At 73.2% G+C, this 56,522-nt stretch carries 54 protein-coding genes and 1 riboswitch (2 of these 55 cut by a window edge); of the genes, 28 read left to right on the plus strand and 26 right to left on the minus strand.

Annotated elements, in window-relative coordinates:
- The 8 genes from ACFYPR_RS30500 to ACFYPR_RS30535 all read left to right on the plus strand — a co-directional run.
- Positions 1-1,061, plus strand: the 3' portion of a protein-coding gene (locus tag ACFYPR_RS30500) for an acyl-CoA dehydrogenase family protein (protein WP_387263984.1). The gene continues 100 nt to the left of window position 1, outside the view; the window shows 1,061 of its 1,161 coding nt (coding positions 101-1,161); its start codon lies off the left edge, out of view; it ends in the stop codon at positions 1,059-1,061.
- Positions 1,051-2,265 carry an acetyl-CoA C-acetyltransferase gene (locus ACFYPR_RS30505; RefSeq protein WP_387263986.1) on the plus strand — a complete coding sequence of 405 codons (1,215 nt, stop codon included), beginning with the start codon at positions 1,051-1,053 and terminating at the stop codon, positions 2,263-2,265. Before ACFYPR_RS30500 ends, ACFYPR_RS30505 begins: the two co-directional genes overlap by 11 nt.
- 18 nt (positions 2,266-2,283) lie before the next feature.
- Positions 2,284-4,425: a 3-hydroxyacyl-CoA dehydrogenase NAD-binding domain-containing protein gene (locus ACFYPR_RS30510; protein ID WP_387263989.1), complete on the plus strand. Its 2,142-nt coding sequence runs from the start codon at positions 2,284-2,286 to the stop codon at positions 4,423-4,425.
- The gene (locus ACFYPR_RS30515) at positions 4,422-5,543 is read left to right on the plus strand and encodes a CaiB/BaiF CoA transferase family protein (protein ID WP_387263992.1); all 1,122 of its coding nucleotides are present in this window, start codon (positions 4,422-4,424) and stop codon (positions 5,541-5,543) included. Before ACFYPR_RS30510 ends, ACFYPR_RS30515 begins: the two co-directional genes overlap by 4 nt.
- A gap of 88 nt (positions 5,544-5,631) precedes the next feature.
- On the plus strand, positions 5,632-6,078 hold the full coding sequence (locus ACFYPR_RS30520) for a YbaB/EbfC family nucleoid-associated protein (RefSeq protein ID WP_387263995.1): 447 nt from the start codon (positions 5,632-5,634) through the stop codon (positions 6,076-6,078).
- Between the two features lie 3 nt (positions 6,079-6,081).
- A complete protein-coding gene (locus tag ACFYPR_RS30525) occupies positions 6,082-6,423 on the plus strand; it encodes a hypothetical protein (protein WP_354855556.1) in 342 nt (113 codons plus the stop codon).
- The gene (locus ACFYPR_RS30530) at positions 6,401-7,486 is read left to right on the plus strand and encodes a hypothetical protein (RefSeq protein ID WP_387263998.1); all 1,086 of its coding nucleotides are present in this window, start codon (positions 6,401-6,403) and stop codon (positions 7,484-7,486) included. Before ACFYPR_RS30525 ends, ACFYPR_RS30530 begins: the two co-directional genes overlap by 23 nt.
- Before the next feature lie 14 nt (positions 7,487-7,500).
- Positions 7,501-7,779: a hypothetical protein gene (locus ACFYPR_RS30535; protein WP_387264000.1), complete on the plus strand. Its 279-nt coding sequence runs from the start codon at positions 7,501-7,503 to the stop codon at positions 7,777-7,779.
- Here ACFYPR_RS30535 and ACFYPR_RS30540 read toward each other — a convergent pair whose 3' ends face one another.
- Both ACFYPR_RS30540 and ACFYPR_RS30545 read right to left on the minus strand, forming a co-directional pair.
- Positions 7,780-8,634, minus strand: a complete 855-nt coding sequence (locus ACFYPR_RS30540) for a cytochrome c oxidase assembly protein (RefSeq protein ID WP_387264003.1) — start codon at positions 8,632-8,634, stop codon at positions 7,780-7,782.
- Entirely contained in the window at positions 8,631-9,122 is a 492-nt protein-coding gene (locus tag ACFYPR_RS30545) for a DUF2243 domain-containing protein (RefSeq protein WP_354855552.1), read from the minus strand. Before ACFYPR_RS30545 ends, ACFYPR_RS30540 begins: the two co-directional genes overlap by 4 nt.
- A 138-nt stretch (positions 9,123-9,260) precedes the next feature.
- On the opposite strand from ACFYPR_RS30545, the gene ACFYPR_RS30550 reads away from it, so the two are divergent.
- The 3 genes from ACFYPR_RS30550 (at position 9,261) to ACFYPR_RS30560 (ending at position 12,266) form a co-directional block, all read left to right on the plus strand.
- Entirely contained in the window at positions 9,261-10,502 is a 1,242-nt protein-coding gene (locus ACFYPR_RS30550) for a DUF2786 domain-containing protein (protein WP_387264005.1), read from the plus strand.
- Between the two features lie 148 nt (positions 10,503-10,650).
- On the plus strand, positions 10,651-11,007 hold the full coding sequence (locus ACFYPR_RS30555) for a YciI family protein (RefSeq protein ID WP_355066679.1): 357 nt from the start codon (positions 10,651-10,653) through the stop codon (positions 11,005-11,007).
- A complete protein-coding gene (locus ACFYPR_RS30560) occupies positions 11,004-12,266 on the plus strand; it encodes a DUF6596 domain-containing protein (protein WP_363942547.1) in 1,263 nt (420 codons plus the stop codon). Before ACFYPR_RS30555 ends, ACFYPR_RS30560 begins: the two co-directional genes overlap by 4 nt.
- 223 nt (positions 12,267-12,489) lie before the next feature.
- Here ACFYPR_RS30560 and ACFYPR_RS30565 read toward each other — a convergent pair whose 3' ends face one another.
- From ACFYPR_RS30565 to ACFYPR_RS30580, 4 genes are all read right to left on the minus strand, one after another.
- Positions 12,490-12,663: a CsbD family protein gene (locus ACFYPR_RS30565; RefSeq protein ID WP_139583988.1), complete on the minus strand. Its 174-nt coding sequence runs from the start codon at positions 12,661-12,663 to the stop codon at positions 12,490-12,492.
- A 75-nt stretch (positions 12,664-12,738) separates the two neighbouring features.
- Entirely contained in the window at positions 12,739-14,988 is a 2,250-nt protein-coding gene (locus ACFYPR_RS30570; RefSeq protein WP_387264008.1) for a heavy metal translocating P-type ATPase, read from the minus strand.
- Between the two features lie 12 nt (positions 14,989-15,000).
- Positions 15,001-15,948 carry a hypothetical protein gene (locus ACFYPR_RS30575; RefSeq protein WP_387264112.1) on the minus strand — a complete coding sequence of 316 codons (948 nt, stop codon included), beginning with the start codon at positions 15,946-15,948 and terminating at the stop codon, positions 15,001-15,003.
- Between the two features lie 14 nt (positions 15,949-15,962).
- Positions 15,963-16,172, minus strand: a complete 210-nt coding sequence (locus tag ACFYPR_RS30580) for a copper ion binding protein (RefSeq protein WP_354855548.1) — start codon at positions 16,170-16,172, stop codon at positions 15,963-15,965.
- A gap of 149 nt (positions 16,173-16,321) precedes the next feature.
- Between ACFYPR_RS30580 and ACFYPR_RS30585 the strand changes: the two genes are divergently transcribed.
- Positions 16,322-16,618: a metal-sensitive transcriptional regulator gene (locus ACFYPR_RS30585; RefSeq protein ID WP_030329541.1), complete on the plus strand. Its 297-nt coding sequence runs from the start codon at positions 16,322-16,324 to the stop codon at positions 16,616-16,618.
- A gap of 5 nt (positions 16,619-16,623) precedes the next feature.
- Here the strand turns inward: ACFYPR_RS30585 and ACFYPR_RS30590 are convergent, their stop codons facing one another.
- Positions 16,624-18,735: a heavy metal translocating P-type ATPase gene (locus tag ACFYPR_RS30590; RefSeq protein ID WP_387264011.1), complete on the minus strand. Its 2,112-nt coding sequence runs from the start codon at positions 18,733-18,735 to the stop codon at positions 16,624-16,626.
- 312 nt (positions 18,736-19,047) lie between these two features.
- On the opposite strand from ACFYPR_RS30590, the gene ACFYPR_RS30595 reads away from it, so the two are divergent.
- On the plus strand, positions 19,048-20,412 hold the full coding sequence (locus tag ACFYPR_RS30595; RefSeq protein ID WP_387264014.1) for a YibE/F family protein: 1,365 nt from the start codon (positions 19,048-19,050) through the stop codon (positions 20,410-20,412).
- Between the two features lie 166 nt (positions 20,413-20,578).
- A riboswitch (cyclic di-AMP (ydaO/yuaA leader) is annotated at positions 20,579-20,709 on the plus strand.
- Positions 20,710-20,713: 4 nt separating this feature from the next.
- The gene (locus ACFYPR_RS30600) at positions 20,714-21,733 is read left to right on the plus strand and encodes a hypothetical protein (RefSeq protein ID WP_354855546.1); all 1,020 of its coding nucleotides are present in this window, start codon (positions 20,714-20,716) and stop codon (positions 21,731-21,733) included.
- Positions 21,734-21,821: 88 nt separating this feature from the next.
- Here ACFYPR_RS30600 and ACFYPR_RS30605 read toward each other — a convergent pair whose 3' ends face one another.
- A complete protein-coding gene (locus ACFYPR_RS30605) occupies positions 21,822-22,550 on the minus strand; it encodes a carbonic anhydrase (RefSeq protein ID WP_354855545.1) in 729 nt (242 codons plus the stop codon).
- A gap of 248 nt (positions 22,551-22,798) precedes the next feature.
- Between ACFYPR_RS30605 and ACFYPR_RS30610 the strand changes: the two genes are divergently transcribed.
- A complete protein-coding gene (locus ACFYPR_RS30610) occupies positions 22,799-23,128 on the plus strand; it encodes a MarR family winged helix-turn-helix transcriptional regulator (protein WP_355066655.1) in 330 nt (109 codons plus the stop codon).
- 199 nt (positions 23,129-23,327) lie between these two features.
- Complete coding sequence (gene mycP, locus ACFYPR_RS30615) at positions 23,328-24,563, plus strand: type VII secretion-associated serine protease mycosin (protein WP_355066656.1); 1,236 nt, start codon at positions 23,328-23,330, stop codon at positions 24,561-24,563.
- 90 nt (positions 24,564-24,653) lie between these two features.
- Here the strand turns inward: mycP and ACFYPR_RS30620 are convergent, their stop codons facing one another.
- The 6 genes from ACFYPR_RS30620 to eccCa all read right to left on the minus strand — a co-directional run bounded on the left by ACFYPR_RS30620 (position 24,654) and on the right by eccCa (position 33,006).
- Entirely contained in the window at positions 24,654-25,994 is a 1,341-nt protein-coding gene (locus tag ACFYPR_RS30620) for a WXG100 family type VII secretion target (protein WP_354855542.1), read from the minus strand.
- Between the two features lie 18 nt (positions 25,995-26,012).
- The gene (locus ACFYPR_RS30625; RefSeq protein WP_387264018.1) at positions 26,013-26,576 is read right to left on the minus strand and encodes a hypothetical protein; all 564 of its coding nucleotides are present in this window, start codon (positions 26,574-26,576) and stop codon (positions 26,013-26,015) included.
- Positions 26,577-26,613: 37 nt separating this feature from the next.
- Positions 26,614-28,035, minus strand: a complete 1,422-nt coding sequence (locus ACFYPR_RS30630) for a S8 family serine peptidase (RefSeq protein ID WP_387264020.1) — start codon at positions 28,033-28,035, stop codon at positions 26,614-26,616.
- 117 nt (positions 28,036-28,152) lie between these two features.
- Positions 28,153-28,431: a WXG100 family type VII secretion target gene (locus tag ACFYPR_RS30635; RefSeq protein WP_354855539.1), complete on the minus strand. Its 279-nt coding sequence runs from the start codon at positions 28,429-28,431 to the stop codon at positions 28,153-28,155.
- Between the two features lie 25 nt (positions 28,432-28,456).
- On the minus strand, positions 28,457-28,765 hold the full coding sequence (locus ACFYPR_RS30640; protein WP_354855538.1) for a WXG100 family type VII secretion target: 309 nt from the start codon (positions 28,763-28,765) through the stop codon (positions 28,457-28,459).
- A 278-nt stretch (positions 28,766-29,043) separates the two neighbouring features.
- Entirely contained in the window at positions 29,044-33,006 is a 3,963-nt protein-coding gene (gene eccCa, locus ACFYPR_RS30645) for a type VII secretion protein EccCa (protein ID WP_387264022.1), read from the minus strand.
- Positions 33,007-33,172: 166 nt separating this feature from the next.
- Between eccCa and eccD the strand changes: the two genes are divergently transcribed.
- On the plus strand, positions 33,173-34,570 hold the full coding sequence (eccD, locus tag ACFYPR_RS30650) for a type VII secretion integral membrane protein EccD (protein WP_363940523.1): 1,398 nt from the start codon (positions 33,173-33,175) through the stop codon (positions 34,568-34,570).
- Between the two features lie 22 nt (positions 34,571-34,592).
- Here eccD and ACFYPR_RS30655 read toward each other — a convergent pair whose 3' ends face one another.
- The gene (locus ACFYPR_RS30655) at positions 34,593-35,780 is read right to left on the minus strand and encodes a type VII secretion protein EccE (protein WP_387264024.1); all 1,188 of its coding nucleotides are present in this window, start codon (positions 35,778-35,780) and stop codon (positions 34,593-34,595) included.
- 159 nt (positions 35,781-35,939) lie between these two features.
- On the opposite strand from ACFYPR_RS30655, the gene eccB reads away from it, so the two are divergent.
- From eccB to ACFYPR_RS30695, 8 genes are all read left to right on the plus strand, one after another.
- Positions 35,940-37,466 (plus strand): type VII secretion protein EccB, encoded by a 1,527-nt coding sequence (gene eccB, locus ACFYPR_RS30660; RefSeq protein WP_354861917.1) that lies wholly within the window; start codon positions 35,940-35,942, stop codon positions 37,464-37,466.
- Positions 37,467-37,554: 88 nt separating this feature from the next.
- A complete protein-coding gene (locus tag ACFYPR_RS30665) occupies positions 37,555-37,923 on the plus strand; it encodes a hypothetical protein (protein ID WP_007454914.1) in 369 nt (122 codons plus the stop codon).
- Positions 37,916-39,196, plus strand: coding sequence for a hypothetical protein (locus ACFYPR_RS30670; protein WP_363937493.1), 1,281 nt, complete (start codon positions 37,916-37,918; stop codon positions 39,194-39,196). Before ACFYPR_RS30665 ends, ACFYPR_RS30670 begins: the two co-directional genes overlap by 8 nt.
- Before the next feature lie 275 nt (positions 39,197-39,471).
- A complete protein-coding gene (locus tag ACFYPR_RS30675; protein ID WP_354861914.1) occupies positions 39,472-39,831 on the plus strand; it encodes a hypothetical protein in 360 nt (119 codons plus the stop codon).
- A 271-nt stretch (positions 39,832-40,102) separates the two neighbouring features.
- The gene (locus ACFYPR_RS30680; protein WP_354861912.1) at positions 40,103-40,900 is read left to right on the plus strand and encodes a hypothetical protein; all 798 of its coding nucleotides are present in this window, start codon (positions 40,103-40,105) and stop codon (positions 40,898-40,900) included.
- Between the two features lie 76 nt (positions 40,901-40,976).
- Positions 40,977-41,315 carry a YkvA family protein gene (locus ACFYPR_RS30685; protein ID WP_354861910.1) on the plus strand — a complete coding sequence of 113 codons (339 nt, stop codon included), beginning with the start codon at positions 40,977-40,979 and terminating at the stop codon, positions 41,313-41,315.
- Positions 41,316-41,346: 31 nt separating this feature from the next.
- Positions 41,347-41,754: a pyridoxamine 5'-phosphate oxidase family protein gene (locus ACFYPR_RS30690; RefSeq protein ID WP_387264028.1), complete on the plus strand. Its 408-nt coding sequence runs from the start codon at positions 41,347-41,349 to the stop codon at positions 41,752-41,754.
- A gap of 227 nt (positions 41,755-41,981) precedes the next feature.
- On the plus strand, positions 41,982-42,626 hold the full coding sequence (locus ACFYPR_RS30695; RefSeq protein ID WP_354861907.1) for a C39 family peptidase: 645 nt from the start codon (positions 41,982-41,984) through the stop codon (positions 42,624-42,626).
- A gap of 10 nt (positions 42,627-42,636) precedes the next feature.
- Here ACFYPR_RS30695 and ACFYPR_RS30700 read toward each other — a convergent pair whose 3' ends face one another.
- From ACFYPR_RS30700 to ACFYPR_RS30735, 8 genes are all read right to left on the minus strand, one after another.
- The gene (locus ACFYPR_RS30700) at positions 42,637-43,959 is read right to left on the minus strand and encodes an FUSC family protein (RefSeq protein ID WP_355134455.1); all 1,323 of its coding nucleotides are present in this window, start codon (positions 43,957-43,959) and stop codon (positions 42,637-42,639) included.
- Positions 43,960-44,034: 75 nt separating this feature from the next.
- On the minus strand, positions 44,035-45,204 hold the full coding sequence (locus tag ACFYPR_RS30705; protein WP_355066662.1) for a M20 family metallopeptidase: 1,170 nt from the start codon (positions 45,202-45,204) through the stop codon (positions 44,035-44,037).
- Positions 45,204-45,980, minus strand: coding sequence for an amino acid ABC transporter ATP-binding protein (locus ACFYPR_RS30710; RefSeq protein ID WP_355066663.1), 777 nt, complete (start codon positions 45,978-45,980; stop codon positions 45,204-45,206). The genes ACFYPR_RS30705 and ACFYPR_RS30710 overlap by 1 nt, the downstream gene beginning before the upstream one ends.
- Complete coding sequence (locus ACFYPR_RS30715) at positions 45,977-46,828, minus strand: amino acid ABC transporter permease (protein ID WP_387264032.1); 852 nt, start codon at positions 46,826-46,828, stop codon at positions 45,977-45,979. Before ACFYPR_RS30715 ends, ACFYPR_RS30710 begins: the two co-directional genes overlap by 4 nt.
- 116 nt (positions 46,829-46,944) lie before the next feature.
- On the minus strand, positions 46,945-47,892 hold the full coding sequence (locus ACFYPR_RS30720) for a transporter substrate-binding domain-containing protein (RefSeq protein WP_387264035.1): 948 nt from the start codon (positions 47,890-47,892) through the stop codon (positions 46,945-46,947).
- Between the two features lie 90 nt (positions 47,893-47,982).
- A complete protein-coding gene (locus tag ACFYPR_RS30725) occupies positions 47,983-48,921 on the minus strand; it encodes a MurR/RpiR family transcriptional regulator (RefSeq protein ID WP_355066666.1) in 939 nt (312 codons plus the stop codon).
- A gap of 66 nt (positions 48,922-48,987) precedes the next feature.
- Positions 48,988-50,418: a pre-peptidase C-terminal domain-containing protein gene (locus tag ACFYPR_RS30730; RefSeq protein WP_354861896.1), complete on the minus strand. Its 1,431-nt coding sequence runs from the start codon at positions 50,416-50,418 to the stop codon at positions 48,988-48,990.
- 206 nt (positions 50,419-50,624) lie between these two features.
- Positions 50,625-51,878, minus strand: coding sequence for a cyanophycinase (locus ACFYPR_RS30735; RefSeq protein WP_387264037.1), 1,254 nt, complete (start codon positions 51,876-51,878; stop codon positions 50,625-50,627).
- Between the two features lie 169 nt (positions 51,879-52,047).
- Here ACFYPR_RS30735 and ACFYPR_RS30740 point away from each other — a divergent pair, with 169 nt between their 5' ends.
- The gene (locus ACFYPR_RS30740; protein ID WP_387264040.1) at positions 52,048-52,653 is read left to right on the plus strand and encodes a hemerythrin domain-containing protein; all 606 of its coding nucleotides are present in this window, start codon (positions 52,048-52,050) and stop codon (positions 52,651-52,653) included.
- Positions 52,654-52,723: 70 nt separating this feature from the next.
- Here the strand turns inward: ACFYPR_RS30740 and ACFYPR_RS30745 are convergent, their stop codons facing one another.
- Positions 52,724-52,894, minus strand: a complete 171-nt coding sequence (locus ACFYPR_RS30745; RefSeq protein WP_387185780.1) for an antitoxin — start codon at positions 52,892-52,894, stop codon at positions 52,724-52,726.
- A 154-nt stretch (positions 52,895-53,048) separates the two neighbouring features.
- On the opposite strand from ACFYPR_RS30745, the gene ACFYPR_RS30750 reads away from it, so the two are divergent.
- Entirely contained in the window at positions 53,049-54,200 is a 1,152-nt protein-coding gene (locus ACFYPR_RS30750; protein WP_387264043.1) for an AI-2E family transporter, read from the plus strand.
- On the opposite strand, the gene ACFYPR_RS30755 is transcribed toward ACFYPR_RS30750, so the two are convergent.
- The gene (locus ACFYPR_RS30755) at positions 54,195-54,872 is read right to left on the minus strand and encodes a dienelactone hydrolase family protein (protein WP_387264045.1); all 678 of its coding nucleotides are present in this window, start codon (positions 54,870-54,872) and stop codon (positions 54,195-54,197) included. The two genes, ACFYPR_RS30750 and ACFYPR_RS30755, sit on opposite strands and share 6 nt — an antisense overlap.
- 181 nt (positions 54,873-55,053) lie before the next feature.
- Between ACFYPR_RS30755 and ACFYPR_RS30760 the strand changes: the two genes are divergently transcribed.
- Positions 55,054-55,233 (plus strand): hypothetical protein, encoded by a 180-nt coding sequence (locus ACFYPR_RS30760; RefSeq protein WP_354861957.1) that lies wholly within the window; start codon positions 55,054-55,056, stop codon positions 55,231-55,233.
- 45 nt (positions 55,234-55,278) lie between these two features.
- On the opposite strand, the gene ACFYPR_RS30765 is transcribed toward ACFYPR_RS30760, so the two are convergent.
- Positions 55,279-56,522: the 3' portion of a glycoside hydrolase family 65 protein gene (locus tag ACFYPR_RS30765; RefSeq protein ID WP_387264048.1), read on the minus strand. Its footprint extends 1,129 nt past the window's final position; only the last 1,244 of its 2,373 coding nucleotides appear in the window; its start codon lies beyond the right edge, outside the window; it ends in the stop codon at positions 55,279-55,281.

Below are 56,522 nucleotides of genomic sequence, written 5' to 3' on the forward strand. Positions count from 1 at the left end.
ACGCGGACCGCCTGCTGGCCCAGGGTCACCCGGACCGCGAGCACTACCGGCGCGCCGGTGAGCTGGGGTTGCTCGGCCTGTCGGTCCCCGAGGAGTACGGCGGCGGGGGCGGCGGCTTCACCCACGAGGCCGTGCTGCTGCACGAGCAGGCGTACACCGGGGAGAGCAGCCTCGGGCTGGCCGTCCACAGTGGCATCGTCACGGGCTATCTCGTCGCGTACGGCAGCGAGGAGCAGAAGCGACGATGGCTGCCCGGCCTGTGCAGCGGTGAGCTGGTCGGCGCGATCGCGATGACCGAGCCCGACGGCGGCTCGGACCTCCAGGCGATGCGCACGCGGGCGGTCCGCGACGGCGACGACTACCTGGTCACCGGCGCGAAGACGTTCATCACCAACGGCGGCCTGGCCGACCTGATTCTGGTGGCCGTGAAGACCGACCCCGAGCAGCGGGCGGCCGGCGTCTCGCTGCTCGTGTGCGAGGTGGGCGGCGACCCGGAGGGCTTCCGCCGGGGCCGGCTGCTGTCCAAGATCGGGCTGCACGCCAACGACACCGCCGAGCTGTTCTTCGACGAGTTCCGGGTGCCGGCGGCCAACCTGCTCGGCGGCGCCGAGGGGCTGGGCTTCATCCAGCTCATGCAGCAGCTTCCGCAGGAGCGGCTGGTCATCGGCGTCGGCGCGGTCGCCGCGATGGAACGCGCGGTCGAGCTGACCGTGGCGTACGCCAAGGAGCGCACCGCCTTCGGCAAGACCCTGATGGGGCACCAGAACACCCGGATGGTGCTCGCCGAGTGCGCCACCCGCACCCGGGTCAGCCGGGTCTTCCTGGACGACTGCATCGTCCGGCACACCCGTGGCGACCTGGACGTCGCCACGGCGGCGATGGCGAAGTCGTGGCTCACCGACGGACAGTGCGAGGTCATCGACAGGTGCCTGCAACTGTTCGGCGGTTACGGCTACACGACGGAGTACCCGATCGCCCGGATGTACGCCGACGCCCGCGTCCAGAAGATCTACGGCGGCACCAACGAGATCATGAAGGAGTTGATCGCCCGTGCCCTCTGAGGCGTACGTCTATGACGCGGTCCGCACCCCGCGCGGACGCGGCCGGGACACCGGCGCGCTGCACGGGGTCAAGCCGATCTCGCTGGTGGTCGGCCTGATCGACGCGCTCCGCGAGCGCAACCCCGGCCTGGACGTGGGCCGGTTGGAGGACCTGCTGCTCGGCATCGTCACCCCGGTCGGCGAGCAGGGCGGCGACCTGGCGCGGGCCGCCGCGCTGCTGGCCGGGCTGCCCGACGAGGTGGGCGGGGTGCAGCTCAACAGGTTCTGCGCCTCCGGGCTGGAGGCGGTCAACTCCGCCGTCGCGCGCATCCGCTCCGGCTGGGAGCACCTGCTGCTCGCCGGCGGGGTCGAGTCGATGTCCCGGGTGCCGATGGGCTCCGACGGCGCGGCCTGGGCCACCGACCCGCAGACCGCGCTGGCCACGTCGTTCGTGCCGCAGGGCGTCAGCGCCGACCTGATCGCCACCCTGGAGGGCTTCACCCGCGACGACGTGGACGGCTACGCGCTGCGCTCGCAGGAGCGGGCCGCCAAGGCGTGGGCCCGCGGGCACTTCGCCCGCTCGATCGTGCCGGTCCGCGACGGCAACGGGCTGGACATCCTCACCGTCGACGAGCACCCGCGCCCGGAGACGACCCGGGAGGCGCTGGCGAAGCTCACCCCATCCTTCGCCACCATGGGTGCGGCCGCGGGCTTCGACGCGGTCGCGTTGCAGAAGTTCCACTGGCTGGAGGCCATCGAGCACGTCCACCACGCCGGCAACTCGTCCGGCATCGTGGACGGCGCGGCGCTGGTGCTGATCGGCTCGGAGCAGGTCGGGCAGGACCTCGGCCTCACCCCGCGCGCCCGGATCGTCGGCGCGGCCGTCACCGGCGCCGACCCGACGCTCATGCTGACCGGCCCGATCCCGGCCACCCACAAGGCGCTCGCCGTCGCTGGCCTGACCCTCGACGACATCGACCTGTTCGAGATCAACGAGGCGTTCGCGGCCGTGGTGCTCAAGTACGTCCGCGACCTGGGCCTCGACCCGGACCGGGTGAACGTCAACGGCGGCGCGATCGCCCTCGGCCACCCGCTGGGCGCCACCGGAGCCATGTTGCTCGGCACGGCGTTGGACGAGTTGGAGCGCCGCGACCTGCGCCGCGCCGTGGTGACCCTCTGCATCGGCGGCGGCATGGGCGTCGCCACCGTTCTCGAGCGCTGCTGACCCCGGGGGACAAGACCAATGACCACCACCATCCGGTACGACCGCGGCGCCGACGGCATCGTCACGCTCACCCTGGACGACCCCGACCAGTCCGCCAACACCATGAACCGGGCGTACGCGGCATCGATGAGCGCCGCGCTGGACCGGCTGGAAGCCGAGCACGATCTCGCCGGTGTCATCGTGACCAGCGCGAAGTCGACGTTCTTCGCCGGCGGCGACCTGCCCGAGATGATCCGCGCCACCCGCGCCGACGCGCCCGCGCTGGCGGACCTGCTCGGCACCATCAAGCGGGACCTGCGCCGACTGGAGACGCTGGGCAGGCCGGTCGTCGCGGCGGTCAACGGCTCCGCGCTCGGCGGCGGCCTGGAGATCGCCCTCGCCTGCCACCACCGCATCGCGCTGGACGCGCCCGACTCGCGGCTCGGGCTGCCCGAGGTGACCCTGGGTCTGCTGCCCGGGGCCGGCGGCGTCACCCGGACCGTGCGGATGCTCGGCCTGGCCGGTGCGCTGACCACGGTGCTGCTCACCGGCCGGCGGATGCGCCCGGCCGACGCCCTGGCCGCCGGGATCGTCGACGAGGTCGTCGCCACCGAGGCGGAGATGCTGGGCCGGGCTCACGCCTGGATCGCTGCCAACCCGCACCCGGCCCAGCCGTGGGACCGGCCGGACTACCGGATGCCCGGTGGCACCCCGGCCAGCCGTTCGCTGGCCGCGCAGCTGCCCGCCTTCCCGGCCACCCTGCGCAAACAGCTCAAGGGGGCCCGGCTGCCCGCGCCCGAGGCGATCCTGGCCACCGCCGTCGAGGGCGCACAGGTCGACCTGGACACCGCGTTCACCGTGGAGACCCGGCACCTGATCGGCCTGCTCACCGGGCAGGTCGCCAAGAACATGATCGGCGCGTTCTTCTTCGACCTGAAGGCCGTCAACGGCGGCGCCGCCCGACCGTCCGTGGACGTTGCGCCGGTGCGGCGGGTGGCGGTGCTCGGCGCCGGCATGATGGGCGCCGGCATCGCGTACGCCTGCGCCAGCGCCGGCCTCGACGTGGTGGTCCGGGACGTGTCGCCGGAGGCCGCGGGGCGGGCCCGGGAGCACGCCGAACGACTGCTGGCCCGCCGGGTCCGCAAGGGCCGCGCCACGGAAGCCGACGCCCGCGCGGTGCTGGAACGGATCACCACCACCGACCAGGTGGACGCGCTCGCCGGTTGCGACGCCGTCATCGAGGCGGTCTTCGAGGACCCGGCCCTGAAGAAGGCCGTCTTCGCCGAGGTGCTGCCGGTGCTCGCGCCGGGCGCGCTGCTCGCCTCCAACACCTCCACCCTGCCGATCACTCAGCTGGCCACCGGCGTGGACCGGCCGGCCGACTTCATCGGCATGCACTTCTTCTCCCCGGTGGACCGGATGCCGCTGCTGGAGATCGTGGTCGGTGCGCAGACCGGTGACGAGGCCCTAGCCCGCGCGTTCGACCTCGGCCGGCGGATCGGCAAGACCCCGATCGTGGTCAACGACGGCCGGGGCTTCTTCACCAGCCGCGTCATCGGCCGGTTCATCGACGAGGCGGTCGGCATGGTCGCCGACGGCGTACCGGCCGCGTCGGTGGAGCAGGCCGCGTTGCAGGCCGGCTACCCGACCGGGCCCCTCGCGCTGGCCGACGAGGTGAGCCTCACCCTCATCCAGCGGATCCGCCGGCAGTTCGAGGCCGCCAGCGAGGAGTACCTGCCGCTGCCCGCGCACCGGCTCGTCGACGAGCTGGTCGACGCGTACGACCGGCCGGGCCGCGCCGCCGGACGCGGCTTCTACTCCTACAACGACGGCCTTCGAGGCCGGTTGTGGACCGGCCTCGCGGACCTGGTCACCGATGCCGGCCGGGCGGTGCCGTTCACCGACCTCCAGGAACGGATGCTCTTCGCCGAGGCGCTGGACGCGCTGCGCTGCCTCGACGAGGGGGTGCTGCGTACCGAGACCGACGCCAACATCGGCTCGATCTTCGGCATCGGCTTCCCCGCCTGGACGGGCGGCGTGATCCGCTACGTCCGGCAGTACGCGGGCGGCCCGGCCGGCTTCGCGGCCCGCGCCGCCGAGCTCGCCGAACGGTACGGCGACCGGTTCACGCCTCCCGCCGACCTGGCGGACCGGCTCGCTGAGCCGGTTGGCGTCGCGTGACGGCGGCACGCGGCGGGCCGCTGGCCGGGGTGCGGGTGGTCGAGTTGGCCAGCCTCGCGCCGGCCCCGTTCGGCTGCATGGTGCTCGCCGACCTCGGGGCGGACGTGGTGCGCGTCGACCGACCGGGCGGCCCGGGAGCCGGGCGCCTCGCCGCGCCGACCGGTGGACCGTTGCAGCGCGGCCGGCGGATCACCGCGCTGGACCTGAAGTCCCCGGCCGGTGTGGCCGATCTGCTGCGCCTCATCGAGCGGGCGGACGTGCTCGTCGAGGCGTACCGGCCGGGGGTCGCCGAGCGGCTCGGCTTCGGCCCGGACGTCTGCCAGGCCCGCAACCCCCGGCTGGTGTACGCGCGGATGACCGGCTGGGGCCAGGACGGCCCGCTGGCTGCTCGGGCCGGCCACGACATCGACTACATCGCGGTCGCCGGGGCGTTGGAGCCACTGGGTCGAGCCGACGCACGCCCACACGCGCCGCTGAACCTGATCGGTGACTTCGCCGGTGGTGGCATGTTGCTGGCCGTGGGGGTGTTGGCCGCACTGCTGGAACGGGAACGCTCCGGCGTCGGCCAGGTCGTCGACGCGGCCATGGTGGACGGATCGGCGCTGCTCACCTCGTTCCTGCACGGGCTGCTCGGCACCGGCCTGTGGGCCGCCCCGCGCGGGCGGAACCTGCTCGACGGAGGAGCGCCCTTCTACGACACGTACGCCACCGCCGACGGCGGCTTCATGGCCGTCGGGGCGCTGGAGCCGGCCTTCTACGCCGTACTGCTGGCAGGTCTCGGCCTGGCCGACGAGGCCGAGCTGCCCGATCAGTACGACCCGAGCGGCTGGGACGAGCTGCGCAGGCGGTTCACCGAAAGGTTCGCCGAGCGGACCCGGGACGAGTGGACGGCGGTCTTCGCCGACCTGGACGCCTGCGTCGCCCCCGTGCTGGCCCCGGGTGAGGCGCACCGGCACCCGCACAACGCCGCCCGGGGGACGTTCGTCGAGGTGGACGGCGAGATCCAACCGGCGCCGGCACCGCGCTTCGACCGTACGCCAGCGGGCCCGCCCAACCCGGCGCCCGATCCGGGGCGCGACGTCGCGCCGGTCGAGGACATTCTGTCCACCTGGGAGTGATCCACAGCCGACTTCCGGGGCAGCCGTGCGGGTGCCGCATTGATACGGTCGTGCACCGACGGTGGACTGCGGACGTGGGGGGACGAGCATGGCGAGCGGGATTGATCCGTCCGGCCTGAGCAGCTCGCTCGAAGAGGCGATGCGCCTGCTGAGCCAGGCAACAGGTGCTGTCACGGCGCAGCCGGGTGACGGCGACGGGCCCGTGCCGGACGCCGAGCAGATGGTCGGGCGGGGCACCGGCGGTGACGGTCTCGTGGAGGCGGAGGTCTCCGCGTTCGGCGCCCTGCAGACGCTGGTGATCGACCCGAGCCTGTCCCGGGCCGGCACGAGCACGATCGCCGAGTACGTCCTGGAAGCGGTCCAGGCCGCACAGGCCGACGAGCGCGCCCGCCGGGCCGACCTGACGGCCGGGGCCCAGGTCGACAGCACGGCCCTCACCCAGCAGCTCGAGCGGGTCTCCCAGGAGGCGTTCCGCGGCTTCCAACAGATGATCGGTGACCTGGACGCGGCCACCCGCCGGATGGATCGTCGCTGAGCCATGTCCGACGGAATTCAGGTGGACGTCGACGCTCTGCACGCCGCCGCCGCGTCGATCGCGACAACCGGCCAGCAGCTCGGCGAGGCGGTCAGCGGCCTCGAGTCGACGGTGAACGGGGCGGGTAATCCCTGGGGCGCCGACGAGGCGGGCTCCCTCTTCGGGGCCGTGTACGTCGAGGTCCTGACGCATGCGCTCGACGTGTACCGGTCGATGGCCGACCAGTTGTTGGAGGCCGCCGAGAACCTCGACCTCGGTGCCGACGCGCACGAGGCGACCGACCTCGCCAACGCGGAACTCTTCACGAGGATGGAGCTGCCCAGTGGGTATGCAGCTTCCTCCTGAGCTCGCCGAGGCGCTGGGCTGGGTCGGCTTCACCTGGCCGACCGCCGACGAGGAGTTGCTGTTCGAGGCGTCCCAGATGTGGTTCGCGTTCGCCGGCCGGCTGCGGACGGCGGTCGGGGAGGCGCAGGCGGGCGCGGCGCAGGTCAGCACGACCAACAGTGGCGACGACATCCGGGCGTTCGAGCAGGCGTGGCAGGACGAGGAGGGTGCGCCGCGCCGCATCGAGGACGGCGCGCAGGCCGCCGAGCTGATCGGCATGGCGTTGCTGGTGATGGCCATCATCACCCTGACGCAGAAGATCATCGTGATCGTCCAGTTGACGATCCTGGTCATTCAGGTGGCGATCGCGTTGGCGGCGGCGGCACCCAGCTTCGGTGCCTCGCTGGCCCAGATCCCCGTCTCGATCGGCCTGGCCCGGATGGCGATCCAGCGGGTCATCAAGGAGGTCATCGAGAAGGTCGTCAAGGAGATCATCCCGCAGTTGTTGAAGCGCGCGAAGACACTGCTGCGCCGCTTCACCCGAAAGGCCGCGAAGCGCGGCGGCCCGAAGCGGCCCGGCGTGCCCGGCCCGCACACCACCCCGCGCTACTCCAACACGAAGCCGATGCTCGACAAGTACCGCAACGAGCATCTGCCCGGAGGGCACTTCCCGACGGCCGTGCGCCGGCTCAGCCCCGAGGAGTTGGAACAGCACCGGGTCTTCTTCGACAGCAACGGCGTGCTGCGCAGCGCGCGCAACGGCGAGCCGTTCGACACGTCGAGCGCGCAGACCGTGTTCAGCGGAAACGGTCAGGCGATCTTCGTGATGGACCGCAACGGCAACCTCTACGCGTCCAACTACCAGAAGGTCGGCGACTTCCACCACTCCACTCTGGGCGGCGGAAACCCGGTCGCGGCGGCCGGCGAGCTGGTCGTCAAGGACGGTAGGGTCCAGTACGCCACGGCGCGCAGCGGTCATTACCAGCCCGACCCGAGCCACATGGCCAATCTCGACGCCGAGTTCAAACGCAACGGCGTCAACGGGGTTCCGATTCTGGGCTGGGATGGCGGCCGGATCTTCTAGGGGAGTCGACGAGCATGGGTACGGACAGTTGGAAGGGCCACGTCAACGGGATCCTCTACGGGGTCCAGTTCGACAGGTCGCTCGACGATTCGGTGGTGAAACGGGTCGCCGACGGGGTGGCCGCCGGGCTCTACCCGGGTGGCCGGGCCGAGACGCGGGACGCGCTGGAGCAGGCGCTGCTCTACTCGGGCCCGCTGAACGACCAGGCCGAGACGCACCACAGCGAGGACGACATCCGCGCGTTCTTCCGGCGGCTCTCCGCCGCCCTGGCGACCCCGCCCTCGCAGAGTTGATCAGTGGGTTCGCGTCACGGCATCGCGGTGTCGTGACGCGAACCTCTTGATCACCGGGGATGGGCGGGGGCGGTGGTACCAGGTTGCGAAGAGGGCCACCGCCAGCAGCAGCTCCGCGATGTCGCCGCCGTAGTACATGAGTTGGGCGGCCGATCGGAACGCCGCTGCGTCCGGATCGGTCAGCCCCGGGGGCAGGGTGCCGGCCCGCGCGTAGAGGTACTTGGCGAGCGCCGCGTGGCCGGCCGACGCGCCGAGCAGCGCGCCGACCCGCACGGCCAGCCCGGGGCGGCGGGGCGCCGGGTCCGGCCCGGCCAGCGACCAGGCGAACAGGTAGCCCGCAGCCAGGTAGTGCAGGTGTACGCCGTGGTGCAGGGCCGGCTGGCGTTCCGCCGCCGCGTACAGCGGGGTGAGCAGCACCAGCGCCAGCCCACCCGTGCTCAGCAGCGCGGCGGTGACCGGGTGCGCGATCAGGTGCAGCGCGCGGGCGCGCAGCAGCCGGCCCACCCGCCGACGCGTCGCGGTGGGCGCGACGTGCAGCAGCAGCGTCACCGGGGCGCCGAGGACCAGCCCGAGCGGTGCCAGCATGCCGAGCAGCAGGTGCTGCGCCATGTGCCCGCGCGGGTCGTCCGAGAGGTGGGCCAGCGGCCCGACCGCGACCGCCAGCACGGTGCAGCCGGCCAGCCAGGCGAGAGTACGCCGATGGTCCCAGCCTCGCGGGTCGCGTACGGCGGCCAGCAGGTAGCCGACGGCCAGCACCGCGACCGGGAGCAGCGGCAACCAGCCCGGCCCGTCCGCCGGGTGGCCCCCGTGCGCCCATGGCACCACCGCCGCCCGGCCCGGAGCGACTGCCGTCACCGGGGGCCGTCATCCGGTCGGCGGGACCGCGTCCGCCAGACCAGCGCCGCGCCGGCCAGCAGCAGGACCGCGCCGCCCACGTTCCACACCACGTCGTACGGCACCAGGTGGACGCCGTAGCGGATCTGGTGCACCCGGAGCACCTTGTGGTCGACCAGCCCGTCGAAGAGCTGGAATCCTCCGGCGCCGAGCAGGAAGCCACCCCAGACCAGCCGGGGTGACAGGGCCAGCCGTCGGCGCAGATCGGCGAACCAGAAGAACCCACCGACCAGGGCGATCACCTCAGCGGCGTGCAGCAGCCCGTCCGAGAGCAGCGCCACCGACGGGGTGGACCGGTCGTAGAAGTGGTGCCAGGCCAGCAACTGGTGAAAGACGATCTCGTCCACGGCGGCCATGATCGCGACCCCGATCAGGACGCCCGCGAGCGTGGACGACCGGCGGTCCGGCGCGGCGACGGGACGCCCTCGCGGCAGGCTCGAACCGACCACCACACACCTCGCATCCGCCCGGGTCACGGCCGAACTACCCCAAACTGGCCGAGTCATGCCCGCCGAAGCCGTGCCGGCATGATCATTGGGTGGGGCGGCCGGATGCCTCGCCGGCAGCGGAGACCGAAGGAGGTGCCTGTGCCGGACGCGGACGAACTCGTCGCCGACGCGCTCGCGGCGGTGCGCGGCACCGACGTACGACAGGCCGAACGGCAGCTGGACCGGCTGATGGTCGGCACCGGCGCGGCGGACGGCGCCACGGCGGTGGACGCGGCCCTGCGGCGTCGGCTGGTCCGTGGCCTCGGGCAGCTCTGGCCAGGCGGCTGGCAGCCGGTCGACGTGCACCGGATCACCGCGCGGCGGCTCGACGCACGGGCGGCCCGGCTGGTCCGGGACGCGCTGGCCGCTCAGCGACGCGAGCAGGCCGGGCCGGTCCCCGACTGGTGGGACGACCAGCTACGTGCTCTGGCCGCCGAGGGCCGGGACGACGGCGACGACCTGCTGGCCGCCTGGACCGCCGCGGAGGGACTGGACCGGGCCGACGCTCTCCGGGCCGCTGTCGACGTGCTCGCGCTGGTGGAGAGCCTGCCGCCGATCGCGGTGCTGCGCCCGCCGCCCGGCTCGACCGGGGCGACGATCCCCCGCACCGCCGGTACGGTCCGCAGCGGATCGCCGATGCTGGACCGGGTACGCGCGCTGCTCGCGAAGGCCGAGTCGACCACCTTCCCGGCCGAGGCGGAGGCGTTGACCGGGAAGGCACAGGAGCTGATCGCCCGGCACAGCATCGACGAGGCGTTGCTGGCCGCCGGGGCGGAGCCCGGCGATGTGCCGGGCGGGGTCCGGCTGGGCACCGAGACCCCGTACGCGGGGGCGAAGGCGCTGCTGGTGCAGGAGGTGGCGGCGGCGAACCGGTGCGAGGCGGTCTGGTCCGACGACCTCGGTTTCACCACCGTGCTGGGGTGGCCGGCGGATCTCGTGGCGGTGGAGCTGCTCTACACCTCGCTGCTGGTGCAGGCCACCGCCGCGATGCTGCGCGGGCGCACCGAGCGCCGGCCGGGGTCGGGCCGGCGGACGAAGGTGTGGGACGAGTCCTTCCTCAACGCGTTCGCGCTGCGGATCGGTGAGCGGCTGCGCGCGGCCACCGAGGCGGCCGACCAGGCGGCTGCCGAGACGGCCGGCCCGGAGCGTCTGCTACCGGTGCTCGCCGCCCGTGGCGAGGCGGTCCAGGAGCGGCTGGGCGCCCTCTTTCCGGGTGTCACCCGACACCGGCTCAGCGTCCGCGACGCCGAGGGCTGGTCGTCCGGCACCTCGGCCGCTGACCGGGCCGCGCTCGACCTCGGCGGCGGCCAGCGGCCTCGACAGGTGCCGGGCCGACCCTGATCCGCACGGCGTGGGACCACCGCCGGGAAGTCTTTCTGCGATTTTCTTCGGTACGCGGTAGGGAACGGGGTCTCGGCTCCGACCCTCCGGTGAGCCGCGCCCCGACCGGGGGGCGGCCAGCCAAGCGAGGAGCATCGCCGTGAAGTACATGCTGCTGATCTGGAACCGGCCCGGCTTCACCGAGGAGCTGACCGAAGCGGACCGTAATGCCCTGTTCGGCGAGGTGGACGAGATCATGAAGGAGCTGACCGAGAGCGGCGAGCTGGTCGACGGCCAGGCGCTGGCCAACCCGTCGCAGACGCAGACGGTCCGGCTCGCCGGCGGTCGCCCGGAGATCGTCGACGGGCCGTTCATGGAGAGCAAGGAGCAGTTCGCGGGCTACCTGACCGTCGACTGCGACAGCCCGCAGCGGGCCGCCGAGATCGCCGCGCGGTGGCCGGACGTGCGCTTCGGCGGGGCGATGGAGGTCCGCCCGATCATGGAGCAGGCCGGGACGGAGATGTGACCGACGACCGGACGGTCGAGGATCTGCTGCGCACGCTCGCGCCGCAGGTCCTCGGCCTGCTGGTCCGCCGACACGGCCAGTTCGACAGGTGCGAGGACGCGGTCCAGGAGGCGTTGCTCGCCGCCGCGACGCAGTGGCCCGCGCAGGGCGTACCGGACAATCCGCGCGCGTGGTTGCTCACCGTGGCCACCCGCCGGCTCACCGACGAGTGGCGCAGCGAGAGCGCCCGCCGGGACCGCGAGGTGGCGGTGGCGCTGCGCGAGCCGGCGTACGCCCAGGTGGCGCCGGCGGCCGACGCGGAGCCGGCAGTGGCGGACGCGGACGACACCCTCACCCTGCTCTTCCTCTGCTGCCATCCGGCGCTGGCGCCCTCGGCGCAGGTGGCGCTGACCCTGCGGGCGGTCGGCGGGCTCAGCACCGCCCAGATCGCCCGGGCGCACCTGCTGCCCGAGGCGACGATGAGCCAGCGGATCCGGCGGGCCAAGCAGCGAATCGAGGCCGCCGGGGCCCGGTTCCTGATGCCCGGGCCGGGTGAGCGCGGCGAGCGGCTGCGGACCGTGCTCCGGGTGCTCTACCTGATCTTCAACGAGGGGTACACCGCGTCCAGCGGACCGGATCTGCGACGGGCCGAACTGACCGGCGAGGCGATCCGACTGGCCCGCGTCCTGCACGGGCTGCTGCCCGACGACGGTGAGGTGACCGGGCTGCTGGCGCTGATGCTGCTCACCGACGCGCACCGGGCGGCCCGGGTCGGCGAGGACGGCGAGTTGGTGCCGCTGACCGAGCAGGACCGCGCCCGGTGGGACGCCGGTGCCATCGCGGAGGGAGTCGCCCTGGTCACCGAGGCGCTGACCTGGTCGCCGCCCGGCCCGTACCAGCTCCAGGCGGCGATCGCGGCGGTGCACGCCGAGGCGCCGACGGCGGCGGAGACGGACTGGCCGCAGATCGTGGCGCTCTACCGGCTGCTGGCCCGGATCGCTCCGAACCCGATGGTCACGCTCAACCAGGCGGTGGCCGTGGCCATGGTGGACGGGCCGCGGGCGGGGCTCGCCCTGCTCACCCCGCTTCACGCCGACGAGCGGATGGCCGGGCACCACCGGCTCGCCGCAGTCCGGGCGCACCTGCTGGAGCTGGCCGGGGAGCCGGGCGCGGCACGGGAGGCGTACCTGGCGGCGGCACGCGGCACGACGAGCCTGCCCGAGCAGCGCTACCTGGAGCTGAGAGCCGCCCGGCTGGCGGGCCGGCCGTCACGCACCTGACGTACCGCGTGTCGCGCTGACCACGGCACGGCCCGGTCGCCGCGCGGCGCTGTCGCGCGGCGACCCTCGTAGGTCAGCTCGACACGTCGACGGCCGGGCAGCGGGTGCCCCGGGCGGGCACCACCTGGTCGATCAGGGGGGATCTCAGGGTTCACGGCCCCGGGCACACAGCACGCCGGGCCGGTGAATGATCACCGGCCCGGCGTGCGGGTTACGTCGTACGTCAGCTCTTGAAAGCGTCCTTGATCTTCTCGCCCGCCTGCTTGAGCTTGGCCGTGGACTGGTCTGCGCGCCCCTCGGCCTCGAGCTGCTCGTTGTCGGTGGCCCGACCGGCGCCTTCCTTGAGCTTGCCGGCCGCGTCCTCGCTGGCGTTGTTGATCTTGTCATCGATACCCATGTGCCAACCTCCATTGCGAGCGTCGCTACGACCTCAGCAATACCCCCGCAGTCCACCGCCCAACCATCACCGCCGTCACAATCCGCGATCGGCGGCCGAACGGAACCGGCGCAGGCGCAGGCTGTTGGCCACCACGAAGACCGAGGACAGCGCCATGGTGGCACCGGCGATCATCGGGTTGAGCAGGCCTGCGGCGGCGAGCGGCAGGGCCGCCACGTTGTAGCCGAAGGCCCAGAACAGGTTGCCCCGGATAATCCCGAGCGTGCGCCGGGACAGCCGGATGGCGTCCACCGCCGCATCCAGGTCGCCCCGGACGAGCGTGAGATCGGACGCCTCGATCGCCACGTCGGTGCCGGTGCCCATCGCCAGCCCCAGATCTGCCTGGGCCAACGCCGGCGCGTCGTTCACCCCGTCGCCGACCATCGCCACCGACCGCCCCTGCGCCTGGAGCCGCCGGACGACGTCGACCTTGCCGGCGGGCAGCACCTCGGCGATCACCTCGTCGATGCCCACCTCGGCAGCGACCGCCCCGGCCACGGTGGGGTTGTCCCCGGTCAGCAGGACCGGGGTGAGCCCCAGGGCGCGCAGCCGGGCCACGGCCGTCCGGCTGGTCGGCCGGACCACGTCGGCGACCGCGAGCACGCCCCGCGCCCGTCCGTCCCAGCCGGCGACGATCGCCGTACGCCCGGCGGCCTCCGCGTCACGCACGGCCAGATCGACCTCCGGCGGTACGTCGACACCGCGCTCGCGCAGCAGCCGGAGCCGGCCGACCAGCACGGTCCGACCGTCGACCGTGCCGGTGACGCCCAACCCTTCGAGGTTGGCGAAGCCGGCAACCGGCGGCAGCGCTCCGGCCTCGGCGGCGCCCGCGGCGACGGCCCGGGCGATCGGGTGCTCGGAGGCGGCCTCCACGGCCCCGGCGAGCCGGAGCAGCTCGGCGCGGTCCTCGCCGCTCGCCGGCACGACGTCCACCAGGGTCATCCGGCCGGTCGTCACGGTTCCGGTCTTGTCCAGTACGACGGTGTCGACGCGACGGGTGGACTCCAGCACCTCCGGTCCCTTGATCAGCACGCCGAGCTGGGCGCCGCGACCGGTGCCGACCAGCAGCGCGGTCGGCGTGGCCAGGCCGAGGGCACACGGGCAGGCGATGATCAGCACGGCCACCGCGGCGGTGAACGCGGTGGTCGGACCGGCTCCGGTGCCGAGCCACCAGCCGAGGGTGCCCACCGCGAGGGTGATGACGATCGGCACGAAGACACCGGAGATCCGGTCGGCCAGCCGCTGCACGGCCGCCTTGCCGCTCTGCGCCTGCTCGACGAGGTCGGCCATCCGGGCGAGCTGGGTGTCCGCGCCGACCCGGGTGGCGGTGACGACCAGCCGGCCGCCCGCGTTGATCGTGGCGCCGACCACGCCGTCGCCCGGGCCGACCTCGACCGGCACCGACTCGCCGGTCAGCATGCTGGCGTCGACGGCGGACGTGCCCTCGTCGACGACCCCGTCGGTGGCGATCTTCTCGCCGGGGCGGACCACGAACCGGTCACCGACGACGAGCCGGTCCACCGGGATTCGGGTCTCCACCCCGTCGCGCAGCACCGCCACGTCCCGGGCGCCGAGTTCGAGAAGGGCGCGCAGGGCCGCCCCGGCGGTCCGCTTGGATCGGGCCTCGAAGTAGCGGCCGGCCAGGATGAACACGGTCACCCCGGCAGCCGCCTCCAGGTAGATGTTGCCGGCGCCGTCGGTGCGGGTGATGGCGAAGCGGAAGGGATGCGTCATCCCGGGCATGCCGGCGTCGCCCAGGAAGAGCGCCCAGAGCGACCAGCCGAACGCGGCCAGGGTGCCCAGCGAGACCAGGGTGTCCATGGTCGCGGCGCCGTGCCGCAGGTTGGTCCACGCGGCCCGGTGGAACGGCAGCCCGCCCCAGACCACCACCGGGGCGGCGAGGGTCAGCGAGAGCCACTGCCAGTAGTCGAACTGCCAGGGCGGCACCATGGCCAGCAGGACCACCGGCACGCTGAGCACCGCCGACACCCACAGACGGGTACGCGGACCCCGCAGCGGGTCGACCGGCTGTTCGGTCGTCGGCGGTGCCGGCAGGGCCGCCGTGTAGCCGGTCTTCTGCACCGTGTCGATCAGGTCGTCCGGGGTGACGCTGTCGACGTACCGGACGGTGGCCTTCTCGGTGGCGTAGTTGACGGTGGCGCTCACCCCGTCCATCCGGTTCAGCTTCTTCTCGATCCGGGCGGCGCAGGCGGCGCAGGTCATTCCCCCGATGGCCAGCTCGATCCGGTTCGGCGCCTCGGGCAGTGGTCTGCTGGTGGTGGTCATCGTCTGGTCCCGTCAGTTGTGCCCGTGGCCGGGGGTGCCGTGCTCGGTCGGCGCCGGCCCGCTCGGAGTGGGGTCGCCCCCGGTCGTGGCGGTGCCGGCGACGACGGTGAACTCGGCGGTGTGCACCCGCCCGCCGTGCCGGAAGTCGAGGTAGAGCCGGTAGCTGCCGGCCGAGGGCACCTCGGCGAGGAAGGTGACCTCCGGACCGGGCCGGGTGCGCCCGTCGCCGGGTGTTCCGTCCGGGTGTACGTGCAGGTACGCGAGATCGCCCCGGCGCAGCGCCACCAGGTGCCCGTACGCGCCCAGGTAGGGCTCCAGGTCGGTGACCGGTCGCCCGTCGCGGCTGACGCTCAGGGTGAGTGACGAGGTGCGGCCGGGCTGCGGCACGCCGGCCAGGGTGACGGTGTAGCCGTCGACCGTGGTGCTGGTGGCCGGGGCGGGCAGCGGCCGTTCGGTCAGCTCACCGGGGACGGTCACGTCCACCCCGAGGGTCAGCGCCTCGCCCCCGGTCGGCGTGAAGTCGGCGAACGCCCGCCACTGCCCCGGGCCGTCCAGCGGGGTGTCGACCCGCCAGGTGCCGTCCGGGGCGAGGTCGGGGTGCACGTGGCGGAAGCCGGACAGGTCCCGCCGGGCGACGATCAGGTGCATCCGCTTGTCGTGTGCCACGTCGTACCCAATCACCGGGCGGCCGTCCGGCCCGCCGATCCGGAAGGCGAACTCACCGGCCGGAGCGGCGACCGGAACGAGCGTGTAGCCACGGTCGGAGACGAGCAGACCGCCGGGAGTCCGGTCGGTCACCTCGTCGTGCGCGGTGGGGCCCGAGCTGTGGGCGACGCCGCCGTCGGGCCGACTCTCGGCGACCGGGGCGGCCGGGTCGACCACCCGGCCGATCCCGTACGCCGCGCCGAAGACCGCCGCGAGACCGAGGGCGAACCCGCCCATTCTGGTCACCGTGTTCATCCCGGGCTTTCCGCTCACGCCTCGACGAGGTCGTAACCGGCCTCGTCGACCGCCGCCCGGACGGACTCCGCGTCCACGGGTTGCTCGCTGGTGACGGTGACCCGGCCGGTGGCGAGATCCACCTGCACGTCGCGCACCCCGGCGATGGCGCCCACCTCGGCGCTGACCGCGCTGACGCAGTGCCCGCAGGTCATGCCCCGCACCTGGAACGTCGTGTCGACCATCGAATCTCTCCCTTCGCCGCCTGCCAGCCTATACCCCCCAGGGGTAAGGCCGAGACAGATCCGTAACCGGTCATGTACCGGTACCCGGTGGGGGTATCGGACACGAGGGACGTTACCATACCCCCCAGGGGTACGCTATCCTCGTCGCCATGACCGCACCCACGCCGATCCGCGGCTACACCGCCAGCAAGGACCAGCTGCTCGCGCGGCTCCGCCGCGTCGAGGGGCAGGTCCGGGGCATCGAGAAGATGGTCGACGACGACCGTTACTGCATCGACGTCCTCACCCAGATCTCCGCGATCCAGGCCGCGCTCGACAAGGTGGCCCTGGGCCTGCTCGACGGGCACGCCCGGCACTGCATGCACGAGGGGGCGGCCGAGGGCCGGGCCGACGAGATGGCCACCGAGATGATGGCGGCCGTCGGCCGACTCATGAAGCGCGGCTGAGCCGGTCAGTCGGGCTCCGCGTCGAGGCGTACCCGGCGGAGCAACTGGGCGTTGAGCGCCACCACGATGGTGGACGCCGACATCAGCACCGCCGCCACCGCCGGGCTCAACGCCACCCCGGCCCAGGCGAGCACCCCGGCCGCCAGGGGCAACGCCACCACGTTGTAGCCGGCGGCCCAGGCCAGGTTCTGCCGCATCTTGCGGTACGACGCCCGGGAGAGCCGGACCACGGCACCGACACCGCGCGGGTCGGACGACGCCAGCACCACCCCGGCGGACTCGATCGCCACGTCGGTCCCCGCCCCGATCGCGATGCCGACGTCGGAGCGGGCCAGCGCCGGCGCGTCGTTCACCCCGTCGCCGACCATCGCCACGGTCAGCCCTCGCCGCTGGAGCTCCGCGACCCGGCTGTCCTTCTCGGCCGGCAGCACCTCGGCGAAGACCTCGTCCACTCCCGACCGGAAGCCGAGATCGGCGGCCACCGACTCGGCCACCGACCGCGCGTCGCCGGTGATCATGGCGATGGTGCGGACGCCTTCGGCACGGAGCTCGGCGATGGCCTGCCGGGCCTCCGGACGCACCTCGTCGGTGAGCGCGAACGCCCCGAGCACGGTGCCCGGCAGCCGCACCAGGTACAGCACCACGGCCCCGCGCGCCGACCATCTGCCGGTCGCCGCCTTCAGGTCGTCCGGGAGCGCTCGGCCCAGATCCCGCAGCAACGCCGGGCCGCCCACCGCGTACTCCGTACCGTCGACGGTGGCCCGCACGCCGCGGCCCGGCAGCGACCGGAAGCCGGTGGCACGCGCTGGGCCGGCGGACCCGGCCGCCGTCACGATCGCCCGAGCCAGCGGATGCTCGCTGTCGGACTCGACGCCGGCGGCGATCCGCAGCGCTTCCTCCCGCTCCAGCCCCTGGGTCGTCACCAGGTCGCTCACCGCGTGCTCACCCCGGGTCAGCGTGCCGGTCTTGTCGAAGAGCACCGCGTCGACGGTCCGCATGCGCTCCAGCGCCAACCGGTCCTTGACCAGGATCCCGCGCCGCGCCGCCAGGGCGGTGGAGAGCGCCACGACCAGCGGGATGGCCAGGCCGAGCGCGTGCGGGCAGGCGATCACCAGGACGGTGACCGTACGGACCACCGCCTGGTCGGGCTCACCGAGCGCGGTCCAGACCGCCAGCGTCACCACGGCGGTGCCGGCGGCCACGTAGAACAGCGCGGCGGCGAACCGGTCGGCCAGCAGTTGGGCCTGCCCACCCGAGCGCTGCGCCTGCGCGACCATGCGCTGAATGCCGGCGAGCGCGGTCTCGTCACCCAGCGCCTCGACCCGGACCCGGATCGCCGAGTCGGTGGCGACCGTGCCGGCCACCACCCGCTCGCCCGTCGACCGGGCCACCGGCCGCGACTCACCGGTGATCATCGACTCGTCCAGTTCGGCGTCGCCATCGACGATCCGGCCGTCCGCCGGCACCCGACCCCCGGGCCGGACAAGCACCACGTCGCCCACCCGCAACGCGCCGACCGGCACCGGCTCGGCCTGCCCGTCCGCCGCCACGCGCTCGGCCTCGTCGGGCAGCAGCGCGGCCAACGCCGCCAGCGCCCCCCGGGCCTGCCCGATGGCCTTCATCTCCTGCCAGTGCCCGAGCAGCATGATGGTGACCAGCGCGGCCAACTCCCACCAGAAGTCCAGGTCGAAGGCGCCCAGGCTGGTGGCCAACGACGCCGAGTACGCCACCGTGATCGCCATCGCGACCAGCAGCATCATTCCCGGCGCCCGGTCCCGGATCTCCCGCACCGCACCGACCAGGAACGGCCAGCCACCCCAGAGGAAAATCACCGATCCGAGCACCGGCCCGACCCAGGAGCGGCCCGGAACGTCCCACCGGAGCCCGAGCCCGTCCACCACCAGGTGGCTGGTCAGCACCACCGGCAGGGTGAGCACCAGGCAGACCCAGAACCGGCGGCGGAACATCGCCGGGTCGTGGCCGGCGTGCTTGTCGTGGCCAGCGTGCTTGTCCTGGCCGGCGTGCCTCTCCGGGCCGGCGTGCTGATCGTGGCCGGCCGGCGTCGCGTGCTGGCTCTGGTCGGCGGCCTGCTCAGGGGCGGGCTCGGACGCGGGCATGACTCCAACATGCCGCTCCGGGCGACGCCGCGCGGGCGGTTCGACCATCCGACACTCCGCCACGACCTGCGACACCCGGTCCGGCTGGCTAGCATTTCCGGCGATGGCCTACTGGACCCCACCGCCCAGTCGGGCACCGGCGCCGCCACGGCGCGGCGCCTCCGCCGACCGGCCGGTCCGACGGCTCACCCTGTGTGATCACCGGGTCGCCAGCCGGCAATCCGATGCGCCCGGCACCGCGTTCGACCGGCGGAGGTGAACCGACCGGCCCGTCGGCACGTACCCCGCACCGGATCGTTGGGAGTTCTCGCATTGGGTTCCGACCACAGCCGTACCGCTCCGCCCGTCCCACCCCGGGCCCGGCGGATCCTCGTCGCGACGGTGGTGCCGCTCTTCGTGGCCACCGTCGTCGCCGCCGTGGTGCTCTGGCCACGGGACGGGGCGCCGCAGACCGGCGGCGGCACGGACGCGCCGCGCCACCACGGCACGGTCACCCGGGTGGTGACCGAACCCTGCCCACCGTCGGCCAACCCGGAGGGCACGCCGGCCACCGGGCCGTGCGGGACCGTGGACGTACGGATCGAGGACGGGCCGAGCGCCGGCCAGCAGGTGCAAACGCCAGTCCCCGCCGGGCCCGGCGCTCCGCGGATCGAGGTCGGCGACGACGTCGTCCTGGTCGAGCTGACCGACCCGACCGATCCCGCCACCAGCAGCTGGAACATCGCCGAGCATCAGCGCGGAAAGCCGTTGGTGTGGCTCGCGGTGGTCTTCGCCGCCGCGATCGTCGCGTTCGGCCGGTGGCGGGGCCTGGCCGCGCTGGCAGGGCTGGCCGCCAGCTTCGCCATCCTGCTCACCTTCGTGTTGCCGGGCATCAGCGCCGGCCGGTCACCGCTGCTGGTGGCGGTGGTTGGCGCAGCCCTGATCATGTTCGTGGTGCTCTACCTGACACACGGGGTGACCGCGCAGACCTCGGTCGCGGTGCTCGGCACCCTGGGCAGCCTGGTGCTCACCGGCGTGCTCGCGACCATCGCCACCGCCGCCACCCACCTGACCGGCTTCGGCAGCGAGGACGCCACCACGCTGTCGATGTTCCAGGCCGATGTCGATCTGCGTGGCCTGCTGCTCGCCGGGATCATCATCGGCTCACTCGGGGTGCTCGACGACGTGACCGTCACCCAGGCCGCCACCGTCACCGAGCTGGCGAACGCCAACCCCGGCCTGAGCCGGCTGCAGCTCTACCGGGCGGCCACCCGGGTCGGCCGGGCGCACATCGCCTCCACGGTCAACACCATCGTCCTGGCGTACGCGGGCGCCTCACTTCCGCTGCTGCTTCTGCTCACCGCCGACACCCGCCCCCTCGGGCAGATCCTGACCAGCGAGTTCCTCGCCCAGGAGATCGTCCGCAGCGCGGTCGCCACGCTCGGCCTGATCGCCGCCGTACCCCTCACCACCGGGCTCGCCGCCGTGGTGACCGCGGCCGGGTCGACGCCGGCGCAGGGCGCGGCCGCCGACGTCCTGACGCCGCGCCCCCGTCCGGACCGGACGGAGGCGTTGGCCGCCCTCAGCTCCCCGCCAGCGGGTCGGTCCGACGGGCCCGACCCGGAGCGGAGCGCACCCCCATCCACCGCCACCACCGGGTGGCCAGAGCCGAACAGGAGCACGGATACGGCATGGTGACACTCCTCAGCGTGACCGGATCGGGCCTACGCCCTGAAAACCGCGTCACTGGTCACTCAACGCCATGGCGAAATGACGCTTTTAGTCGGCATCAGGACGTAGCTCAGGCGGTGGACTCTCGGGTAACCTCGCTGCCGGTCACCGACGAAGGCGCGCAGCGGCGCCTGCGGTGCCACCGCCCAATCGCCAACCGGCGAGCCGGGGACCCAGGTACGTGGGGTGAATCCGCGACAGCGGTAGGGGCCACTTCCGCCCCGAACCCGTCAGCTAACCCGGTCGGCGGTCGACGGAAGGGAACATTGTGACGGCACCCCTACGCCGCTGGTTGACACCCGTGGTGGCCGTGCTCGCTGCGCTGACCGTGTTCGCCGGGCCCCTCCCGGCCCACGCCGCCCCGACGACCCCCACACCGTCCGGGCACGAAGAGGAAGACGAACCCAAGCTCCTCAACGACGTCATCGAGCAGACCAACCGGGACTACGTGGCGGCCAAGTCCAAGCTGGACAAGTCCAAGAAGCGGCAGCTTGAGCTGGCGTTGCAGGTCGAGCGGGCGAAGGCCGACCTGGAGGCGCTGGCCCCGCAGGTCGGGCAGATCGCCGCCCAGTCGTACCGGACCGGGCGGATCGGCGCGATCGCGATGCTGCTGGAGAGCGACGCCCCGGACTCGTTCGTCCGACGGGCCGCGGCGCTCGACGAGATGAACATGGTCAACGAGAAGAAGCTCGCCGAGGTCAACACGGTCAAGACCCGCGCCGAGCAGGCCAAGCTGGCCCTCGACGCGGAGGTCCGCGAGCAGCAGAAGCAGACCGCCCTGATGGCGAAGGACAAGCGCGACGCGGACAAGGCGCTCGCGCTGGTCGGCGGTCAGGGTTTCACCGGCGGTCTGGTCGACGCCGTCTCGCCGGTCGCCCGGATCGGCCCGGGTCGCACCGCCGACGGCGACTGGAAGGCCGAGTCATGCAGCGAGGACGACCCCACCACCTCCGGTTGTGTCACGCCGCGCACCCTGCACGCGTACAAGGAGGTCAAGCGGGCCGGGTTCAACCGGTTCGTCGGCTGCCACCGCAACGGTGGCCCGTTCGAGCACCCGAAGGGCCGCGCCTGTGACTGGTCGTTGCAGAAGAGCGGCTTCAGCCCGTGGCACAACAACGACACCCGCATGTACGGCAACAACGTCGCCGCGTTCCTCATCCGCAACGCCGACCGCCTCGGCATCTACTACGTGATCTGGAACCGGCAGATCTGGTTCCCGGCGACCGGCTGGAAGTCGTACAGCGGACCGTCGAACCACACCGACCACGTGCACATGTCGCTGCTCTGACCCGGTGCCAAGAAGTCGAGGGCCGTCCCGCATCAGGCGGGGCGGCCCTCGTCGCGTCAGGCGGCGGAAGTTGCCGGGGCGGTCCGCGTCAGGCGGCGGCGGAAGCTGCCGGGTCGTCCGAGGCGCCGGGCGCGTCGAACGTCGCGGCACCCGCCGGTGCGGGGGTAACCGCGCGCACCACACCGGCGGCGAGCCGGTACGACATGCCCACCACCGCACACCGCCCCTGTGCCACCTCGTCGGCCAGCACGGGCGACTGCCCGAGCAGCGTCTCGACGGTCTGCGCGATGTGGATGTCGACGATGCCGTCGACGTCGTCCACGCCCTCGGCGGTGGCACGTCGCAGGCTGGGCAGCACCGCGTCGACCACCGCGGGCAGGTGTCCCGGCGGCGCGACGCCGGTGGCGGCCGCCTCACGGGCGGCCTGCACGGCACCGCACGAGTCGTGGCCGAGGACCACCACCAGTGGAGTGCCGAGCACCGTCACCGCGTACTCCACGCTGCCCAGCACCTCCGGGCCCGCGGTGTGTCCGGCCGTACGGACCACGAAGAGGTCGCCCAGCCCCCGGTCGAAGATGATCTCAGCCGCCAGGCGGGAGTCGGAGCAGCCCACGATCACCGCGAACGGGTGCTGCCCGTCGGCCACGGCGGCCCGGTGCCCGGCGTCCTGGTTGGGGTGGCGCGGCGCCCCGCTGACGAAGCGCCGGTTGCCCGCGGCCAGCTCGGCGTACGCTCGGGCCGGCTCGGTCGGCGTCGGCGCTCGATCGGCAGCCCGCTGCGGGCCCGGCTGCCCGCCAGGCGTACCGGAACGGCTCATCCCCGCACCTCGTCTCCACGCGTTTGACCTGCTCAAGAGGCTTTTCAGTCGGGCCGGCGGTGGGCGCTGGCTCGGGCTCCACGGTCACACGCACCGCAAGATGCGTCAAGATATGCGTGATTTAGATTTCATACGTTGACCCCCGAACCGGCCCTCCGGCCGTTGGGACCGGGCCGGTCCGTCGGCACCTGGCCCGACCCTCCGGCGGGCACGGAGGTGGGGCGGACAACCGGAGAGGCGGCTCCACCATGACGAGCGCGGCGACGGCCGGAGGCGGCCGGAACTGGACGTTCCTCACCAACCACGGGCATGTGCTGCTGGCCATCGCCCGCGATCCCACCGCGCGACTGCGCGACGTGGCGGCCGAGGTGGGCGTCACCGAACGGGCCGCCCAGGCCATCGTCGCCGACCTGGAGGCCGGTGGTTACCTGCACCGCACCCGGGTGGGGCGTCGCAACGAGTACACCCTGAACCCCGCCGGCCGGTTCCGGCACCCCGCCGAGGCCGACCGCCAGGTCGGCGACCTGCTCGCGCTGTTCGCCGAAGCACCCGCAGAAGATGTCACGTCCCGGCCTTGACCGTCGTCGGTGCACGCCGGCCTGGAGCGGCGACCCGCTACCCGCCCGGACCGGCGTCGCCGCACGCCGGCCTGGAGCGGCGACCCGCTACCCGCCCGGACCGGCGTCGTCGCGCCCGCCGCTGAGCGACGTCATCGTTCCCGCCCGGAACGGCGTCGCCGGGCCGCTGCCCGACGCGGTGCAGCGGTAATCTCTGCGGGTGCGCGAATGCCTGCCGCCGAGCGCGACCGAGCCGTCCCGCCGTGCCGTCCGAGCTGTCCTCAGTGGAACGCTGGCGGCCCTGCTCGGCGCCGCCCTGGTGGTCCCCTCCTCCCCGGCGGTCGCGGCACCGCCCACCTGCGGCCCGGCCGGAGAGGACGGTCTGGTGCAGATGCCGTGGGCGCTGCGAAGGGTGGATCCGGCCTCGGCGTGGCCGCTGTCCCGGGGTGCCGGGGTGACGGTCGCGGTCATCGACTCCGGGGTCTCCGCCATCCACCCGGCCCTGAAGGGTCAGGTGCTCGAGGGCCGCGACTTCAACAACCTGCCGGCCAACCGGGGGCAGTGTGACCTGGCCGGTCACGGCACGATGGTCGCCGGCATCATCGCCGGCAAGGACGGCACCGGGGTGCCGTTCAGCGGTATCGCCCCGGCGGCGCGCATCCTGCCCATCCGGGTCCTGCCGGACGCCAAGGGCACCAACGACGAGGGGCTGCCCGGGCAGATCGCCGCAGCCATCGACTGGGCGGTCGACAACGGCGCCGACGTGATCAACCTGTCCCTGGTGACCCTGCCCCGCCCCGAACTGGCACAGGCCGTCGAACGCGCCCTCGCCAAGCGGGTGGTGCTGGTCGCCGCCGCCGGCAACCGGCAGGAGACCCAGGAGGACAGGCCCGCCTACCCGGCGGCGTACCCCGGGGTGATCGCCGTCGGCGGCGTGGACGAGCAGGGCGGGCACGTGGGCACCTCGGTCAGCGGCACCTTCGTCGACGTCGCCGCGCCGGGACTGAACATCATCGGCCCGGCACCGGGTGGATCCGGCTACCGCGCCGAGCCGACGGGTGGCACCAGCTTCGCGGCCGCGTACGTCTCGGGGGTGGCCGCGCTGGTGCGGGCCGCCTACCCGGATCTCACTCCGGAGCAGGTCGCCGACCGGTTGGAGCGGACAGCGGACAACCCGCCGCAGGGGCGCAACGCCGAGGTCGGCTACGGCGTGGTCAACCCGTACCGGGCGGTGTCGAGCCTGCTGGGCACCCGCACCAACCCGCCGGTCGACGCGCTTGCCGCACCCGCCCCGGCGGCCGACCCGCTGAGCTGGCAGCGCACCGTCGCGATCTGGGCCGCCGCGGTGGGAGCTCTACTCGCCGTACTGCTGCTGATCACGCGACCGATCGTGGCGCGCGGCCGCCGGCGCGGCTGGCGGCCGGGCCGACGTACCGACGAACCGGTCACCGGCTGAGCGGCCGGCACAGCCCTCGGGACGGTTGGTCCGTGGGACACGTCACGGCGCTGCTGCGGTCGACCGCAGCAGCGCCGTGACGCGGAAAGCTCAGCGCAGGATGCCGGAGGTGCCACCGCTGTCGGCGCCCCACACGTCCTCGTCCTCCTCCAACCAGGTGTTGCGGGCGGTGTCCTCCTCGCCGTAGCCGGCACCGCCGCCCGTCCCGGCCACGCCACCGGCGCCGCGAGCACCCGCGCCCCGACCACCGGCCCCCGCCGCGCCACGCCCGGCGCCGCCCCGACCGGCGCCGGCACCGCCGCCACCGGCGACGCCACCCATACCGGGTGCCATGCCGCCGCCCAGCTTGCCGCCCGCGCCGAGTCGGCCACCGGCGCCCCGGCCACCGCCACGACCGGCACCCGCCGCGCCGCCGCCCATCATCGGGCCCATGCCCGGCGAGACCGCCCGGCCGAGCGCGCCGCCGCCCGCGAGGGCACCGGCGCCGCCCAGGCCGCCACCGCCGCTGCCGAGCCCGCTGGACGAGCCCAGGCCACCCGAGCCCAGGCCGCCTCCGAGACCGGAGCCGAGACCGGGCGAACCGCCACCACCCGCACCCGCGAGGCCACTGCTGAACTCGTCGTCCGCACCGCCGACGCCCGGGACGCCACCGGTGCTCGGGTAGGTGCCCGTGCCGGAGTCGTACCCGCCCGAGAGGTCGGGATGGGCACCGGACCCGCTGGGCAGGTTGCCCGTGCCCGGCATGTCGGTGGCGCCGATCGAGGGCGTGGCCCCCAGGCCGCCGGTGGACGGGCCGCCGCCGAGCTTCGGCACGCCACCGCCACCGCCACCACCGCCACCACCGGTGCCCAGATCGGGAATCTCGGTCGTCGGGCTCTGTGTGGTGGGGGGGCCGGCATCGCCCGGAGTGCCGGGCGCGATGGCCTGGTAGTCACCGCTCACCTGCTCGTAGACCCGGGCCGCGTCCTCCGACTGGTCGTTGATCCAGTCGGCGATCGCGGTCACCGGGTCGAACCAGCCCAGGAAGTCCGGCGAGACCTTCGCTTCGAAGAAGCCGACCCCGAGGGTCAGCTTGGCGTTACGCGCCTCCAACACGTCGTTGACGCAGGTCGCCGGGACCGGGAAGTCCCGCTGGGCCGCGGTGAGCTTGTCGGCGGCGGTCTTGAGCGACTGGACGATGCCGGTGCCCTTCTCCGCGTCCGCCACGATCTGCCCGGTGTCCTTGGAGATCTGCTCGATGTGACCCTTGAACGCCTCGTACGCCGGACCCTTCCAGGTCGTACCCAGGTCCTTGATGTTGGTGTCGAGGCTCTGCTTGACGTTGTTGAGATTCTTGATCAGCTGTTCCCAGCCGAGGGCGGCGCTCTCCACGTCACCCGGCCGGCCGTCGATGACGACCTTCTGGCACATCTCTTCCCAGCTCAGGCCCATCTGCCGTCCTCCCCCGTCCTAGCGTCCGTCGCCATTGCCGGCCACGTCGCCGAAGACACGCTGCATGTCGGCGGCGGACATCCTGTTCTGCTCCTCCGCCGTCTCGTAGTTCTGCTTGACCTGGCGCAGCGCCTCCGCCGCGTCGTACAGGCTCTGCGAGAGCTTGCGGACACCGGACTCGGTGCCCTGGTAGAGCCCCTGGTGCTTGGCTGCCAACCGGGCCGCCCAGTCGAACCCCCCGAGCGGGCTCGGCTGGCCGCCCGCCCCACCCGCCACGCCGCTGGCCGCGCCCCCCATCAGGTCCTGGATGTCGACCATGTCGTAGGAGAGCTTGTTCAGGTAGGCGGCGTGGGTCTCCAGCCAGGTGATGGCCGAGTCCAGGCTGGTCGCGTCCCACTCGGTCTTGACGCCTGCCTCACCGGGCGCGGTGACCAGGCCCTTCGGCGTCGCGGCGTGGTCGACGTTGTCCATCTCCAGGCCGGTCAGGGCGAGGCCCGACGTCGGTATCCCGCCCACCGGGATCGGGATGTAGAGGTCGTCGTTCACGTACCGTGCCGGCTGGGTGGTCCTGTCGTCCGTCATCGGTCCCCTCCCCGAAACCCTGACTGGTGGTCTGCGTTCACTGCTGCTGTGGGCCGTTCGGCGGCGGGCCCGAGCCCGGCCAGCCGGACGGCCCCGGCGCCGGAGCGGTCGGCGCCGGCGGATGGCCCGGCGCGGGATGGCCGGGCGGCGGGTACCCCTGCCCGGGCTGGCCCGGCGGCGGACCGTACCCGGGGACGGGCTGCGGCGGCGGGCCGTAGGCCGGCGGCGGCTGGGCGGGCCAGCCGGGTGGCGGCACGCCGGGTGCGCCGGGGTACGGGCCGACGGCGGCCGGCGGTACGCGCCGCTTGCGGCGTCGCAGCACCACCAGCAGCACGATCAGCCCGATGATCGGCACGCCGAGGCAGAGTGCCACCTGGACGATCGCGCCGGCCTTGTTCGAGACGCCGAACTCGACCGCCGGTCCGTCGTCGTCGTTGCCGGGCCGGGCGGCCCCGCCGGAGCGGGTCGGACCGGCCGCCGCGCCCTCCAACAGCGGGTTCGCCGTCACGGCCGGCACCGATCGGGTCAGGGCGGCTATCAGGTCGACTCGGCCGAAGCCGAACTGCGGGTCCCGGCCGGCCGGACCGGCATCGCGGGCGGTCTCGATCAGACGGCTGATGATGTTGGGCGCATCGAGCTTCGGGTACTTCGAGCGCATCAGCGCCACCACACCGGACATGATGGCGGCCGCCGAACTGGTGCCGCTGGCCAGCGTGTAGCCGTTCGGCGAGACCGCCTTGGGCGCCGGGGCGATGATGCTCTCCATCGGACTCGCGATCACGATCTCCGGGCCCTGCACCGAGCCGGCGAAGAACCCGCCGCGCTTGTCGAACCCGGAGACGGCGATGACGCCCGGGATGTTGGCGGGTGAGGTGACCTGTCGGTCGCCCTGCTCGATGTTGCCCGCCGAGGCGACCACCACGGCGTCCTTGCTCAGCGCGTAGTTGATGGCGTCCACCAGCTCCGGCTGAGCCGTCCCCTCGTCGCCGAGCGAGAGGTTGATGACGTCAGCGCCGTTGTCCGCAGCCCAACGGATTCCCAGGACCACGTCCTGGTTATCGAAATTGGCGCCCATCGAGACCGGGAGAATCTTCGCGGCCGGGGCGATGCCCAACTCGTGCATCTCGCCACCGCCGCGTCCCGCGACGATGCCGGCCATCGAGGTGCCGTGCCCCTTCACCTTGTCGTCGTCACGCCGGCCGTCCGGGGCGGCCGTGGCGTTGGTGCCGTGCCCCGCGAGCACCTGCCCGCGCAGGTCCGGATGACTGGCCTCGACCCCGGTGTCGACGACGGCGACCACGACACCCGCGCCCTTGGTGATCTTGTGCGCGGCAGGGATCTTGAGGTAGTCCAGGTACCACTGAAGGCCACGGACCGTGTCAGCGGCCCGAGCCGGCGCCGGCGCGACTGTCACCGCGGGGGCCAGCGCGGCGCACAGCGCCAGCGCGGCCGCGCCCACGGCCCGTGTCGATCGGAAAGGCTTCCCCGTACGCATCGCTCTCCCGTATCTCACCGACGCCAACACGATGCGGCTCCGGCCCGGTCGAGCCGGACCGGAGCCGCATCGGTGATTGTGTCAGCCCCACACCTTGGAGTTGCTCATCTCGGTGGAGACGTAGTTCTCGCGGGCGATGCCGACGGCACCACCGATCTCGTTCAGGATCCGGTTGATGTCCCGGACCGACGAGTCCCACTTCGCCTGGTGCTGCTCGTAGGCGGTGCGGTCCTCGCCCTCCCACTGCAGCTTGGACAGCATCGACCGCAGCGTGTCCAGCTTCTCGTCGATGGTCTTCGAGATGGCCTGCATCTGCTGGTTGCTGCTCTCGAGGACCGCGTAGTCAACCTTGATCGTCACGACTTCCTCCTCTGCTGGCTACGGATCACGGGTTGAGAGCAGAGTGGAACTTGTCCAGCATCTGCTGCTGCTCCTCGTCGTTGACCTGGTGCGTCGTACCCGACTTGTCGAGCAGGTCCGCGATGTTGTCCATCGCGGTCAGCAGGCCCACCGTGTCCTCGTTCCAGCGAGCCATGAGCGACTGGAACCCCGTGGACGCCTGACCCTTCCACGCCATGGCCAGGTCGTCGACTACGTTCCACAGCTTCTTCAGCTCGCCGTCGACCTCGCTGCGCGTGGACCGCACGTCACTCGCGGCGGTATGCAGAGTCGCAGCTTCGACCTCGAACGCCATGCTTCACACCCTTCCGTCATGTTGTGGCGGCGGCTTTGCCGCGCCCCTCCCCCGCGGCAAGGCAGCAACACCCCACCGACGGACACTCCACCTGAGACCGTAGCGGAATCTGTCCAGCCATCGCAGCCCTGACCGGCCGCGTTCCATGGATGGCGGTGAATCGCGTCGTTTGTGCGGCCCGTTCGGACGGGATTCCGACCCGAACGGCCCCGCGACCACGCATGGTCACCCGCCGATTCCGGACCGCCGGCTCAGCGAGCCTCGGTGTGACGGCTCGGTCAGGCTGGCTCGGACCAGGCGGTCTGGATCAACTGCTGGCCGTCGCGTCGGCGGACGAGCGTGCCCCGCCCGGGTGGCTGCGGGCTCGGACGCAGCGTGCCGAAGACCGCGCCCTCCTCCCGGTTGCCGGACATCAGCAGGCCGGGCGAGTCCAGCTCGCGGAGCCGTTGCAGCACGGGCTCGTAGAGCGCCCGGGACACCCCGCCGACCCGACGCGTGACGATCAGGTGCAGACCGATGTCACGGGCCTGCGGCAGCAGCTCGTGCAGGGCACTCAGCGGGTTGCTGCCACCGGAGGCCACCAGGTCGTAGTCGTCCACCAGGATGTAGAGGTCCGGGCCCTTCCACCAGCTGCGGTCCCGCAGTTGGGCGGTGGTCACGTCCGGGCCGGGCAGCCGGTTGGACAGCGCGCTGCGGATCGAGCCGAGCCCCTGCGCGAACGCCTGGTTGGACGGCGCGTAGTCGAGCAGGTGATCGCCCTCCACCGCGCCGAGCAGCCCACGCCGGTAGTCGGCGATCACCAGCCGCGCCTGGGCCGGCGTGTACCGCTCGGTGATGCCCCGGGCGATCAGCCGCAGCAGGTTGGTCTTGCCGCACTCGGCGTCGCCGAAGACGGTCAGGTGCGGCTCGTTGGCCAGGTCCAGGTAGACCGGCGCGAGCGCCGACTCGTTGACGCCGATCGGCAGACCGGGGGCCGACCGGTCGATGATCCGGGCCAGCTCGGACACCGGCAGCCGGCGCGGCAGCAGCCGCACCTTCGGCGCCGGACGCCCCGGCCAGTTCGCCGCCACGTGCCCGGCGAGCGCGACCGACGCCTCGCTCAGATCCTCGATGTCGCGCCGACCGTCGATCCGCGAGATCGCGGTGAGGAAGTGCAGCTTGTCCCGGGTCAGGCCGCGACCGGGCGACTTCTCCGGCACGTTCATCGCCGAGCGCCTGTCGATCTCGGACTCCGCCGCGTCGCCCAGGCGCAACTCCAGCTTGGTGCCGAGCAGATCGCGCATGTTGATCCGGATCTCCGCCCAGCGCACCGCAGTGAGCACCACGTGCACCCCGAAGCCGAGACCCCGGTTGGCGAGCGTCGTGATGGTCTGCTCCAGCTCCTCGTAATCCTGGCGCAGGGTGTTCCAGCCGTCCACCACCAGGAACACGTCGCCGAACGGGTCGTCGGCGAACTCGCCGGCCGCCCGGCGACGGCGGTAGCTCGCCACCGAGTCGATGCCGTACTGGGCGAAGCGCATCTCCCGCTCGTCCAGCACCGCGACCACCTCGGCCACCGTGCGCCGCACCGCCTCGACGTCGCGCCGGCCGGCCACCCCGGCCATGTGCGGCAGGCGCTCCAGGCTGCGCAGCGCGCCACCGCCGAAGTCCAGGCAGAAGAACTGCACCTCGCGCGGCGTGTGGGTGAGCGCCAGCGAGGCCAGCAGCGACCGCAGCATGGTGCTCTTGCCGCTGAGCGAACCGCCGACGATGACGACGTTGCCGCCCGCTCCGGCCAGCTCGACCATCATCGGGTCGCGGCGCTGCTCGTACGGGCGGTCCACCACGCCCACCGGCACGGTGAGGCGACCCCGGCCCGGCCAGGACGCCGTGCACAACCCGTAGGTCGGGTCGACGGCCAGCGGACCGAGCAGCTCGCCCAGGCCCGGCGGTTCCGCCAGCGGCGGCAGCCACACCTGGTGCGCGGGGCGGCCCCGACCCTTGAGCTGGTCGATCAGGACGTCCAGCATCGCGACGGCCTTGCCGTCGGCCGGCTGCTCCGGCTCCGGCATGGCGTCCACCGACACCTGCGTGGCCTGCGCCGGAATGAAGCTGACGCCGTACGGCACGATCCGGCGCTGCACCAGGGCCTGCGACGCGGAGGCCTGCTGGCCGGGCGCCCGGTACGGCCCCGAGACGTACGCGGCCCGGAACCGCAGCATGGTGCTGGTGTCCGTCTTGAGGTAGCCGTGCCCGGGCGCGTTCGGCAGCTCGTAGGCGTCCGGCACGCCGAGCACGATCCGGCTCTCCACCGCCGAGAAGGTGCGCAGACCGATCCGGTACGACAGGTGGGTGTCCAGACCGCGCAGCTTGCCCTCCTCCAGCCGCTGCGAGGCCAGCAACAGGTGCACGCCGAGCGACCGACCCAGCCGGCCGATCATCACGAACAGGTCGATGAAGTCCGGCTTCGCCGCCAGCAACTCGCTGAACTCGTCACAAATGATCAACAAGCTCGGCATCGGCGCCAACGGCTCACCGGCCGCCCGGGCCTTCTCGTACTCGAACCGGGACACGTAGTTGCCCGCCGCGCGCAGCAGCTCCTGCCGGCGCACCATCTCACCGGCCAGCGCGTCGCGCATCCGGTCGACCAACGGCAGCTCGTCGGCCAGGTTGGTGATCACCGCGCTGGTGTGCGGCAACGCCTCCAGGGAGGCGAACGTCGCGCCGCCCTTGAAGTCCACCAGGACGAAGTTCAGCTCCTCCGACGAGTGGGTCACCGCCAGGGCGGCCACCACCGTACGGAGCAGCTCGCTCTTGCCCGAGCCGGTCGCGCCGATGACCAGGCCGTGTGGGCCCATACCCTCGTGCGCCGACTCCTTGAAGTCGAGTTCGACGACGTTGCCGTCCGGGCCGACGCCGAGCGGGATGCGCAGCCGGTCCCGGTGACCGCGCGGCCGCCAGGTCTGGTGCACGTCCACGGCGGCGGCGTCACCGACGCCGAGCAGGTCGGGCAGCTCCGTGCTGCGGGCCAGCGGCTCCTCGTTGCTGGTCTGCTGCTGCGACAGCCGGTACGGCGCGATCTGCCGGGCCAGCCCCTCGGCGGCCTCGGCGGTGAGCCGGTCGGGTCGTCCGAGCCGCGACGACGAGCTGCCCCGGATCAGGTCGAGGGTGGTGCCGTCGCCCACGTCCAGGCAGAGCAGCCAGCGGCCGACGTCGCGCGGCACCGTCCCGGAGAGGTCGATCAGAGTGACGCCGAGCAGCCCCTGGCCCACCAGCTGGCAGGTCGGGGAGATCTCGCCACCGTCGACCACCACGACCACGTGTGGCGCGGTGGTCAGCGGCTTGGCCTCGGCGGCGAACCGGGGTCGCCCGGCCAGCTCGGCCGCGAGAGACGCCTCGGCCTCGGCCAGGCTGGCGAAGACCAGCCGGCGCGCGCCGGCCGCGTCCGTCCGGCCGCTGTGGTGGGCGTGGGGAAGCCACTTCACCCAGTTCCAGGCCAACTGCCGGTCGGGCGCGGCGACCACGGCGACGACCAGGTCGTCCGGGGCGTGGAACGTCGCCAGTTGGCCCAGGGCCGCCCGGGTCAGATCGAGCACGGGCTCCCGGTCGCCGCGCAGCACCACCCGGCTGAACGCGCGCACCGACAGCGCGGTCGGCAGGCCGGGCACAGTGGAGTGTGCGCGGACGAACCGACGCAGCGCGATGGCGCTCATCGGCTCCAGGTCCTCGACCGGCTTGGTCTCCGGGGGGACGATTTCCACGGCCAGCCGCTGCGGGCCGAGCGCGATCCTGGTCTCACCGAAGTCGGGCTCGGTGATCCGCCGCTCCCACAGCCGGCGGGACGCCGCGATCGACCAGAGCGCGTCGGGCTCCGGGTGCCGCCAGTTCATCGCGTCCCGCTGCTGGGCCGCCGCCCGCCGGGTGCGCTTGCGCATCTGTGCCAGGTAACGCATGTAGTCGCGGCGGTCCGCGTTCAGCTCGGCCTTGTCGTTGCCACCGTTGCTGAGCGAGCCGATGGCCATGCCGAGCATCGAGACGCCGAACAGGCCACCCGCGACGTACGTCATCATGCCGCCGCCCCGGCCGGCGTAGAGGAACGCCATCGCACCGACACCGCAGACCATCGGCAGGATCATGAGCAGCTGCCCCATCCCGCGGGGCGTCGGCTCGGGCAGCTCGGGCGGGGACTCCAGCAGCACCTCACCGCGCGGCAAGGCCGGCCCCGGCTGGCGCGGAGGTCGGCGGAACACGACCGTGCTCACGGCTGTCTCCTCCCCAGAAGCGGCCCTGCTGTCGTGCCGGCGCGGCCCGAAGCCCGCGGGTGGGCACTGTACGTGCCCGTCATCGTAGGTAATCTCCCGTGGGCGCGGTGCACCCGCACCGCGGGACCCCGGCCCGCCGATCGTAGATGGACACCAGGAGGCCACTGTGGCGACGAAGACGGCGACCGGTGGTCTGAGCCGGATCACCATTGTGGCCCCCCGTACCCGGATTGATCTGGCCCTGCCGTCGGACGTGCCGATGGCGGACCTTCTGCCCACCCTGCTGCGCTACGCCGGGGAGGACCTGGCCGACGACGGGGTGCGGCACGGCGGCTGGGCGCTGTCCCGCCTGGGTGGCGCACCTCTGGAGGGTGGTCGTACCGCCGCGCAGCTCGGTGTCCGCGACGGCGAGGTGTTGTACTTCAAGCCCCGGTCCGCCTCCGCGCCGGAGGTCGTATTCGACGACGTGGTGGACGCGGTCGCCACCGCGACCACCCGGCGGCCGGGCTCCTGGCAGGTCGGGGCGACCCGATCGTTCGCGGTGCTGTTCGCCGCCGCGGCGTTCGGCGGCGGCGCCCTGGCCGCCCTGTTCACCGGCCCTCCCCACCTGCCCGGCACGCTGGCCGCCCTGCTGGTCGCGGTGGCGCTGCTGGTCGGCGCGGCGGTGCTCGCCCGGGCCGCGGGTGACAGCGGGACGGGCTCGGTGCTGGCGATGGTCGGGCTGGTGCACGCGGGCACCGGTGGCCTGCTGCTGCTCGCCGGTGACCGGAAGCTGACCGAGCTGGCCAGTCCGCACGTCCTGCTCGCGGCCACCGCCGTGGTGGTCGCCGGGGCGGTGGCCGTGCTGGCCGTCGGTGACCGGTACCCCCTCTTCTTCGCCGCGATCGGGGTGGGCGCGGGGACGGGTCTGGGCGCGCTGCTCTGCCTGGCCCTCCGCATCGACGCCGCGGCCGGGGCCGCGGTGGTGGCGGCGGTGGCGTTCGGCGTGGTGCCGGCGCTGCCGATGGTGGCCTACCGGCTGGCCCGGCTGCCGGTGCCGTCGATCCCGACCGGCCCGGACGACCTGAAGACCGACAGCGAGTCGGTCGACGGGCGGCAGGTGCTCGAGCGGAGCGACCGGGCCGACCAGTTCCTCACCGGTCTGCTGTGGATGGTCTCGCTGCTGGTGCTCGGCGCGCAGCTCGTGCTGGCCCTGGACGGCCGCCTGCCGGCGGTGCTGCTCTGCCTGGTGCTGGCCCTGCTGTCGTTGCTGCGGGCGCGTCCGCTCCTGGGTCGGGCCCAGCGCGTTCCGGTGCTGCTCGCCGGCACCGTCGGACTGGGCCTGGCCGCCGCGGCGACCTTCGCCGGTGGATCGCTTCCGGTCCGGCTCGGCCTGATCCTCGGTGGCCTGCTGGTGGCTGCCGTGGTCAGCCTGATCTACGGCCTGACCGTCGCCGGCAAGCGCATCTCGCCGGTGTGGGGCCGGTTGCTCGACATCGTCGAGATCATGCTGATCATCGCGCTGGTGCCGCTCGCCGTCTGGGTCTGCGGCCTGTACGGCTGGATCGTCAACCTGCGGCCCTGACCGGGGAGGCTCCAGCGCGCCGTCAGCGGGGTTGCCGACGACCGGCGCCGCCCAGCGCTGACGCGACCGGCGCGCTGGCGTAGACGCCCGGGCCGTGCTGCCCGTCCATCGGCCGGGCGGGCGTGCCGGCGCGGTGCGCGACGTCCCGGACGACCTTGACCAGCGCCTCGACGTGGTTGTCCATGGCCGCGACCCGGAGCAGCGGTGCCGCCATGCGCCCGTCGGGCGACACCGCCGCGGCCACCGTGTGCGAGGGGGCCGACGTGGCGGTGATCGCGTCCACCAGCGGGCCCAGCGGCGCGTCCGGGCGGCCCCGCAGGGTCAGGCAGCGGTGCGTCCAGCCGCCGCCGCGCAGCCCCCGCCAGCTCTCCGTCGGCGGCTCCGGCACCAGGTCCAGCCCGGCGGCCGACACCACGGCGGCGCGCAGCTCGTCGCGACCCAGCGGCCGGTGGGCCAACCCGGCTGCCGTCAGCGCCTTGCCCAACCGGCCGATTCCGGCGGCCAGCGTCCGGTGGACGCCGGGCAGCCCGCCGCCCCGGCTCACCGTCTCGACCCGCGCGTCGTGGACCGTGAGCCGCAGCGCCACCCAGACGGTCCGGTGCGCCGCCGGCGGCGCACCGGGGGCCGGATACCAGACCAGGGTGTGCGCGACCACCTGGGCCCTGGACACCGGGGCCGAGAAGTCGGCGAGCACCCGCAACGCGCGGTCCACGGTCGCCGCGTCCACCGAACCGACCGCGGCGCCGGTGACCGGTTGCAGCGCGACCGCGGCGAACCAGCCCTGCTCGTCCTGCCCGATGCCGAGCCGGGTGCCCCGGTCGGTCAACTCGATGACGCCCAGCTCGGGTGCGAGCGCGGCCAGCCGGGGGTCCACGGCGGTCCCGCCGGCCAGCGCGGCCGCCGCCCGTTCGCGGCGGTGGCGGAGCCGGCGACGCAGCAGCAGGTCGTCGAACCACCAGCGACCGCCACGGCGGGCGAACGCGGCCACCACGACAGCGACCGCCAGGGCGGCGACCGTGGCGAGCAGCCAGCTCGGCCCGGCCGTCGCGGCCCAGACGGCGAGGGCACACACCTCGAGTACGACGAGCTGGCCGACCAGCACCGGACCGATGCGACCCCGACCCGGCCGATCGGCCGCCGGGGTGGCCCGTACCGGGACGTCGGACGGCCTCGCGACCGCATCCGCGGGTGGCGCCTGAACCTGCGTCATCGCTGACTGTCCCTCCTGGACGGTACGACTCTGCGCCGGGTCGGCCCGGCACCGATCCGGCGGCGGCCCCGAGGACCCGCCGTCGGCCCCTTATCGTAGGGAAGCCCGCGACGGCACCCCGAGGACATCGTCGCGGATCCACCCCGCCGGAGGTAAGTCATGCGGACCCGCCGCGATCAGGTGCAGGCGTACCGCTTCGTCACCCGTCGGATCGTCTCCGCGCTCGTGTCGGGCGATCCGGAGACGACCAACCTGCCGATGCGACGGCTCGGCATGGCGGTCTTCGGCAGTGTGATCGCCGCGGCGGTGGTGCTCGGCGGCGTGGGCGCGTACGGCCAGTTGACCGGGAACACCGCGCCACTGGAGGAGAACAGCCTGGTCATCGAGCGGGAGACCGGCGCGACGTACGTGTTCGCCGAGGGACAGCTGCATCCGACGCTCAACTACGCCTCCGCACGGCTGATCCTCAACGAGCCCGACCCCACGGTGCGCACCATGTCGCAGGCGGCGCTGCGCGACCGTCCACGGGGGCACACCGTCGGCATCGTCGGCGCGCCCGACGCGTTGCCGGACCGCAAGTCGTTGACCGGCCTGCCGTGGTCCGTCTGCGACGTGCCCGACGCGGCCGACCCGCGCCACTCCACCACCCGCGTCGTGATCGACCGCGCGCTGCCCGGCGGTGCGCCGCTCGGCGACCGGGCGGTCCTGGTCACCGTCGACGGTCAGCGGCACCTGCTCACCGGCAACTCCCGGCTCGAGGTACGCGGCGGTGACCAGGCGGTCGCGGCGCTGCGGATGACCGGCACGGCACCGCTGCCGGTCGGGCAGCAGCTGCTCAACGCCGTGCCGGCCGGGCCGCCGCTGCGCAAGCCGTCGCTGCCCGGAATGGGCGACCGCAGCGGGCTGAGCGTCGCCGGCCGGCCCGCCACCATCGGTCAGGTCTTCCAGGCGGCGGGGCAGCACTACGTGCTCGCGCGGGAGGGTCTCGTCTCGATCAGTGAGATCACCGCCCTGCTGCTCATCAGTGGCGGCGGTCAGATCACCGACATCACGCCGGACCAGGCCGGTCGGCTGTTGACCGAGCAGCGGGTGGACGCGGACGGAATGCCCCGGACGCTGCCCACCCTGTACCAGGCCCGGGCCGGGCAGACGCTGCTCTGCGCGACGTACCGGGCCGGCAGCGCCGGTGGTCCCCCGACCACCACGCTGGAGGTCTTCGACCGGGCTCCGGCGGAGTTGACGGCGGACGAGCCCGGCTCGGTGCCGGTGCGCCAGACCAACCGGGACGCGGTGCGCACGGCCGAGTCGGTGCTGCTGCCCGGCGGCAAGGGCGTACTGGCCCAGGCCGCGCCCGGCGCCGGCACCAGCGGGTCCGGTGCCGCTGGCGCGACGGTCTACCTGATCAGCCCGCAGGGTGTCCGGTACCCGCTCGGTTCCGCCGAGACGCTGGGGGCGCTCGGCTACGAAGGGGTCACCCCGCTGGCGGTGCCCGGCTCGCTGCTCGCGTTGATCCCGACCGGGCCCACCCTGGACCGGGAGGACGCGCTCGTGCAGTTCGCACCCGGTGACGCGCCGGCGTCCGCGTCCGTGCCGCAGCCCACGTCGTCCACTACGGCCACGAGCGCCCCGGCGAGCGGCGGCACGGGCGGTGGGCTGCCCGGGGCATCGACCGGCGCCGACGGCTGAGCCGTTCGGACGGGTCGCCCCGGGTCGCGGCAGTGGACTAACCTGGGTTCGCTGACGGTTGTCAACCAGAACGACGGGGATGTTTGCCATGACCGGGCGTACGGAAGTGGACCTGCTGTCCCTTGAGGACTTCCACAAGCACCTGGCGTCGCGGCTGAGTCAGGCCGAGTCGGTGCTGCGCAAGCTCAACACCGAGATGCAGTGCAGTCCACCGGCGTTGGGTTCGTTCACCGACGCCACCCAGAATTCGCGCCGCTACAGCGAGGTCCACCAGTCGTACGTGGATCAGGCCGAGCGGCTCCGGCAGGCGGTGCAGGCGGCGCAGCAGGCGACCAGCACCATCCTGGCCAACTACCGCACCGCCGAGGCGCGTAACGCGGCCAACGCCACCGACATCACGGCTGCGCTGACCGGTGTCGACCGGGCGTTGCAGCCGAAGGGGGACGGCAGTGTCTGAGTACACCCAGCGCTACCAGGGCAAGAGCCACCGCGAGCTGTACGACGCGGTGATGGCCGGCAAGCCGGAGCAGATCGAGGGGATCGCCGCCCAGTGGGCCGCCCTCAAGGGCATCCTGGACGGCCTCGGCCGGGAGCTGAGCGGCGACCTGGAGAAGCTCGGCAACACCTGGACCGGCCCGGCGGGTCGGGAGTTCCAGCGCCGGCTGACGCTGATCGTCGATCACTCCGACGCGCTGGGCGAGGGCATGGCCGGCATCAAGCAGAGCCTCACCATGATGGCTAGCCAGCTGCGCGCCGCGCACAAGCAGGCCGAGAGCCCGGAAGAGACCGACGACAACGACCAGGCCATCTCGGGCGCGCTCAAGGGTGCCGCCTTCGGCCTGCCCGGTGCCGTGGTCGGGGGCATCATGGGCCACCAGCAGGACAAGGAAGAGCAGGAGAAGGCCCACCAGCGGATGGTGAACGTGGTTGCCGAGCTGGCCGCCGGCTACGACCTCTCCGCCTACGACCGGGTGGTCGACCCGCCCCACCCCCACCCGGAGACGCCGAAGACGACCAATCAGGACCGGCCGACGCCGCGCAGCGGCCCGGCCACCACGACGCCGTCGGCCGCTCCGACCGCCACCGGCCTGACCGCGCACACCGGCGGCGCGACAGTCGCGACGCCCGACGGGGTGGCACCTCCGCCGGCCGGCGGGGGCGGTTCCGTCCCCGGCCAGGACGGTGGCACCTCGGTCGTCGCCATCGGGCCGGAGGGCACCGGTAGCGACCCCGAGGGCAGCACCACCTCCCTCGCCAGCGCGGACCCGCTGCTCGGCGGGGCTCTGCTCACCGGCGGGGCGGCCGGGCTGGCCGGGCCGACCACCACCGTGGCTGCCAGCGCCTCGGGCGGGCCGAGCCTGCTCTTCGGGGCACCGGGCGGGGCGCCGGCCGGTGGGGTGCTGCGCACCTCCGCGCTCGCCGGGTCGAGCAGCACGCCCACCACGGCGGCCCGGCCGACCGGCGGCGCTGCCGCCGCCGAGAGCCGGTCCGCCAGTGGCGTCGGGCGGAGCATCGACGGCCGCCGCGGTGAGTCCGGTCGGTCGGCCGCGGGTGGGCGCCAGGGTCTGACGGGCAACGGCCGGGGCGCCAACCGCCCGGGGGTGCTCGGCGGGCACGGTCGCCCCGAGGACGACGAGTCCGACGAGCGGCTGACCTGGCTGACCGAGGACGAGATGGTGTGGCAGGACGGCGGGGACGCCGCGCCGCCGGTGCTCGGCACCTCCGGCTGACCCGCCGACGGCACCCGGCGCCGCACGAGATACCCGAGTGACCCCTGCCGCCTGCTGCGGCGGGGGTCACCGTGGTTCGGCCCTCGGCCCTCGGCCCTCGGCCCTCGGCCACCGGCCACCGGGGCCCGGGCCCCGGCCCTCGGCCCTCGGCCCTCACACCCGGATACGGTGCGGCCGCGGGTCAGCACCGTCCACAGTGGTGACGGTGGTGGCGGTCACTCCCATTCGCCCGCTGTCGTGCTGCGCCATGCCGGGTCGGGCGATAGGTTGGTCGGGTGTCGTCCGCAGCCCTGGTCCGCCCAGCCCGGTGGGCCGTGCTGTGGTCACTGCGGGAGCTGACCCGGCTGGCGGTCACCGCGCTGGTGCTCGCGGTCGGCCTCGGCGGCGCGCTCGCCGCCACCCCGCCGTCCGCTCAGGCGCAGCTGCGGCCCAGCGCCGTGAGCAGCCGGGTGGACGCCGTTCAGCCGGAGGCCGTCGCGGCCACCGAGCGGACGAGCCAGCCGGCCGCGCCCCGGCCGAGCAGCGACGCCATCGTCGCCGCGCCGACCGGCCCGGTCCTCGCGGGCGCGGAGCACACGTCGGCCGTTGAGCCCGGCCGCGGTACCCCGCCCCGACGCGGCCCTCCCACCAGCTGATCTCAGGCCGTCAGGCCACCCGACGCTCCCCGTGACTTGGCTCCGGGTCGTGCGTCCGGGTGCCCGGGTCGCCGCCACCGGCGCTACCCGCAGCCAGACCCGATCCGGCTCGCGAGATCCCGCCCAGCGGGGATCGGCCCGAGCCTCGGGCGGCCATCCGCAGCTCACCCCGACCACTCGGAGCCCGGCGCGTCGACACCAGTCGAGCGACCGGCCCGGTGCCGTCAGGACCCATCCGTCGATACCGTCGTTCGACCGCGAGGTGCTGATCATGCAGACCGTCCTCTCCGCCGTCCTGCCCGACGTGCCCCGGGCCGCCGCCATCTGGCTGAGCCTGCTCGGGGTGGTGGTGGTCGCCGTCGCCGCGCTCCTGCTGCGACCCGGCCGGCTCCGCCTCGACCCGGCCGCCCGGATCCGCAACGCCGCCATGCCCAGCCAGCTCGAACAGGCGCTCCAGGAGCGGGAGCAGAGCCGCTACGCGCAGGAGGTCGCGGTGGCCGCCGAGCGCGCCACCACCACCGCCCAGCGTCGACGGGCGGAGTGGGTGGCCGCGCAGGAGACCGTCGAAGCCGCCTGGCAGGCGCTGGAGGCGGCCGAGGCCGGCGTACGACGGCTCGGCGCAGCGGCCGCGATGCCGCTGCCGCAGACCGCCCGGACCCCCGCCGAGTACGCCGACCGCGAGCGCTACCTGCACCGGGCCGCGCTGGACGCGTACTGGCGGCGGGAGCTGTCGGTGGAGCAGCTCAGCGACGTCTTCGCGCACCGCGACGGCTGGGACCCGCGGCTGCACCCCGTCGATCAGGAACTCGTGCTGCAGCGGGCGATCCGCGACAATCTGGCCGCCCGGCACGTCGCGGCCCAGGAGCGGGAGCAGGCGGCCTGGCGGGCCGCGGAGCTGGCCGTGGCGGCGGCTCGTAGCCTTCGCGAGGAGGCCCACGCGGCGACCGGGCGGCGGGTGGCGGAGTCGGCGTCGGTGCTGCCGCTCAGCGAGGTCCTCCGGCCGCCGACCGAGCAGACCCGGGAGAACGCGGTGGTCGCCCGCGGTCGGGCGGCGGTCCCGGCGTTCTGACCCGGTGGCCCGGCGGTTCCGGTTTCGCGACCCGGCGAACCGGGCCGGGCCGGCGCTGGTGGGTTAGCGTGACGGCATGTCCCGACAGGCGTGGGTCCTCGTGGTGATCGCCGGCATCCTGGCGATCGCCACACTGGTCGGCGCGGTGGTGCTGGCGGTACGGGTGGTGCGCACGAGGCGGCTGCTGACCGGGCTCGGCGCGGGCGGCAAGATCGCCTTCTACGGGGCGCTGATCTACACGATCTTTCCGGTGGACATCCTCCCGGACCCGATCTACCTGGACGACATGGGTGTTCTGGCCGGCGCGCTGATCTATCTCACGCGGCTCGTGCACAAGCGCCGGGCTGCCGGCCTTCGCCTGCCCGGGCAGCCGGACGCGCCGCCGGATCCGGACCGCGCCCGCTCCGTACGATGATCGAGGTTGGCGCACAGGACGGGGGACGGACGTGGCGGGCGATCATCGGCTGGACATCCGCGACGACCGGGTGGCCGCCTTCTGCGCGGAACGGCACCTGGCGACACTGACCACCCTGCGCGCCGACGGCACCCCGCACGTGGTGCCCGTCGGGGTCACTCTCGATCCGGCGGCCGGGCTGGCCCGGGTGATCACCTCGGGTACGTCCCGCAAGGCTCGCCAGGTGGCCGCCGCCGGCGCCGACGGCACTCCGGTGGCGGTCTGCCATGTGGACGGCCGCCGCTGGTTGACGATCGAGGGCCGGGCGGTGCTCCGGTCGGACCGAGCCGCCGTCGCGGAGGCGGAGCGCCGCTACGCCGAGCGGTATCGGACCCCGCGCCCGAATCCGGAGCGCGTGGTCATCCAGATCACTGTGACCGGGTTGCTCGGGAGCCTCTGAGCCGCACTGGCGTTCTGTCCGCTTCATGCCACCATGCCTGCTTCGGGCCCTCCCACGGCCGCACGCGGTCTCCCGGAATCTCGCACCGGCGACAGCCGTTGCACCTGGTCACGACGCCCCCGGCGGCAGCCGGCGACGGAATGTCGGCCGAAGCAGGGCCGTTACGTCCCCGGTACGCACGGCCGAGACCGCCACGGAGGCGGCTACCCCCGAACGGAGACTCGACCATGAACCCGATCGTGCAGAAGAGCGGCCTGTCCGTCGTCGGCCTGCTGGTCGCCGGCGGTTGCGCCCTCGGCCCTGCGGTCGCCGCGCAGGCAGCGCCCGCGCAGGGCGCCCCGCCCTCGTCGAGCCAGACCAACCGGAGCGCGGAGCGCATTCTCGACGTCGACTACCAGGCCCAGCCGAACTTCTTCTACTGCGGCCCGGCCGCGACCCGGATCGCGCTCTCCGCGCAGGGCAAGGCGCTGTCCCAGGACGAGGTGGCCAAGCGGCTCGGCACCACCGAGGCGGGCACACCGTCGGCCCTGGACACCACCCGCGTGCTCAACGAGCTGACCGGCGGTCGCTACCGGACCACCGAGATCCGTGACTCGGTGGCCCGCCCCGACCAGGTCGAGCAGCTGCGCCGGGACGTCCTGGCCGCGATCGACGCCGGCAGACCGGTGGTGGCCAACATCAAGGGCACGACCGTGGACACCGACGGCAACCCGCACTCGTACGAGGGCGGCCACTACCTGACGCTCGTCGGCTACCGCGACGGCGGGGACAGCATCCGCGTCGCCGACCCGGCCGACCCGGCGCTCGGCGAGTACTGGATGAGCCTGCCGAAGGTCGCCAACTGGATCGCCGAGCGCGGCTACTCCTCCTGACCCTGACGGTTCACCGGGCCGGTCTCTTCCTCGCGGAGAGGCCGGCCCTGTCGTCGCGTCTGCGGGAGGCGTGGTGCGCTCGCCGACGCGCCCGGGTGGCCCGAGTCGGCCGGGCGCGGTGCAGATGGTGTCGGGTCGGCGGGGAGATGGCCGCCTCGCCGGCACCGGCCGCCTTGCGCACGATCCGGTTGGCGTCGTCGGGCTCGCACCCCGCCGCCCGGAGCAGGTCGCTGGCCGCGGTGCGCAGGCCGGTGACGAGGGCGTCGCCGAACGACCTGACCCCGGTCGCGGCTGCCCGTCCGGCCAGCTCGGCACACTCCTCGACCAGCTTCCGGGTGCACCGCGGGGTCTCGCCGACCCGGCACTCCGTCCGCATCTCCGCCACCGCCTGTCCCAGCCGGGCGATCGCGTCCGGCAGCTCCGCCGGAATCGGCTCGTCGTACTGCAGGGCGGTCGTCGACCAGCGGGCCAGCGCGTGGCTGTCCAGCAGCAGCCGCTCCAGGTGCGACGCGCTGCGGGCGTACCGGTGGAACTGTTGACGGCGGTGCCAGCGTGCCGGCGCGATGGTGACCACCTCCTCCGCCCCACTCAGCGAGTCGTTCAGGCGCCCCACGTCGCCCTCGGTGCCGCGAAGCCGCTCCAGAACACCCTGCGTTCGGTCGACGTCGCGCTGCCGTACCGCCTCCGCCAGCTCGGCGAGTTGCTCGCGCAGGACCGCGAAGATCGGCGTGGCGGCGCGGTCGAGCACCCGTATCGGGTTGATGGGCAGGAGCAGCGCGACCACCAGGAGGCCGACCGCGCCGCCGACGAGCGCGTCGAAGATCCGGGGCAGCTCCAGGCCACGTTGCATCGGGGCCAGCGTGGCGATCAGTACGGCGGTACCGCCAGCCTGGCCGACCAACGGCCCGCCCTTACCGGCCACCAGGAGGGCGCTGGCGACGGCTAGGGCGACGACCACGCCGGTCTGCCACGGCCCGGAGCCGACGATGAAGCGCAGCGCGTCACCGATGACGATGCCCAGGCCGACGCCGAACAGCAGCTCGAAGGTTCGTCGGGCCCGCTGGCCGATGGCGGTGGCGATCGTACCGACGGCGGCAGCCGGGGCGAAGACGTGCGCTCCGGGGCCGAGGAAGTGCTGGGCGATCAGGGCGGCGAGCGCGGCGGCCAGCCCAGCCTGGATCGAGATGACCAGGGTGACCTCCCACTGCCGGGCCCGGATCCGGCTGGCCTGCCCGCTGCGGTGTCGCACCCGCTCGACCGCCTGGCCGCTCCGCTCGGCGGCCTCGCCGAGCGGTGACCGGTCCCGGTCGGCTGGTGGGCGGTCGTCGGCCATGGCGGCGGTTACCCGGGGGACGTCCGGCCAATCGTGCCCCTCCGCCCCACCGGCACCAGCCGCACCAGCCGTACGTCAGCCACCGCCGTCCCGGCTGACCTGGTCGATCAGGCCGGCGAGCAGGGCGGTACGGGGTACGACGGAGTCCAGGTCCAGCCACTCCGACGGGCTGTGGTCCGCGCCGCCGACCGGGCCGAGTCCGTCCAGTACCGCCGCGCCCGCCTCGGCCAGCAGGTTCGCGTCGGCGCACCCGCCGGTCGCGGTGTGGGACACCGGTACGCCCAGCCCCGCCCCCACCTTCGCGGCCAGTTCGGTGAGTCGACGATCGACAGGGCTCGGCTCCCAGGGTGGGGTGGGCGCGTGGACGGCCACCTCGGCCCGGACTCCGGAGACGGTCGGCACGGCCACCAGCCGGCGGATCTCGGCCAGCGCCGCCTCGTACTCGCCGGTGCGCCAGGCGCGCAGGTCGACGAGCATCCGGGCCTGATCGGCGACCACGTTCGGCCGGTTCCCGGCGTGCAGGTGCCCGACGTTCACCGTCACACCCGGCCAGCGGCCGTTGAGCGCGTCCAGCGCGACGGTCAACCGGGCCGCGGCGAGCAGGGCGTTGGCGCCGCGTTCCGGTTCGATACCGGCGTGCGCCGCGCGACCCCGCAGGGTGACCTCCAGGTCCGCCACGCCCTTGCGGGCGGAGACCAGGTCGCCGTTGTCGCGGGCGCACTCGAGGCAGAGCGCGACGTCGACCTCCGACCCGAGGCGGCGCAGCAGGGCCCGGCTGCCGGGCGAGCCGATCTCCTCGTCGGGGGTGCAGACCAGGATCAGCTCCCCGTACTCGGCCAGCCCCAACCGGGCCAGCACCTCCATCGCGGCCAGGCCGGCGAGCACACCGCCCTTGTCGTCGCACACCCCGGGGCCGTACGCCCGCCCGTCCTGAACCCGGAACGGACGGGCGGCTGCCGTGCCCGGCGGGAACACCGTGTCCAGGTGGCCGGCGAGCAGGATGCGGCGGGTGCCGCGTCCGCGCCGGCGGGCGATCAGCACGTCGCCCAGCGGCGTGCCGGCCGGGTCGGCGACAGGCTCCCGCTCCACCGCCAGGCCGGCGGCCAGGCACCAGGTCTGCACGAGATCGGCCGCCGCGCGCAGTCCGTCGAGCTGTCCGGAACCGGAGTCGATGCCGACCAGCTCGGCCAACCGCTCGTGGTACGCGGTAAGCCGGTCGCCGGCGGCGGTGAGCAGCGGATCCATCACAGCACCTTGTCGAGAAAGGCGCGGGTGCGCTCGTGCCGGGGGTTGCCGAGCACGTCCGCCGGTGGGCCAGCCTCGACGACCACCCCGCCGTCCAGGAAGGCCACCGAGTCGGCCACCTCGCGGGCGAAGCCCATCTCGTGGGTCACCACGATCATCGTCATCCCTTCGGCGGCGAGGCCCTTCATCACGTCCAACACGTCACCCACCAGCTCCGGGTCGAGCGCCGAGGTGGGCTCGTCGAAGAGCATCAACTTCGGGTGCATGGCCAGCGCGCGGGCGATCGCCACCCGCTGCTGCTGCCCGCCGGACAGTTGCCCGGGGTAGGCGTTCGCCTTCTCCGCCAGCCCTACCCGTTCGAGCAGCCGCAGCGCTTCGTCGCGGGCCGCCTCCCGGGCGGTGCCGAGCACCCGGACCGGCGCCTCGATCACGTTGCCCAGGGCGGTCAGGTGTGGGAAGAGGTTGAACCGCTGGAACACCATGCCGATGTCCCGGCGACGTCGGGCCACCTCGCGGGCCTTCAACTCGTAGAGCTTGTCGCCGCTGCGCCGGTAGCCGACCAGCTCGCCGTCGACCCAGAGCTGGCCGCCGTCGATCCGTTCCAGGTGGTTGATGCAGCGCAGGAACGTCGACTTGCCCGAGCCGGAGGGGCCGAGCAGGCAGGCCACCTCGCCGGGCGCCACAGCGAGGTCGATGCCCCTGAGCACCTCGATGGGGCCGTACCGTTTGGTGACCGACTCGGCCCGGACCATGGGGACCCGTTCGGCGACGGTCATCGCACTCCTCCTCGACTGAACCCGCGCCCGAATCGCCGTTCGACCGCCCACTGCCCGGCGGAGAGCAGACTCACCAGCGCCAGGTACCAGATCGCGGCGACGACCAGCAGCGGGATCACCTTGTAGTTGCCCTGGTAGACGGTCTGCACGGCGGTCATCAGGTCCCGCCCGGCGATGATCGAGACCAGGGCGGTGGACTTGAGCATGGTGATCGTCTCGTTGCCCATCGGCGGGATGATCACCCGCATCGCCTGGGGCAGCACCACCCGGCGCAGGGTGAGCGCCGGGCTCATGCCGAGCGCCGCGGCGGCCTCGGTCTGGCCGCCGTCGACGGCGAGGATGCCGCCCCGGATGACCTCGGCGGCGTACGCCATCTCGTTGAGCGACAGGGCCAGGACGGCGGCGACCGTGCCGGTGACCACCACGCTGGTGGGCTGGTCGAACAGGACGGTGCCGGTGAACGGCAGGCTCAGCGTCAGCCGGGGAAAGAGCGCGCCGAGGAAGCCGAAGAAAATGATCTGCACGAGCAGCGGCGTGCCCCGGAAGACCCAGATGAAGCCCCAGGAGACCGCCCTCAGCACGGGGTTGGGCGACAGCCGCATGACCGCCAGCAGGACGCCGCCGACGGTGCCGAGCACCATCGCCAGCAGGGTCAGCCAGAGCGTGGTGACCACGCCGTCGAGGATGTAGTCCTTGAACAGGTACTCGCCGATGGTGGCGGGTTCGAGGTTGGGGCTGTCCAGCAGCGCCCGGAGGAACAGGGCCGCCAGTCCGACCACGAGCAGCGCGGTCAGCCACCGACCGTAGTGCCGCACGGGGACCACCCGTACGGTCTCGGTGTCGTTCATGTGCAGTGCCTCCTGCGGAAAGCGGTGCGGCGGTCGCCGGGCGCCTTTCGGACCCGCCCTCACGGTGTGGAAAGGGCGCCCGGCGACCGCGGTTCAGGGGGTCGCCTACCGCGGGGTCAGTCGATGGCCTGGTCGATGGTGGCCTGCTTGACGGCGATCGGGGTCTGCTTCCACTGGCCGAGGATCTTGGCGTAGGTGCCGTCGTCGATCAGTGACTGCACGGCGGCCCGGTACGCCTCGGCGACGTCCTTCTTGCTCTTGAGGAAGCCGAAGCCGTTCGGGCTGGCCAGCCAGCCGTTGGGGGCGGACGCGTCGTCCACCAGGTCGGCCTTGCCGGCCAGCGTGCCGGCGGTGTCCACCAGGTTGACCTTGGTGGCGGCGACGACCTCGACGTTGCCGGCGATCAGGGCCTGCACGGCCTGCGGGTTCTCCGGGTACTCCTTGACCTCGACAGCCCTGCCGGCGCAGCTCTCCTTGGAGTACGCGGCCAGGTTCTTGGCCTGGTTGCTGGCCTTCTGCACGGCGACCTTGCGCCCGCAGAGGTCCGCGACGGTCTTGACGCCGAGCGGGTTGCCGGTCTTGACGAGGAAGCCGGTGCCGGAGGCGGAGTAGTCGACGAAGGTGGCGACCTGCTGGCGCTCCTTCTTGTCGGTGATGCCACCGGCGATGGCGTCGTACTTGCCGGCCTGGAGGCCGGGCACCAGCCCGTCGAAGGGCTGCTGGGTGAAGGTGGCCTTGATGCCCAGCCGGGCGGAGGCGGCGAGGAAGAGGTCGTAGTCCAGACCCTTGAACTCGTCGGTCCGCCCCTCCTGCTTGAAGTCGATGAACGGTTCGTAGGGGGCGTTGGTGGCGACCGTGACCGTGCCCCGCCCGCGCAGGTCGGCGGGGACCTTCTTGGCGAGGTTGGCGTCGGTGCTGATGGGGCCGACGCCCTCGACGGTGACCGTGACGGTGGGGGCCTCGCCGCCGGAGCCGGCAGCGGTGGAGGAGGTGCCGCCGCAGCCGGCGGTGACGGCGAGAAGGGCCGTGGCCGTGGTGGCCAGGGCGAGCTGACGGATGCGCATGGGGTGTCCTTCCGGGTGCCAGACGTACCAGCACCCGGACTGTAACGCACATTACTATTTCTGTGGGGTTACAGTTTTCTGTAACGGCGGTCAGCCGATGTGGAACTCCTGCTGCGCCTGTTCCATCGCCTTCAGTCGGGTGCCCGCGACCGGCCCGAGCCGGTCGATCACCGCCGCCACCACCGTCTCCACCAGGGCCAGCGCCGGAACGAAGCTGTCGTACAGCGAGGGCGACTCCACCCGGCCGGGCAGCACCACCTCGGCCAGACCGGCCACCGGGGACAGCCACCGGTCGGTGAACAGCACCACCCGGGCACCGCGCCCGGTCACCTCGCGGGCCAGTGCCAGCGTCGGCTCCTCGTACCGCCGGAAGTCGAAGAGCACGACCAGGTCACGCCGGCCCACGTCGACAAGCATGTCGGTGCGCTCGACCGGGCTGGCCGGGAGCAGCCGGCTCCCCCCGCGTACCTGCATGAGGTGCAGCACCAGATAGTGGGCGAGCAGCCCGGAGAACCGGCCGCCGGCCGCCGTGACCCGCAGCTGCTGGTCGGCGAGCAGCCGGGCCGCCGCGTCCAGCTCACCCTGCGGCAGCTCGACGAGCGTGCGGGCGACCGCCTCGGGCAGCCGCGCCGCCGCGCGGGACAGCGCCCCCGCCGGCGGTTCGCCCGTTCGTTCCGCCGCCCGGTACGCGGTCAGCGGCGAGACCTCGCGCTCGGTCAGCTCGTCGCGCAGCGCGCGCTGGAACTCCGGGTAGCCACCGAAGCCGAGACGGCTGAGGAAGCGCAGCACGGTCGGCGCGCTCACCTCGGCGCGCTCGGCCAGGGCGGCCACCGTGCCGAGCCCGGCCGCCGGATAGGCGGCGAGCAGGGCCCGCGCCACCCGCCGCTCGGCCGGGCTGCACTCACCGAGGCGCTGCCGGATGAGGGCGGCCACCCCGACGGCCGCCGGCTCAACGCCGTCGGGATCAGAACCGCTGGGGTACGCCACCGGCCGGGCGCCCGGCTGGTCGGCGTGATCGGAGGTCGACACGCGCTGAGCCTAGCCGTGGCCCGAGGCGGCGCGGACGCGCCGAACGCGCCCGCGCCGCAGCGGTGATCAGGACTTCGTGACGGTGCAGCTGTAGTCGGCGCTGCCCGATCCCGAGTACGCCTCCAGCTCGACGTAGTAGGTCGCCGAGCCGGACGCGGTACGGGTGGTGGACGCCGACTCGCCGGTGCCGGCGCCGTCGTTGACCGACCTGGTGAGCGTGCTTCCGGTGGAGCTGAGCAGGTAGAGATCGGCGTCGTACGCGGTGGGCACCGCGCAGTTCACGGACAGCGTCTGCCCGCTGGCGAGGCTGACCGTGAAGTAGTCCCGGTCCGTGCCGCTCTTCATGTCCCCCGTGATGGTCAGCGGGTAGCTGCGGCCGGTCACGTCGTTGGCCGCGGCGCGGGAGTCGTTAGCCTCGACCTCGGCATAGCTGGACCCGCCGGTGGGCGGCGGCGTGGAGCAGTCGGTGACCGGCGTACCGCTGTAGAGGCTGCCGCTGGGGACGCCACTGGTGACGCTCTTGAGGTAGTAGCCGCAGGTCGGCCGGTTGCCGAAGTGGTAGCTCTGACCGCTGGTCAGCTTCCAGATCTTGAAGTTGGAGTAGGTCAGGGGTTGGCCCGAGCTGGCCACCTCCGGCTGGTGGTCGCCGAGCACGACGTACGCGCTCGGCCCGCTGAGGGTGGCCAGGCCGAAGCGGTCGATGAAGAGCGAGGCGCCCTCCTCGACGCCCACTCCCCACGCCTTGCCACCGCTGGTCCGGCCATCCTTGATGGACCGCGCCACGAACGCCATGAGCCGGCCCATCCGGTCCCGGGTGACGAAGTGCGAGTCGTTGATGGTGTCGGCGTAGTTCGGCCAGCGGAACATCCCGGTCGTGAACGTCATCGACGCGTCGTACGGATCGTCGAGGGCGATGGCCGAGGTGGCGCTGCCGCCGCAGGCGTCGTACACGATGTCGCTGTTGACGTGGTGCCCGGCGCTGCCGCCGCCGACCCCGCCGCCCTTGGCCACCACCGACTCGACGGACGCCTCCAGCGCGGTGCCCTTCCACGCCACGTACCGACACTGGTCGCCGCCGGCGAAGTAGACGAACTCGGCGTTGCGGATGTCGGTGTTGACCTGGCTGTTGTTGCCGTCGCTGGCGGCGGTGAGGGTGAGCGTGGTGCAGGAGTTGACGCCGCTCAGCCCGGTGATCACGTCACACTCCGGGGTGCCGGTGCCCGATCCGGCGACGACGGCCACGTCGATCGAGCCGGAGCCGCCGCGAATCGCGGCGATCGCCTGGTTCATCGTCGCGGCCACGATGCCGCCCGAGCCGTTCATGGTGTACGCCGGGCCGGACCAGCTGGCCCGGCTGACGTCCGTCGAGCTGCCCTGCCGGACCCGGGTGACCTGGGCGTACGCGGCGGTCACCCCGATCGGTGCCACGGTCAGCAGGGTGGTCGTGGTGACGAGCACCGCGAGCCGCTTGCGGATGGGGTTACGGGAAGGGGACATGGGCACCTCCGAGGGGCCACGAATCGATGAAACAGAAGTTACATCCATCACGTTCGTTGCTCAATAAGTAACCCCTGTTACATCTCGTCGCAGCGCGCGGCGACGTGGCCCGGCCGGCACCACCGGGACGAGCGGTATGACTCCCCGCCATATTTATGACGCAGAGTCATACCGCTCCTGGTGAAACGTGCCAGGTGGGCCGATCGTCAGACCGGACGGATGCCGATCACCGCGTCCACGAACGACGTCGTCGAGCCGACCCGGTACCCGGCGAAGCCACGGCCCCGGGTCACCTCGGCGGCGAACTGCGGGTCCTTCTCGTACGACGTGCCCGACGTCGACGCACAACCGGCCTGGTCGACCAGTCCCTCGGCGAGACCGACAAGTGCGTAGTCGTAGAAGACGTCGTCCGAGGCCGGGACGGTGCACGCGCCGGCGGTCGGGGTCACCCGCTGCTTGCCCGGCGAAATCACCGGTTGCCAGCGGCCGGACCGGTAGCGGTCACCGGAGGTGAGCCGGCTCCACCGGACCCCCTCGATGCCCCACACGGCCGACTCGGTGACGCGGGCGCGGCGCAGGTCGAGCACGCTCACGCCGCGCGTGCCGAGGACGCGCAGCGACTGCCGCGGCGTGCCGACCCCGGTCACCTCCAGTGCCGTGTCCTCGTCCAGGCCGAAGACCCGCTGGTGCCGGGTGTCCGCCGCCAGCCGGATCGACCGGGCCTCCCGGCCCCGCCGCGAGAAGTGCGTGTCCAGCAGGCCGTCGGTGAAGAATCCGAAACCACCCTTGGGCAGGTACGCCAGCACGCCGGCGTCCTCGAAGTAGCCGGGCCGGGCACCGTCGCGCAGACCGGGCTCGGTGGAGCCACCGGTGATCATGTCGCGGCCGGCCATGATCTGCGCGCCCGCGCTCGTGCCGGCGACCACCGCGCCGGCGCGGAGCTTGCGCCGCACCGCCGCCAGGGCCGGCGTGTCCCGCTGGGCCTTCCCCCGGGTCATCGTGGTGACATAGCGGTACTGGTCGCCGCCGCCGAAGAAGAAGCCGGTCATCGAATCGATCTGCCGGACCACGGCCGGGTCCTCGGCGGTGCCCGACCGGTCCAGGTCGATCGGGATCCACTGCGCGTCGGCCACGCCGTAGCTCCGGAACAGCGTGGCGTAGTAGTCGCCGTTGCAGACACTGTTGTTGCAGTCCGGGGTGGCCGCGTCCGGATCCTCTGCCGGCACCGGAGCGGCCGCGGTGAAGATGCCGATGCGGGCCTTGCCGACGCCGCCGGCCAGCCGGACGATGTCGCCGTAGACGGCAGCGTTGTCGTCGGCGAGCCCGCCGCCGACAAGGACCAGACTGCCGCCACCGGAGTGGGACGGATGGGCCGAGGCTGGTGCCGCGGCCAGCGGGACGCTCATCGCGACCGCCGTGCACACGCCGAGCCCGAGGGCCAGCAGGCGGTTCAGGGGCATGACTGCTCCTCACAGGAGACCGTGAGGGCGGGCCGAGACGAAGCGTACGACAGCGTCCCGACGCGAACAACGGGTCGCCGTCAAATCCATCGGCGACCGTAGGTTTGCCCGACCGCTGCGGGGTACCAGGGGCCACACACCCACCGACCGCAACCGGTAAGGGGCCCAGATGAGCAATCCACAGACCACCGGCGATGAGGATGTCGTCGACATCCTCATCGCCGACCACCGCGAGGTCGAGACCCTCTTCGTCGAGCTGGAGACCCGGCAGGGCACGCCCGAGTACCGCCGGCAGCTCACCGACGTGCTGATCGCCGAGCTGGTGCGGCACGCGGTGGCCGAGGAGGCGTACGTCTATCCGACGGCTCGCAAGGCACTGCCCGACGGCGACCAGATCGCCGACCACGAGATCGACGAACACGCCGACGCCGAACGGACCATGAAGGACCTGGAGTCGGTTGACCCGTCCGACCCCCGCTTCGACGAGCTGCTCGCCCACCTGACCAGCACCATCCGCCACCACGTGCAGGCCGAGGAGAACGACCTCTTCCCCCGGCTGCGCGCGGCCACGGCCCGTGAGGAGCTGGTCGAGCTGGCCGGGAAGGTGACGGCGTTCAAGAAGGTGGCGCCGACCCGGCCCCACCCGAGCGCGCCGGACCGCCCGCCGGCGAACAAGCTGCTCGCCCCCGGCACCGGGCTGATCGACCGGCTGCGTGACGCACTGCGCGACCGGCCGACGTCGATGGACGAGCTACGCGAGAAGCAGCAGCGCTGACCGACGTACCGTCCGACAGGGACGATCCCGGGCCGCCGACACCTCGGCGGCCCGGGAGACGTCCGGTTCGTCAGCGGACCTGGTCACCCTCACCGGTACGCGCCTGCGCCTGATCCACGCCCTTGTCGATCTGGTCGTCGTACTTGCCGCCCGTGCGCTTGTCGGCCATGTCGCCGGCCTTCTCCATGCCCTGGTCGACCTGCTTGTCGTGCTTGTCCGTGACGTCCTTGGCCTTGTCCATGAAGTCACCCACGGCGCTCCTCCTGGGATCGTTTCCACTTGCGTTCCCTGGGCCTGTCGGCGCAAACACCGACGGTCCGGACGGGGATGGCGCGATTCGGGTGTCGGTGCATCGCCGGCCGGGTACCGACTCGCCGAGATCGAGGAGGGCCGACATGACGGCAGACGAACCCGGGGCGGACGCCGCGCCGACAACCGGCACCGCGTCCACAACCGGCACTGCGGCGACGACCGGTGAGACCGGCCCGCGCCAGGCGTGGGCCAGCCTGCCCTGGCTGGTCCGGACCGCGGTGCTGTGGAGCGCCTGCCTGGTGGTGATCGTCGCCGGGCTCTATCTGCTGGGCCGGATCGCCGTCCTGCTGGCGCCACTGGCCATCGCGCTGGCCGCCACCATCTTCCTCACCGCGCTGCTCGACCCGGTGCTGCTTCGGCTGCGCCGCCTGCGCCTGCCCGCCGCACTGGCCGCGCTGCTCACCGTCTTGCTGCTGCTCGGCATCCTGGTGGGGGTCGGCGCGCTGGTGTGGAACCTGACCGCCAGCCAGTTCGACCAGCTCAGTCAGGAGCTGACCCAGGGGCTCGACCGCAGCCGTGACTTCGTCACGTCCACCCTGCCGGTCAGCGACGCCCAACTCGACAAGCTGGTCGACCAGGCCCGGGAGGGGCTCAGCGGCAGTTCTCCGGACCCGGTGGCGGGCGCCCGGACGGCCAGCGAGGTCGTCGGCTCCGCGCTGCTCGCCCTGGTGCTGCTCTTCTTCCTGCTCAAGGACGGCAGGTCGATGTGGCACTGGGTGCTGTCCCGGATGACCGGCCCGAACCGACCGGTGGTGGCCGAGGCCGGCCGGGCCGGCTGGCAGACGCTGGGCGCGTACAGCCGGGGGACCATGCTGATCGCCGCGATCGACGCGATCGGCATCGGCCTGGCCCTGGTGCTGCTACGGGTGCCGCTGGCCCTGCCGCTGGCGCTGATCACCTTCCTCGGCGGCTTCGTACCGATCATCGGGGCGACGGTGGCCGGCGCGGTGGCGGTGCTGGTGGCGTTGGCGGCCAACGGGCCGACGACCGCCCTGCTCACCCTCGCCGCGGTGGTCGCGGTGCAGCAGATCGAGGGCAACCTGTTGGAGCCGCTGGTCATGAAGCGGCAGGTGCGCCTGCACCCGGCCGTCATCCTGGTGGCGGTCACCGCGGGCACCCTGATCGCGGGCATCGCCGGCGCCTTCGTCAGCGTTCCGATCACCGCCGTTCTCTGGCGGGTCATCGACACCGTTCAGCGCCGCCGCTCCACCACGGACGCGCCGGCACGGTCATGAGCGGCGCGGCGCGGCGGTCGTCCGGGCGAGATGGGTGGTGAACCAGGTGCCGGCGTGTTCGGCGACCTGGTCGAGCGCGCCGGGCTCCTCGAAGAGGTGGGTGGCCCCCGGCACCACCCACAGTTCGCCGACCTCCCCCAGCTCGGTGAGCGCCTGCTCGTTGAGCGTGAGCACTTCCTCGTCCAGGCCGCCGACCAGCAGCAGCGTCGGGGTACGCACCTGGGCCAGGGCGGCGCCGGCCAGGTCGGGTCGGCCGCCCCGGGAGACCACCGCCCCCACCCGGTCGGCGCGGTACGCGGCCGCGACCAGCGCGGCGGCGGCGCCCGTGCTGGCACCGAAGAGACCGATCGGCACGTCACCGGCGGGGCTCTCGACCGCCAACCAGTCGACGATCCCGGCCAGCCGGCTGGCCAACATCCCGATGTCGAAGCGCAGTTCGGCGGTGCGCGTGTCGCGCTCGTCCTCGTCCGGGGTGAGCAGATCCACCAGCACGGTGGCGAGGCCGCGGCCGGTCAGCGTCCGGGCCACCGCGACGTTGCGCGGGCTGTGCCGCGAGCTACCGCTGCCGTGCGCGAACAGCACCACGCCGACCGGCCGTGGGGGCACCATCAGATCGGCGGGAAGCTGGACGTCCCGGATCGGAATGGTCACCGTGCTGCGCTGCTCGTCCATGCCGCACCTCCGCGTGCTCGCCTCTGGCCCGCTTACCCCACCCGCCGCGTCGCACGCGCCCCGCGCCCGCCGCGTCGCGCGGCTTCCGGGGCGGCGTTTGCCGGGTGGGCCGCCGGGTACGCGACGACCGACCGCAGACCGTGTCGGCGCACCGGCGCCCCGACGGATCGCGAGGATCAGCATGGCCAAGCAGCAGATCTCCCGGCAGCAGCAGATGACCGAGCGCGACCAGCGTGAACAGGACGCGGAGCGCAACCAGGACTTCGGGGACCAGGCCGCCTCGGCCCGGCTGCCCGACGATCCCAAGGCGGCCGCACCCCGCGACGCGATCGGGCGGCCCTCGACCGGCGAGCCGGTCTGACGTACGCGCGTGACGGCCGGGGCGGGAGCACTCCCGCCCCGGCCGTCACTGCTCGTGCTCGGGCAGCCGCAGCAACGGCGACCGGCCCGGTGGCTGCTCCGGCGGCGGCCCCGAGGGCTCGGCCGGCGGCACCGGCACGGTCACCGGCTCATTGCAGGTGACCCGCAGCATCTGGTCGTGGTGGCGGAGCTCCACGACGTCGTCCGGGCCCCCGTGCCGCAGCGAGTACGTCGTCTGGTGCGGCCGGACGTCCACCCGCAGCGCCAGCCCGCGCCACTGAACGGAGAACTCCAGGCGGCTGAGCCGGCTGGAGAGCCGGGGCGCGAACGACAGCTCGCCGTCGTGATCGCGCAGCCCGCCGAACCCGCTGACCAGGGCGAGCCACGCGCCGGCCAGCGAGGCCATGTGCACGCCGTCGCGCGTGTTCTCGTTGAGGTCGTGCAGGTCCATGAGCGCGGCCTCGCGCAGGTAGATGTGCGCCAGGTCGGGATGGCCCACCTCGGCGGCGAGCACCGACTGGGTGCAGGCCGACAGCGACGAGTCGCGCACCGTCCGTCGCTCGTAGTAGAGGAAGTTGCGCACCTTCTGCTCGGGGGTGAACGCGTCCCCCCGCCAGTGCATGGCCAGGACCAGGTCAGCCTGCTTGACGACCTGTTTGCGGTACAGATCGAAGTACGGGTAGTGCAGCAGCAGCGGGTACTTCTCCGCGGGTGTGTGCGGGAAGTCCCACTCCTGCAGCCGGGTGAACCCCTCCACCTGCTGGTGCACGTCCAGCTCGTGGTCGTACGGCACGTGCATCGAGGTCGCCGCGTCCCGCCAGCTCGCCGCCTCCTCGTCGGTGACCCCGAGGTGGAACGCCTCATCCCGGTAGCGCATCACGACCTCGGCGGCGCTGAGCAAGTTCCGCTGGGCCATCAGGTTGGTGTAGACGTTGTCGTTCTTCACCGCCGTGTACTCGTCGGGGCCGGTGACCCCGTCGATGTGGAACTGGCCGTGCCGGTCGTGGTGCCCGATCGAGCGCCACAGCCGGGCCGTCTCGACCAGCAACTCCAGACCGATCTCCCGCTCCATGACGGTGTCCCCGGTGACCAGCACGTACCGGCGGACCGCGTCGGCGATGTCGGCGGCGATGTGGAACGCCGCGGTGCCGGCCGGCCAGTACCCGGAGGATTCCGGCCCCTCGATGGTCCGCCAGGGAAAAGCGGCGCCCTTGAAGCCGAGCGTCTCGGCCCGTTCCCGGGCCTGCCCCAGCGTGCTGTGCCGCCACTGCAAGGCGCTGCGCACCGCGC

Source organism: Micromonospora sp. NPDC005254 (assembly GCF_042872525.1).
In the GTDB taxonomy this organism is placed as follows: domain Bacteria; phylum Actinomycetota; class Actinomycetes; order Mycobacteriales; family Micromonosporaceae; genus Micromonospora.

Coding starts and splice junctions, on each gene's coding strand:
- ACFYPR_RS30665 (WP_007454914.1), top strand. CDS start 37,555: ATGACCGGGCGTACGGAAGTGGACCTGCTGTCCCTTGAGGACTTCCAC.
- ACFYPR_RS30715 (WP_387264032.1), bottom strand. CDS start 46,828: ATGAACGACACCGAGACCGTACGGGTGGTCCCCGTGCGGCACTACGGT.
- ACFYPR_RS30735 (WP_387264037.1), bottom strand. CDS start 51,878: ATGCCCCTGAACCGCCTGCTGGCCCTCGGGCTCGGCGTGTGCACGGCG.
- ACFYPR_RS30655 (WP_387264024.1), bottom strand. CDS start 35,780: ATGACGCAGGTTCAGGCGCCACCCGCGGATGCGGTCGCGAGGCCGTCC.
- ACFYPR_RS30760 (WP_354861957.1), top strand. CDS start 55,054: ATGGCCAAGCAGCAGATCTCCCGGCAGCAGCAGATGACCGAGCGCGAC.
- ACFYPR_RS30710 (WP_355066663.1), bottom strand. CDS start 45,980: ATGACCGTCGCCGAACGGGTCCCCATGGTCCGGGCCGAGTCGGTCACC.
- ACFYPR_RS30580 (WP_354855548.1), bottom strand. CDS start 16,172: ATGGTCGACACGACGTTCCAGGTGCGGGGCATGACCTGCGGGCACTGC.
- ACFYPR_RS30585 (WP_030329541.1), top strand. CDS start 16,322: ATGACCGCACCCACGCCGATCCGCGGCTACACCGCCAGCAAGGACCAG.
- ACFYPR_RS30625 (WP_387264018.1), bottom strand. CDS start 26,576: ATGACGGACGACAGGACCACCCAGCCGGCACGGTACGTGAACGACGAC.
- ACFYPR_RS30750 (WP_387264043.1), top strand. CDS start 53,049: ATGACGGCAGACGAACCCGGGGCGGACGCCGCGCCGACAACCGGCACC.
- ACFYPR_RS30745 (WP_387185780.1), bottom strand. CDS start 52,894: ATGGACAAGGCCAAGGACGTCACGGACAAGCACGACAAGCAGGTCGAC.
- ACFYPR_RS30605 (WP_354855545.1), bottom strand. CDS start 22,550: ATGAGCCGTTCCGGTACGCCTGGCGGGCAGCCGGGCCCGCAGCGGGCT.
- ACFYPR_RS30525 (WP_354855556.1), top strand. CDS start 6,082: ATGTCCGACGGAATTCAGGTGGACGTCGACGCTCTGCACGCCGCCGCC.
- ACFYPR_RS30520 (WP_387263995.1), top strand. CDS start 5,632: ATGGCGAGCGGGATTGATCCGTCCGGCCTGAGCAGCTCGCTCGAAGAG.
- ACFYPR_RS30695 (WP_354861907.1), top strand. CDS start 41,982: ATGAACCCGATCGTGCAGAAGAGCGGCCTGTCCGTCGTCGGCCTGCTG.
- ACFYPR_RS30700 (WP_355134455.1), bottom strand. CDS start 43,959: ATGGCCGACGACCGCCCACCAGCCGACCGGGACCGGTCACCGCTCGGC.
- ACFYPR_RS30590 (WP_387264011.1), bottom strand. CDS start 18,735: ATGCCCGCGTCCGAGCCCGCCCCTGAGCAGGCCGCCGACCAGAGCCAG.
- ACFYPR_RS30685 (WP_354861910.1), top strand. CDS start 40,977: ATGTCCCGACAGGCGTGGGTCCTCGTGGTGATCGCCGGCATCCTGGCG.
- ACFYPR_RS30620 (WP_354855542.1), bottom strand. CDS start 25,994: ATGGGCCTGAGCTGGGAAGAGATGTGCCAGAAGGTCGTCATCGACGGC.
- ACFYPR_RS30740 (WP_387264040.1), top strand. CDS start 52,048: ATGAGCAATCCACAGACCACCGGCGATGAGGATGTCGTCGACATCCTC.
- ACFYPR_RS30565 (WP_139583988.1), bottom strand. CDS start 12,663: ATGGGTATCGATGACAAGATCAACAACGCCAGCGAGGACGCGGCCGGC.
- ACFYPR_RS30610 (WP_355066655.1), top strand. CDS start 22,799: ATGACGAGCGCGGCGACGGCCGGAGGCGGCCGGAACTGGACGTTCCTC.
- ACFYPR_RS30535 (WP_387264000.1), top strand. CDS start 7,501: ATGGGTACGGACAGTTGGAAGGGCCACGTCAACGGGATCCTCTACGGG.
- ACFYPR_RS30510 (WP_387263989.1), top strand. CDS start 2,284: ATGACCACCACCATCCGGTACGACCGCGGCGCCGACGGCATCGTCACG.
- eccB (WP_354861917.1), top strand. CDS start 35,940: ATGCGGACCCGCCGCGATCAGGTGCAGGCGTACCGCTTCGTCACCCGT.
- ACFYPR_RS30575 (WP_387264112.1), bottom strand. CDS start 15,948: ATGAACACGGTGACCAGAATGGGCGGGTTCGCCCTCGGTCTCGCGGCG.
- ACFYPR_RS30570 (WP_387264008.1), bottom strand. CDS start 14,988: ATGACCACCACCAGCAGACCACTGCCCGAGGCGCCGAACCGGATCGAG.
- ACFYPR_RS30720 (WP_387264035.1), bottom strand. CDS start 47,892: ATGCGCATCCGTCAGCTCGCCCTGGCCACCACGGCCACGGCCCTTCTC.
- ACFYPR_RS30680 (WP_354861912.1), top strand. CDS start 40,103: ATGCAGACCGTCCTCTCCGCCGTCCTGCCCGACGTGCCCCGGGCCGCC.
- ACFYPR_RS30640 (WP_354855538.1), bottom strand. CDS start 28,765: ATGGCGTTCGAGGTCGAAGCTGCGACTCTGCATACCGCCGCGAGTGAC.
- ACFYPR_RS30705 (WP_355066662.1), bottom strand. CDS start 45,204: ATGGATCCGCTGCTCACCGCCGCCGGCGACCGGCTTACCGCGTACCAC.
- ACFYPR_RS30555 (WP_355066679.1), top strand. CDS start 10,651: ATGCTGCTGATCTGGAACCGGCCCGGCTTCACCGAGGAGCTGACCGAA.
- ACFYPR_RS30730 (WP_354861896.1), bottom strand. CDS start 50,418: ATGTCCCCTTCCCGTAACCCCATCCGCAAGCGGCTCGCGGTGCTCGTC.
- ACFYPR_RS30755 (WP_387264045.1), bottom strand. CDS start 54,872: ATGGACGAGCAGCGCAGCACGGTGACCATTCCGATCCGGGACGTCCAG.